The sequence below is a fragment of the Frigoribacterium sp. Leaf164 genome (genome assembly GCF_001423665.1).
GTDB classification, from domain to species: domain Bacteria; phylum Actinomycetota; class Actinomycetes; order Actinomycetales; family Microbacteriaceae; genus Frigoribacterium; species Frigoribacterium endophyticum.
The window spans coordinates 447061-503133 of sequence record NZ_LMOX01000003.1; the positions used below are offsets into that span (position 1 = coordinate 447061).

The 56073-nt window shown below is 74.5% G+C and carries 50 protein-coding genes, 1 tRNA gene and 2 pseudogenes (1 of these 53 only partly in view); 20 read left to right on the forward strand and 33 right to left on the reverse strand.

Going from position 1 to position 56073, the window contains the following annotated elements:
- From eno to ASF82_RS10140, 8 genes are all read right to left on the reverse strand, one after another.
- A partial coding sequence (eno, locus tag ASF82_RS10105) for a phosphopyruvate hydratase (RefSeq protein ID WP_235491257.1) occupies nt 1-1201 on the reverse strand: 1201 nt, incomplete at its 3' end.
- Nucleotides 1202-1313: 112 nt separating this feature from the next.
- Nucleotides 1314-2558, reverse strand: a complete 1245-nt coding sequence (locus ASF82_RS10110) for a HisS family protein (RefSeq protein WP_056056687.1) — start codon at nt 2556-2558, stop codon at nt 1314-1316.
- Between the two features lie 289 nt (nt 2559-2847).
- The gene (locus ASF82_RS15790) at nt 2848-3438 is read right to left on the reverse strand and encodes a TetR/AcrR family transcriptional regulator (protein WP_056056689.1); all 591 of its coding nucleotides are present in this window, start codon (nt 3436-3438) and stop codon (nt 2848-2850) included.
- Nucleotides 3439-3933: 495 nt separating this feature from the next.
- A complete protein-coding gene (locus tag ASF82_RS10120) occupies nt 3934-4611 on the reverse strand; it encodes a MazG nucleotide pyrophosphohydrolase domain-containing protein (RefSeq protein ID WP_056056691.1) in 678 nt (225 codons plus the stop codon).
- Nucleotides 4612-4618: 7 nt separating this feature from the next.
- Nucleotides 4619-8233, reverse strand: a complete 3615-nt coding sequence (gene mfd / locus ASF82_RS10125; RefSeq protein WP_056056693.1) for a transcription-repair coupling factor — start codon at nt 8231-8233, stop codon at nt 4619-4621.
- 225 nt (nt 8234-8458) lie between these two features.
- Nucleotides 8459-9043 (reverse strand): aminoacyl-tRNA hydrolase, encoded by a 585-nt coding sequence (gene pth, locus ASF82_RS10130; RefSeq protein WP_056056695.1) that lies wholly within the window; start codon nt 9041-9043, stop codon nt 8459-8461.
- A gap of 51 nt (nt 9044-9094) precedes the next feature.
- Nucleotides 9095-9730: a 50S ribosomal protein L25/general stress protein Ctc gene (locus ASF82_RS10135; protein WP_056056698.1), complete on the reverse strand. Its 636-nt coding sequence runs from the start codon at nt 9728-9730 to the stop codon at nt 9095-9097.
- 190 nt (nt 9731-9920) lie between these two features.
- On the reverse strand, nt 9921-10442 hold the full coding sequence (locus tag ASF82_RS10140; RefSeq protein WP_056056700.1) for a gluconokinase: 522 nt from the start codon (nt 10440-10442) through the stop codon (nt 9921-9923).
- A 206-nt stretch (nt 10443-10648) separates the two neighbouring features.
- Between ASF82_RS10140 and gndA the strand changes: the two genes are divergently transcribed.
- The gene (gene gndA, locus ASF82_RS10145; RefSeq protein ID WP_056058923.1) at nt 10649-12052 is read left to right on the forward strand and encodes an NADP-dependent phosphogluconate dehydrogenase; all 1404 of its coding nucleotides are present in this window, start codon (nt 10649-10651) and stop codon (nt 12050-12052) included.
- 73 nt (nt 12053-12125) lie between these two features.
- Here gndA and ASF82_RS10150 read toward each other — a convergent pair whose 3' ends face one another.
- From ASF82_RS10150 to ASF82_RS10165, 4 genes are all read right to left on the reverse strand, one after another.
- A complete protein-coding gene (locus tag ASF82_RS10150; RefSeq protein WP_056056702.1) occupies nt 12126-13103 on the reverse strand; it encodes a ribose-phosphate diphosphokinase in 978 nt (325 codons plus the stop codon).
- A 43-nt stretch (nt 13104-13146) separates the two neighbouring features.
- Nucleotides 13147-14580 carry a bifunctional UDP-N-acetylglucosamine diphosphorylase/glucosamine-1-phosphate N-acetyltransferase GlmU gene (glmU, locus tag ASF82_RS10155; protein ID WP_056056704.1) on the reverse strand — a complete coding sequence of 478 codons (1434 nt, stop codon included), beginning with the start codon at nt 14578-14580 and terminating at the stop codon, nt 13147-13149.
- Between the two features lie 61 nt (nt 14581-14641).
- On the reverse strand, nt 14642-15130 hold the full coding sequence (locus ASF82_RS10160; protein ID WP_056056706.1) for a DUF4126 family protein: 489 nt from the start codon (nt 15128-15130) through the stop codon (nt 14642-14644).
- A 105-nt stretch (nt 15131-15235) separates the two neighbouring features.
- Nucleotides 15236-15307: transfer RNA gene (locus tag ASF82_RS10165), tRNA-Gln, on the reverse strand.
- 76 nt (nt 15308-15383) lie between these two features.
- Here ASF82_RS10165 and ASF82_RS10170 point away from each other — a divergent pair.
- Nucleotides 15384-15923 (forward strand): MarR family winged helix-turn-helix transcriptional regulator, encoded by a 540-nt coding sequence (locus ASF82_RS10170; protein ID WP_056056708.1) that lies wholly within the window; start codon nt 15384-15386, stop codon nt 15921-15923.
- 85 nt (nt 15924-16008) lie between these two features.
- On the opposite strand, the gene ASF82_RS10175 is transcribed toward ASF82_RS10170, so the two are convergent.
- The 6 genes and pseudogenes from ASF82_RS10175 to glp all read right to left on the reverse strand — a co-directional run bounded on the left by ASF82_RS10175 (nt 16009) and on the right by glp (nt 20738).
- Nucleotides 16009-17352, reverse strand: coding sequence for an ABC-F family ATP-binding cassette domain-containing protein (locus ASF82_RS10175; RefSeq protein ID WP_369814285.1), 1344 nt, complete (start codon nt 17350-17352; stop codon nt 16009-16011).
- Between the two features lie 2 nt (nt 17353-17354).
- Nucleotides 17355-17823: pseudogene (locus ASF82_RS16355) on the reverse strand (ATP-binding cassette domain-containing protein); the annotation flags it as partial.
- Nucleotides 17824-17977: 154 nt separating this feature from the next.
- Nucleotides 17978-18475, reverse strand: coding sequence for a molybdenum cofactor biosynthesis protein MoaE (locus tag ASF82_RS10180; RefSeq protein ID WP_082514550.1), 498 nt, complete (start codon nt 18473-18475; stop codon nt 17978-17980).
- Complete coding sequence (locus ASF82_RS10185) at nt 18468-18965, reverse strand: molybdenum cofactor biosynthesis protein B (RefSeq protein ID WP_197981390.1); 498 nt, start codon at nt 18963-18965, stop codon at nt 18468-18470. Before ASF82_RS10185 ends, ASF82_RS10180 begins: the two co-directional genes overlap by 8 nt.
- Nucleotides 18953-19471 (reverse strand): cyclic pyranopterin monophosphate synthase MoaC, encoded by a 519-nt coding sequence (gene moaC, locus ASF82_RS10190; RefSeq protein WP_056056712.1) that lies wholly within the window; start codon nt 19469-19471, stop codon nt 18953-18955. Before moaC ends, ASF82_RS10185 begins: the two co-directional genes overlap by 13 nt.
- Before the next feature lie 10 nt (nt 19472-19481).
- Entirely contained in the window at nt 19482-20738 is a 1257-nt protein-coding gene (gene glp, locus ASF82_RS10195) for a gephyrin-like molybdotransferase Glp (protein ID WP_056056714.1), read from the reverse strand.
- Between the two features lie 39 nt (nt 20739-20777).
- On the opposite strand from glp, the gene ASF82_RS10200 reads away from it, so the two are divergent.
- The 5 genes from ASF82_RS10200 to ASF82_RS10220 all read left to right on the forward strand — a co-directional run bounded on the left by ASF82_RS10200 (nt 20778) and on the right by ASF82_RS10220 (nt 24935).
- Complete coding sequence (locus tag ASF82_RS10200) at nt 20778-21704, forward strand: MTAP family purine nucleoside phosphorylase (RefSeq protein WP_082514551.1); 927 nt, start codon at nt 20778-20780, stop codon at nt 21702-21704.
- A complete protein-coding gene (locus ASF82_RS10205; protein ID WP_056056716.1) occupies nt 21701-22792 on the forward strand; it encodes an NAD(P)-dependent oxidoreductase in 1092 nt (363 codons plus the stop codon). Before ASF82_RS10200 ends, ASF82_RS10205 begins: the two co-directional genes overlap by 4 nt.
- A gap of 126 nt (nt 22793-22918) precedes the next feature.
- On the forward strand, nt 22919-23587 hold the full coding sequence (locus ASF82_RS10210; protein WP_056056718.1) for a glycosyltransferase family 2 protein: 669 nt from the start codon (nt 22919-22921) through the stop codon (nt 23585-23587).
- A complete protein-coding gene (locus ASF82_RS10215; protein WP_056056720.1) occupies nt 23584-24222 on the forward strand; it encodes a DUF2064 domain-containing protein in 639 nt (212 codons plus the stop codon). Before ASF82_RS10210 ends, ASF82_RS10215 begins: the two co-directional genes overlap by 4 nt.
- Nucleotides 24219-24935, forward strand: a complete 717-nt coding sequence (locus ASF82_RS10220; protein WP_235491258.1) for a bifunctional 2-polyprenyl-6-hydroxyphenol methylase/3-demethylubiquinol 3-O-methyltransferase UbiG — start codon at nt 24219-24221, stop codon at nt 24933-24935. The genes ASF82_RS10215 and ASF82_RS10220 overlap by 4 nt, the downstream gene beginning before the upstream one ends.
- On the opposite strand, the gene ASF82_RS10225 is transcribed toward ASF82_RS10220, so the two are convergent.
- Nucleotides 24881-25381 carry a hypothetical protein gene (locus ASF82_RS10225; protein ID WP_056056722.1) on the reverse strand — a complete coding sequence of 167 codons (501 nt, stop codon included), beginning with the start codon at nt 25379-25381 and terminating at the stop codon, nt 24881-24883. The two genes, ASF82_RS10220 and ASF82_RS10225, sit on opposite strands and share 55 nt — an antisense overlap.
- Complete coding sequence (locus ASF82_RS10230; protein WP_056056724.1) at nt 25378-26706, reverse strand: molybdopterin-dependent oxidoreductase; 1329 nt, start codon at nt 26704-26706, stop codon at nt 25378-25380. Before ASF82_RS10230 ends, ASF82_RS10225 begins: the two co-directional genes overlap by 4 nt.
- A 62-nt stretch (nt 26707-26768) precedes the next feature.
- On the opposite strand from ASF82_RS10230, the gene ASF82_RS10235 reads away from it, so the two are divergent.
- The 6 genes from ASF82_RS10235 (at nt 26769) to ASF82_RS10260 (ending at nt 32866) form a co-directional block, all read left to right on the forward strand.
- Nucleotides 26769-28352, forward strand: a complete 1584-nt coding sequence (locus ASF82_RS10235; protein ID WP_156370074.1) for a glycosyltransferase family 87 protein — start codon at nt 26769-26771, stop codon at nt 28350-28352.
- Between the two features lie 9 nt (nt 28353-28361).
- Nucleotides 28362-29192, forward strand: a complete 831-nt coding sequence (gene modA / locus ASF82_RS10240) for a molybdate ABC transporter substrate-binding protein (protein ID WP_056056728.1) — start codon at nt 28362-28364, stop codon at nt 29190-29192.
- Entirely contained in the window at nt 29170-30075 is a 906-nt protein-coding gene (locus ASF82_RS10245) for an ABC transporter permease (RefSeq protein WP_082514552.1), read from the forward strand. The genes modA and ASF82_RS10245 overlap by 23 nt, the downstream gene beginning before the upstream one ends.
- Entirely contained in the window at nt 30072-31301 is a 1230-nt protein-coding gene (locus tag ASF82_RS10250; protein ID WP_056056731.1) for an ABC transporter ATP-binding protein, read from the forward strand. The genes ASF82_RS10245 and ASF82_RS10250 overlap by 4 nt, the downstream gene beginning before the upstream one ends.
- 181 nt (nt 31302-31482) lie before the next feature.
- A complete protein-coding gene (moaA, locus tag ASF82_RS10255) occupies nt 31483-32595 on the forward strand; it encodes a GTP 3',8-cyclase MoaA (protein ID WP_056056734.1) in 1113 nt (370 codons plus the stop codon).
- A 1-nt stretch (nt 32596) separates the two neighbouring features.
- Nucleotides 32597-32866 carry a MoaD/ThiS family protein gene (locus ASF82_RS10260; protein ID WP_056056735.1) on the forward strand — a complete coding sequence of 90 codons (270 nt, stop codon included), beginning with the start codon at nt 32597-32599 and terminating at the stop codon, nt 32864-32866.
- Nucleotides 32867-33137: 271 nt separating this feature from the next.
- On the opposite strand, the gene ASF82_RS10265 is transcribed toward ASF82_RS10260, so the two are convergent.
- Nucleotides 33138-34421 (reverse strand): ThiF family adenylyltransferase, encoded by a 1284-nt coding sequence (locus ASF82_RS10265; RefSeq protein WP_082514554.1) that lies wholly within the window; start codon nt 34419-34421, stop codon nt 33138-33140.
- Between ASF82_RS10265 and ASF82_RS10270 the strand changes: the two genes are divergently transcribed.
- Nucleotides 34420-36213, forward strand: coding sequence for a hypothetical protein (locus tag ASF82_RS10270; RefSeq protein WP_082514555.1), 1794 nt, complete (start codon nt 34420-34422; stop codon nt 36211-36213). The genes ASF82_RS10265 and ASF82_RS10270 overlap by 2 nt on opposite strands.
- 354 nt (nt 36214-36567) lie before the next feature.
- Here the strand turns inward: ASF82_RS10270 and ASF82_RS10275 are convergent, their stop codons facing one another.
- From ASF82_RS10275 to metG, 5 genes are read right to left on the reverse strand one after another with little or no spacing between them, the layout of a single operon-like run.
- Nucleotides 36568-37506 carry a 4-(cytidine 5'-diphospho)-2-C-methyl-D-erythritol kinase gene (locus ASF82_RS10275; RefSeq protein WP_056056739.1) on the reverse strand — a complete coding sequence of 313 codons (939 nt, stop codon included), beginning with the start codon at nt 37504-37506 and terminating at the stop codon, nt 36568-36570.
- 14 nt (nt 37507-37520) lie between these two features.
- Nucleotides 37521-38183, reverse strand: a complete 663-nt coding sequence (locus tag ASF82_RS10280; RefSeq protein ID WP_200931996.1) for a DUF4287 domain-containing protein — start codon at nt 38181-38183, stop codon at nt 37521-37523.
- Nucleotides 38184-38187: 4 nt separating this feature from the next.
- Complete coding sequence (gene rsmA / locus ASF82_RS10285) at nt 38188-39075, reverse strand: 16S rRNA (adenine(1518)-N(6)/adenine(1519)-N(6))-dimethyltransferase RsmA (RefSeq protein ID WP_056056743.1); 888 nt, start codon at nt 39073-39075, stop codon at nt 38188-38190.
- Entirely contained in the window at nt 39075-40025 is a 951-nt protein-coding gene (locus tag ASF82_RS10290) for a TatD family hydrolase (protein ID WP_056056745.1), read from the reverse strand. The genes rsmA and ASF82_RS10290 overlap by 1 nt, the downstream gene beginning before the upstream one ends.
- Nucleotides 40022-41590 (reverse strand): methionine--tRNA ligase, encoded by a 1569-nt coding sequence (metG, locus tag ASF82_RS10295; RefSeq protein WP_056058938.1) that lies wholly within the window; start codon nt 41588-41590, stop codon nt 40022-40024. Before metG ends, ASF82_RS10290 begins: the two co-directional genes overlap by 4 nt.
- Before the next feature lie 287 nt (nt 41591-41877).
- On the opposite strand from metG, the gene ASF82_RS10300 reads away from it, so the two are divergent.
- Nucleotides 41878-42810, forward strand: a complete 933-nt coding sequence (locus ASF82_RS10300; RefSeq protein ID WP_056056747.1) for a type IV toxin-antitoxin system AbiEi family antitoxin domain-containing protein — start codon at nt 41878-41880, stop codon at nt 42808-42810.
- 189 nt (nt 42811-42999) lie between these two features.
- Here the strand turns inward: ASF82_RS10300 and rsmI are convergent, their stop codons facing one another.
- Nucleotides 43000-43830, reverse strand: coding sequence for a 16S rRNA (cytidine(1402)-2'-O)-methyltransferase (gene rsmI, locus ASF82_RS10305; protein ID WP_056058944.1), 831 nt, complete (start codon nt 43828-43830; stop codon nt 43000-43002).
- A 57-nt stretch (nt 43831-43887) separates the two neighbouring features.
- On the opposite strand from rsmI, the gene ASF82_RS10310 reads away from it, so the two are divergent.
- From ASF82_RS10310 to ASF82_RS10335, 5 genes are all read left to right on the forward strand, one after another.
- Entirely contained in the window at nt 43888-45591 is a 1704-nt protein-coding gene (locus tag ASF82_RS10310; protein ID WP_056056749.1) for a dolichyl-phosphate-mannose--protein mannosyltransferase, read from the forward strand.
- A complete protein-coding gene (locus tag ASF82_RS15565; protein ID WP_156370076.1) occupies nt 45582-45989 on the forward strand; it encodes a hypothetical protein in 408 nt (135 codons plus the stop codon). Before ASF82_RS10310 ends, ASF82_RS15565 begins: the two co-directional genes overlap by 10 nt.
- Before the next feature lie 122 nt (nt 45990-46111).
- Entirely contained in the window at nt 46112-47410 is a 1299-nt protein-coding gene (locus tag ASF82_RS10320; protein WP_056056753.1) for an O-acetylhomoserine aminocarboxypropyltransferase/cysteine synthase family protein, read from the forward strand.
- On the forward strand, nt 47407-47970 hold the full coding sequence (locus ASF82_RS10325) for a CoA-binding protein (RefSeq protein ID WP_056056755.1): 564 nt from the start codon (nt 47407-47409) through the stop codon (nt 47968-47970). Before ASF82_RS10320 ends, ASF82_RS10325 begins: the two co-directional genes overlap by 4 nt.
- 275 nt (nt 47971-48245) lie before the next feature.
- Nucleotides 48246-49121, forward strand: coding sequence for a sulfurtransferase (locus ASF82_RS10335; RefSeq protein ID WP_056058947.1), 876 nt, complete (start codon nt 48246-48248; stop codon nt 49119-49121).
- 106 nt (nt 49122-49227) lie between these two features.
- Here ASF82_RS10335 and ASF82_RS10340 read toward each other — a convergent pair whose 3' ends face one another.
- The 6 genes and pseudogenes from ASF82_RS10340 to ASF82_RS16320 all read right to left on the reverse strand — a co-directional run.
- Nucleotides 49228-51243 carry a thioredoxin domain-containing protein gene (locus ASF82_RS10340; protein ID WP_056056759.1) on the reverse strand — a complete coding sequence of 672 codons (2016 nt, stop codon included), beginning with the start codon at nt 51241-51243 and terminating at the stop codon, nt 49228-49230.
- A gap of 208 nt (nt 51244-51451) precedes the next feature.
- Nucleotides 51452-52642, reverse strand: coding sequence for a bifunctional 2-methylcitrate synthase/citrate synthase (locus tag ASF82_RS10345; RefSeq protein WP_056056762.1), 1191 nt, complete (start codon nt 52640-52642; stop codon nt 51452-51454).
- A gap of 124 nt (nt 52643-52766) precedes the next feature.
- Complete coding sequence (prpB, locus tag ASF82_RS10350) at nt 52767-53669, reverse strand: methylisocitrate lyase (RefSeq protein WP_056056765.1); 903 nt, start codon at nt 53667-53669, stop codon at nt 52767-52769.
- On the reverse strand, nt 53669-54970 hold a 1302-nt coding region (locus ASF82_RS10355; RefSeq protein ID WP_235491259.1), incomplete at its 5' end, for an MmgE/PrpD family protein. The genes ASF82_RS10355 and prpB, both read right to left, overlap by 1 nt.
- Nucleotide 54971: 1 nt before the next feature.
- A pseudogene (locus ASF82_RS16140) lies at nt 54972-55189 on the reverse strand (MmgE/PrpD family protein); the annotation flags it as partial.
- Nucleotides 55190-55202: 13 nt separating this feature from the next.
- Nucleotides 55203-56073, reverse strand: the 3' portion of a protein-coding gene (locus ASF82_RS16320) for a DMT family transporter (RefSeq protein WP_056056767.1). 158 nt of this gene lie beyond the right edge of the window; the window shows 871 of its 1029 coding nt (coding positions 159-1029); its start codon lies beyond the right edge, outside the window; it ends in the stop codon at nt 55203-55205.

Sequence of the window (56073 nt, forward strand, 5' to 3'; positions counted from 1 at the left end):
GGTTGTACTTCGCCACGCGCTCGCTGCGGGCCGGGGCGCCGGTCTTGATCTGGCCGGCGTCGGTCGCGACGGCGAGGTCGGCGATCGTGGTGTCTTCCGTCTCGCCGGAGCGGTGCGACAGCACGGTGGTGTAGCCGCTGCGCTGGGCGAGCGAGACCGCGTCGAGCGACTCGGTCAGGGTGCCGATCTGGTTCACCTTGACGAGGATCGAGTTCGCGGCGCCGGTCTGGATGCCCTTGGCGAGGCGGGTCGGGTTGGTGACGAAGAGGTCGTCGCCGACGATCTGCGTCTTGCGGCCGATCTCGCTCGTGAGGTGCGCCCAGCCCTCCCAGTCGTCCTCGTCGAGGGGGTCCTCGATGGAGACGAGCGGGTACGAGGCGACGAGGTCGGCGTAGTACGAGGCGAGGAAGGCCGAGTCGCGCGACTGCCCCTCGAACGTGTACGAGCCGTCGGAGAAGAACTCGCTCGAGGCGACGTCGAGGCCCAGCGCGATGTCTTTCCCGGGGGTGAAGCCGGCCGTGGTGATGGCCTCGACCAGCAGGTCGAGCGCGGCGCGGTTGCTCTCGAGGTTCGGCGCGAAGCCGCCCTCGTCGCCGAGGCCGGTCGAGAGGCCGGCGGCCTTCAGCTGGCTCTTCAGCGCGTGGTAGGTCTCGGCGCCCCAGCGGACGGCCTCGCCGAAGGTCGACGCGCCGATCGGCAGGATCATGAACTCCTGGATGTCGACGTTGCTGTCGGCGTGCGAGCCGCCGTTGATGACGTTCATCATCGGCACGGGCAGCGTGTGGGCGTTCGGGCCGCCGAGGTAGCGGAAGAGCGGCAGGTCGGCCGAGTCGGCGGCGGCGCGGGCCACGGCCAGCGAGACGCCGAGGATGGCGTTGGCGCCGAGGCGCGACTTGTTCTCGGTGCCGTCGAGCTCGATCATCGCCGCGTCGATCAGGCGCTGGTCGGTGGCGTCGAGGCCCTCGACCTCCGGGCCGATCTCGTCGATGACGGCCGCGACGGCCTTCAGCACGCCCTTGCCGAGGTAGCGGCTGTCGTCGCCGTCGCGGAGCTCGTAGGCCTCGAAGGCCCCGGTGGATGCGCCCGAGGGGACGGCCGCGCGCGACACGGTCCCGTCGTCGAGCAGGACCTCGACCTCGACGGTCGGGTTGCCCCGCGAGTCGAGGATTTCGCGGGCGCCTACGGCGTCGATTGCTGCCACGGAGAACTCCTTAGTGTGTCGTCAGGTCGTCGGGGCCTGGGCCCCGCCGCCTAGCCTAGCCGCGCCTCCGACCGGCGACGCGGGTGTTCAGCGGACGTTCGCCCGCCGTCGGTCAGCCGATCGCGCGGATCTGCAGCTCGTCGACGGACTCGCCCCCGCGCACGGAGGCGAACCGCCCGAAGCCGGCGGCCGCGAGCGCGGCGAGCTGTCCCTTGGCGTTCTTCGCGCGGCGCTCGAGCCGCACCCGGCCCTCGCCGCCGGCGAGCAGCGCCCGCTGCAGGGCGACCAGCTCGGCCGGCGGCACCGTCTTGTCGTGCAGCACGGCCAGGCCGTCGTCGTCGGCCCCGTCGAGCTCGACGAGGTCGACGATGCGCTCGAAGCCGAGCGAGAAGCCCGCGGCCGGCACGTCGGTGCCGAGGAACCGGCCGATCATGCCGTCGTAGCGACCGCCGCCGCCCAGCGAGTAGCTGAAGTCGGGGTGCGCCACCTCGAAGATGGTGCCCGTGTAGTAGCCCATGCCCCGCACCAGCGTCGGGTCGAGCACGAGGGTCGCGCCCGGCAGCGCGTCGCGGAGCGCCACGAGGTCGGCTGCGGCCTCGGCGTCGAGCCAGGCGGGAGGCGCGGAGCCGGTGATCGAGTCGAAGGTCGCCTCGCCGAGCTGGTGCAGCTGCGCCGCGAGGTCGTCGCCGCCGACGCCGAGCTCGCGCAGCTGCGTCGCCACGCCCTCGACGCCGATCTTGTCGAGCTTGTCGATCTCGATCAGCGCCCGGTCGGTCAGCTCGGGGGCGACGCCCCAGTGGGCGAGCACGCCGAGCAGCACGCGGCGGTCGTTGACGCGGATGGTCGTGCCCCGGAGCCCGAGGGCGTCGAGCACGTCGGTCGTGGCCGAGATCAGCTCGACCTCGGCCTGCTGCCCGGGCTCGCCGAGGATGTCGATGTCGCACTGGACGAACTGGCGGTAGCGGCCCTTCTGCGGCCGCTCGGCCCGCCAGACGGGAGCGATCTGCACCGAACGGAAGACCGTCGGCAGCTCGGCCCGGTGCGACGCGTAGAACCGGGCCAGGGGCACGGTGAGGTCGAAGCGCAGCCCGAGGTCGGCGAGCTCGAGCGGCGACCCGACGGCGCGGACGGCGTCGAGGTCGAGCCCGCGGCGCAGCACCGCGAAGACCTGCTTCTCGTTGTCGCCGCCGAGGCCGGACCAGAGGAACTCGGCGCCCTCGACGACCGGGGTCTCGATCTCGTCGAAGCCCCGCGAGCGGTAGACGTCGCGCACGGTGGCCAGCACGCGTTCGCGGCGGCGCTTCTCGGCGGGCAGGAAGTCTCGCATCCCGCGCGGCGGGGTCACGTGTGAGGGCATCGCACCATCATCCCAGAGGGCAGCCCCGGGAGGCGCGCGGTCGAGCCCCGCAGGATTGCGCGTCATGTGACATGTCGGCTATGGTCGACGCAGGTCGTCGGCGCGAATCGGGTTGCGCACCGGCGACCGACCCCGGCGCCCTCCCTTCCCTGCGGTGAGGGCTCCACGACGGGCCAGGCGCCTCGCGCCTGGCCCGTTCATCAGCGCGGGGCGGGGCGGCTCTGCCCTGGGCCAGCCACGGCGTGACCGACCGTCACGCGACCGCTCCGGGCTCGACCCCGGCGTGCGGTCACGGCGTGGAGGCGAGCTGCGGCGCGCGGGCCACGAGGTCGTCGACGACGCGGGTGGCCGCGGTCGTGAGCGGGCGCACCTCCGCCGTGACGAGGGCGTCGTGCTGGAGACCTCGGAGGGCGTCGACGGCGACCCGCGCCTCCGGCCCGGCCACCGCCTCCGGCACGCCCTGCCCCACCAGCCAGCGCGCTACGAAGTCGTGCCAGCGGGCGACCTCGCCCCGGGCCGGGCCCTGCTCGCCGGCGACGACCTCGAGCAGGGCCGCCTCGGTCTCGAGGCGCAGCAGGTCGCGGCCGCGCTCGCTGGTCGAGTCGGCCCAGGCGTCGAGCAGGTGCGACCGGAGCGCCCGGGCGTCCAGGGCGGTCGGGTCGACCGCCAGCGCGGCGTCGTGCCGCGCGACGACCCCGCGCACGATCTCGGCGACGAGCTCGGCGCGGTTGCCGAAGTGGTAGACGAAGACGTACGTGCTCACGCCGAGCGCCTCCGCGAGGGTGCGGAACGACACCGTGGCGATCGACCGGCTGCGGAGGTGCTCGATGATCTGCGCGAGCAGCTCGGGCTTGCGGGTCGGGTCGGGTCTGCGAGGCACGGGAGCCCCTCCTCTGCGGGGGCGAGCGGCCCGGCCCTGCGCCGGGTCGTCGGCCCGGTCGCACGATAACAGACGGCCACCGCGGCCCCCGGGCGCCCCCGACGACACGGGCGGGCGGACACGCCGGGGTCGACGAGCAGCGTCGACGACCACCGGTGACCGCCGACCAGGTGACACATCAGGGTTCCGTCTTTGACATGTCAGCACTCCACCCGGTACATTCGAGGCAGTGCCGCACGACGCGTCGCGGGTGATCCCCCTCGACGCAGTGCGGCGCCGACGTGCCCCTCGCCGCGCGGCTGGTCCTCGACCGCCGTGTGGCCGGGCACGTGGGGGCGCCCGCCGTTCGGGTCGGTCGGGTGCCCTGTGCCGGGGTGTCCGCCGTTCGGGTCGGTCGGACCCCCGGCCCTCTCCCCTGGGCGTCTGCCCCGCGCCCTGTCCGTCCACGACGGCGACATCGTGGCGGGGGCCCGTCCGCGCCCGGCCGGGGACGCGCTACGGCCGCGGAGCCTCGCCCGACCGCAGCTGCTGCTCCCGCTCGCGGACGGCTCGCCGGAGCGCCCGCTCGGCGTCCAGCCCCTCCGCGGTCGCCGCGTCGACGCGGGCGAGGAGCTCGCGCCCCCAGGAGAGCTCGACGTCGGGCTCGTCGTCGACGAGGGCTGCGGGCGGCGTGACCTGACCGGCCGACCGGCGCCGCGACTCCACCTTCTGGGCCCTCGCGAGGGAGGGCAGGCCGAGGGGCACGCCGTCGTAGGCGCTGCGGCGGTCGGCTTTCTCCCGGGCCTTGGCGGCGGACCAGAGACGGACGATGTCATCGACGTCGGCGGCCTCGTCGCCGGCGAAGACGTGGGGGTGCCGACGCACGGTCTTCGCGGTGACGTCACGGACGACGTCGGCCAGGTCGAAGCCCTCCCCCGGCGCCCTCGCCGCGATCGCAGCGTGGAGCACCACCTGGTACAGCACGTCGCCGAGCTCCTCGCGGCGGTCGGCCGGGGTGCCCGACTCGATGGCCTCGACGAGCTCCGACGACTCCTCGACCAGGTAGGTGACGAGGCTGTCGGGGGTCTGGGCGCGGTTCCACTCGCAGCCGCCCTCGTCGGCCAGCAGCGCCTCGACCACGCGGACGAGCGCCGCGAGCTCGGCGCCAGCGCGGCCGTCGACGCCGTCCGTCACGGTCGGCTCAGCTCGCCGCGGCGGAGCTGTCGGCGGACGGGCGCGGCGCCTCGGCGCCGTAGATCGACGACATGAGCTGCTCGACCCAGGTGATGAGCTCGCCGTCGGGCAGGGCCTCGCCGTGCTTCCGCGGCAGGGGGACGCTCACCGAGCGCGTCTGGCCGAACCAGCGCGAGCCCGGGTACATGCGCTGCAGGCGCACCTGCATGCTGTCGGGCAGGTCGAGGCCGGCGACCCGGAGGTTGCTGCCCATGACGACGACCTCGCTGAGCCCCGCCTTCTGGGCGGCACGGCGGAGGCGCGACACCTCGATGAGCGCGAGCACGGACGCGGGCGGGGCCCCGTAGCGGTCGGTGAGCTCCTCGAGCACGGCGTCGATCTGCTCGTCGGTCGAGGTGGGCGAGCTCGCGGTCGACAGCTTCTGGTAGGCCTCGAGGCGGAGGCGCTCGCTCTCGACGTACTCCTCGGGGATGTGGGCGTCGACGGGCAGCTCGAGCCGCAGCTCGGTCTGGCCCTCGGCGACCTCGCCGCGGAAGGCGCCGACGGCCTCGCCGATCATGCGGAGGTAGAGGTCGAAGCCGACGCCGGCGATGTGCCCGGACTGCTCGCCGCCGAGCAGGTTGCCCGCCCCGCGGATCTCGAGGTCTTTCAGGGCCACCTGCATGCCCGCGCCGAGCTCGTTGTTCGCCGCGATGGTCTCGAGGCGGTCCTGGGCGGTCTCGCTGAGCGGCTTCTCGGCGTCGTAGAGGAAGTACGCGTAGCCGCGCTCGCGGCCCCGGCCGACGCGGCCGCGCAGCTGGTGCAGCTGGCTGAGGCCGTACTTGTCGGCCCGGTCGATGATGAGCGTGTTCGCGTTGGCGATGTCGAGCCCGGTCTCGATGATGGTGGTCGAGACGAGCACGTCGAACTTGCGCTCCCAGAAGTCGACCATGACCTGCTCGAGGGTCGACTCGGCCATCTGCCCGTGCGCGACGGCGACCCGCGCCTCCGGCACGAGCTCGGCGATCTGCGCGGCGACGCGGTTGATGCTCGAGACGCGGTTGTGGACGTAGAAGACCTGGCCCTCGCGGAGCAGCTCGCGGCGGATGGCGGCGGCCTTCTGCCGCTCGCTCTCGGGGCCGACGAAGGTGAGGATGGGGTGGCGGTCCTCCGGCGGGGTCGCCAGGGTCGACATCTCACGGATGCCGGTGACGGCCATCTCGAGCGACCGCGGGATCGGCGTCGCCGACATCGCGAGGATGTCGACGTTCGTCTTGAGCTTCTTCAGCGCGTCCTTGTGCTCGACGCCGAACCGCTGCTCCTCGTCGATGATGACGAGACCGACGTCTTTGTAGACGATGCTCTCGCTGAGGAGGCGGTGGGTGCCGATGACCATGTCGACGGTGCCGTCGCCGAGGCCCGCGATCGTCTCGCGGCTCTCCTTCGCGGACTGGAAGCGGCTGAGGCTGCGCAGGTGCACGGGGAAGCCCGCGAACCGGTCGGCGAAGGTGTCGAAGTGCTGCTTGACGAGCAGCGTCGTCGGCACGAGCATGACGACCTGCTTGCCGTCCTGGATCGCCTTGAACGCGGCGCGCACGGCGACCTCGGTCTTGCCGTAGCCGACGTCGCCGGAGAGCAGGCGGTCCATCGGGATGGGCCGCTCCATGTCGGCCTTGATCTCGTCGATGGTCGTCAGCTGGTCGGGCGTCTCGGCGAAGGGGAAGGCCTCCTCCAGCTCGCGCTGCCACGGGGTGTCGGGCGGGAACGCGTGGCCCTTCGACGCCATGCGGGCGGAGTACAGCTTCACGAGCTCGACCGCGATGTCGCGGACGGCGCGACGGGCCTTGCTCTTGGCGCTGGCCCAGTCGCTGCCGCCCATCTTGCTGAGCGTGGGAGCCTCCCCGCCGACGTAGCGGCTGAGCAGGTCGAGCTGGTCGGTGGGCACGTAGAGCTTGTCGCCCGGGTAGCCGCGCTTCGACGGCGCGTACTCGAGCACGAGGTACTCACGGCTGTTCCTCACGGCGTTCTTGCCGCCGGTGCTGACCTCGCGGCTGGTGAGCTCGAGGAACTTGCCGATGCCGTGCGTCTGGTGCACGACGACGTCGCCGGGCTTGAGCTGCAGGGGGTCGACGACGGCCTTGCGGCGGCTGGCGAGCTTCTTCACCTGCCGGGAGTCGTAGTTCGCCGAGCGGCCGTAGAAGTCGCTCTCGCCGAGCACGGCGACCTTGGCCTCGGCCAGCTCGAAGCCGGCCTCGACCCCGCCGGCGACGAGCAGGGCGACGCCCGGCTCGAGCTCGTCGGGCAGGTCGTCGAGCAGGCGAGCAGCCACGGCGCGCTCGCCGAGCACGTCGCGGGCCCGCTCGACGAGGCCGACGCCCCGCGACGTCACCACGACGCTCCACCCGTCGCGGAGGCGCTGCACCACGTGGTCGACGGCGCCCTCGGCGTGGCCGCTGAAGCTCGGCACGCTCTCGGCCTCGACGCGCACGTAGTCGCCGGCCGACGCGGCGGCGTCCTCGTCGCTGAGCACCTCGCCGGTGTCGAACGAGCTCATCGTGAACCAGGTGCGGTCGCCCGCCGACTCGCGGAGCTGGCGGAGGGTGATGAAGTCGCCCGCGTCGAGGTCGATGGGCGCCTCGGCGCCGGCGGTCGCGGCGTTCCACGCCGCGGAGAGGAACTCGCGGTTCGTCTCGGCGAGGCTCTGGGCACGGGAGTTCACGCGCTCGGGCGACAGCACGGCGACGGAGGCGCCCGCCGGCAGGTAGTGCGTGAGCGGCACGAGGCCGTGGACGAGGGCGGGCGCGAGCGACTCCATGCCCTCGACGGGGATGCCCTCGGAGATCTTGGCGAGCATCTGCGCGAGGCTCGGGAACTCGTGCTGCATCTCGCGCGCCCGCTGCCGCACGTCGTCGGTGAGCAGCATCTCGCGGCTCGGCGGCAGCTCGACGCCGGCCACGTCGCCGTCGAGGCTGCGCTGGTCGGCGACCGAGAAGCGGCGGATCTGGTCGACCTCGTCGCCGAAGAAGTCGACGCGGACGGGGTGCTCGGCGGTGGGCGGGAACACGTCGAGGATGCCGCCGCGGACGGCGAACTCACCGCGACGGGTGACCATGTCGACCCGGGCGTAGGCGAGGCCGACGAGGGACTGCGAGATGGCGGTCAGGTCGTGCCCGCGGGAGCCCACGGTCAGCTCGACCTGGTCGATGTCGGCGAGGTTGTCGGCCAGGGGCTGGAGGGCGGCGCGGACGCCGGCCACGACGACGATCGGCCGCACGGCGTCGGGCGCCGCGGCGGCCTCGGCCGACCAGGCGGCGAGGCGCCGGAGCGCGTGGATGCGCTTGCCGACGGTCTCGGCACCGGGGCTGAGGCGCTCGTGCGGCAGGGTCTCCCACGCGGGGAACTCGATGACCTCGGCGTCGGGCAGGTAGCTCGCGAGCGAGCCGCGCACGGCCTCCGACTCGCGGCCCGTCGCCGTGACGACCAGCATCGCCTGAGGACCCTCGCGGCGGGCCAGGAGGCCGGCGACGAGGGGGACGCGCAGACCGTCGACCAGGCTGTAGTCGGTGCTGCGACCGGCCCGGTCGAGGGCAGCGGAGAACGTGGAGGCGCGCGACAGCGCCGAGATCAAGCCCGCGAGTATCACCCGGCAAGGGTACTCGGCACGACCGACAGACAGCCCGCGGGTTCGCTGAGGGCTCAGCCCCCACCGGCGATGCCGCCCTGGGGAGGGAGCTAGCTCCCCGCGGTGTGGGTGCTCTAGCTCTTCGCGGTGTGGAACTTGAGCTGCGCGCTGGAGCTCAGGGGATCGCGGAGCGATCCCGCGACCACAGCGCCGACCACGTCCGTGGTCGGTCACGTGCGGGGCGCTCTAGCTCTTCGCGGTGTGGAACTTGAGCTGTGCCGCGGTGAGCCCGTCGGCGACGATCATCTCGACCGCGTCGGCCGCGTCGGCCAGGAGGATCGGGAGAGTCTGCCGCTCGGTGGGCGTGAAGTCGCGCAGCACGAAGTCGGCGGCCGGCTGGCGGCCCGGGGGGCGGCCGATGCCGACCCTGACCCGGAGGAACTCGTTCGACCCCGTCGCCGCGATGATGTCGCGCAGGCCGTTGTGGCCGCCGTGGCCGCCGCCCTGCTTGATCTTGAGGGTGTCGAAGTCGATGTCGAGCTCGTCGTGCACGACGATCAGCCGCGACACGTCGAGGTCGTAGTACTTGAGGAGGGCCGCGACGGGGCCGCCCGAGAGGTTCATGAAGCTGCCGGGCGCCGCGAGCACGAAGCGGGGGCCGCCCGGTGCCGGGCGGCCCTCCGCGACGAGCGAGTTCGTCCTGTGCTTCTTGAACCCCGCGGACAGGCGGTGGGCCAGCTCGGCCAGCACCATCTGCCCGACGTTGTGCCTGTTGCCGGCGTAGCCGGGCCCGGGGTTGCCGAGCCCGACCACGAGCCACTGGTCGCTCAGGGGGTCCTCCTCAGTGATGCAGCGGCGGGGCGTCAGACGGTGGTGCGGGTGTTACTCGGAGCGCTCTTCGTCCTCGATCGAGGGCACGTCGCCCTCGGCCTCGGCGGCCTCGCCCGACTCGTCGTCGACGGCGTCGGTGGTGAGGTCGAGCTGCGGCACGGAGACGGCCAGCACGAGCACCTCGGGGTCGGTGACCAGCGTCGCGCCCTTGGGGAGCGCGAGGTCGGAGGCGTGCACCTGCGAGCCCTCCTCGAGGCCCTCGATCGAGACGACGACCGACTGCGGGATGTCGGTGGCCGACACCTCGAGCGAGACGACGTTGAGCTCGACGACGTGGATCGTGCCGGGAGCCGACTCGCCCTCGACGTGCACGGGCACGTCGACGTTGACCTTCTCGCCCTGGCGGACGACGATGAGGTCGATGTGCTCGATGATCTGCTTCACCGGGTCGCGCTGGATGTCCTTGACGAGGGCGAGCTGCTTCGTGCCCTCGATGTCGAGCGTGATGAGCGCGTTCGAGCGACGCGTGATGAGCATCGTCTCGTGGCCGGGGAGGGTGACGTGCTGGGGGTCGGTGCCGTGGCCGTAGATGACCGCGGGGATCGCGTCGGCGGCGCGGATCTTGCGGGCCGCTCCCTTGCCGAAGCTGGTGCGCAGGGTGGCGGACAGGGTGTTGTCGTCGGACATGGTGGTCTCCGTTTCTGCAGGCCCGCGGGCCTGGGGGTGTGTGGTCGGTGTCAACTCGAACGCGCGTCGCGTGAGGAGGGACCCACAGCCGTGGAGCGACCACCCAGAGGGCGGTCTCGGGACTGAGTGCCTGCCTACCTCGTCGATCACGGATGCCGGAGCATCCCTCGCCGAAGTTCAGCTGCCCAGGTTACACGCGGCCCGGGCGTGTCGCCAACCGGTCGAGGACCTCGGCCACGATCTCGTCGGGGCCGGCCTGCACGTCGACGCTGGTGCCGGGCTCGTCGTCGGCGAGCGGCTCGAGCGCGGCGAACTGCGACTCCATCAGCCCGGGCGGCATGAAGTGGCCCTTCCGGGCCTTCTGGCGCTCGGCCACGAGCTCGCGGACCCCGGTGAGGTGGACGAAGAGGAGGCGGTCGTCGCCCGAGCGGAGGACGTCGCGGTACGAGCGCTTCAGCGCCGAGCACGCGACCACCACGCCGTCGTCGCCGGCCTCGCTGATGCGCCCGGCGACGATCTCGAGCCAGGGCCGACGGTCGTCGTCGTCGAGCGGGTGGCCGGCCGACATCTTGTCGCGGTTGGCCTTCGGGTGCAGGTCGTCGGCGTCGACGAACGGCACGCCGGCGCGCTCGGCCAGCAGCTCGCCGACGGTCGACTTGCCCGACCCGCTCACGCCCATCACGACGACGGGGGGCAGGGTGGAGGTGGTCATGCGGTGTCCTTCCGAGACGGGCGGGTCCCGACCAGCGTAGGCGCGCCTCCCCCCGTCCGCCGGGGGTGCCCGACGGTCCCTGTCAACCGGTGGGCGGCGAGGCATAGTCTGCGGTCCACCGACCTTGAGGAGGCACCGTGACCGAACACGGAGACACGAGCGAGCAGACCGCGCAGGCGAACATCGGAGTGGTCGGCCTGGCCGTCATGGGCTCCAACCTGGCGCGCAACCTGGCCAGCCGCGAGGGCAACACCGTCGCGGTCTACAACCGCTCCCCCGAGCGCACCGACACCCTGATGAGCGAGCACGGCGACGCCGGCTTCGTCGCGTCCAAGTCGATCGAGGACTTCGCGGCGTCGCTGCAGAAGCCGCGCACCGCGATCATCATGGTGCAGGCCGGGAAGGGCACCGACGCCGTCATCGACCAGCTCGCCGACCTCTTCGAGGAGGGCGACATCATCGTCGACGGCGGCAACGCGAACTTCCAGGACACGCGGAGGCGCGAGGCCGCCCTCAAGGAGCGCGGCCTGAACTTCGTGGGCGCCGGCATCTCGGGCGGCGAGGAGGGCGCGCTGAAGGGCCCGTCGATCATGCCCGGCGGCTCGAAGGAGGCGTACGAGACCCTCGGGCCCATCCTCGCCTCGATCGCCGCGGTCGCCGAGGGCGAGCCCTGCGTCACCCACGTCGGCAGCGACGGCGCCGGCCACTTCGTCAAGATGATCCACAACGGCATCGAGTACGCCGACATGCAGCTCATCGCCGAGTCGTACGACCTGCTGCGCCGCGTCGGGGGCCACGAGCCGGCCGCCATCGCCGACGTCTTCGAGGAGTGGAACCGCGGCGAGCTCGAGTCGTACCTCATCGAGATCACCGCCGAGGTGCTGCGCCAGACCGACGCGAAGACCGACGCCCCGCTGGTCGACTCGATCGTCGACCAGGCCGGCTCGAAGGGCACCGGCGTCTGGACGGTGCAGAACTCGGTCGGGCTGGGCGTGCCCGTCGGCGGCATCGCCGAGGCCGTCTTCGCCCGCGCCGTGTCGTCGAAGCCCGACCAGCGCGCCGCCGTGCAGGCGACGCTGCAGGGCCGACCCGAGGTGCAGGAGGCGGGCGACGGCTTCGAGGACGACGTTCAGAAGGCGCTCTACGCGTCGAAGATCGTCGCCTACGCGCAGGGCTTCGACGCGATCATCGCGGGCGCCCTGGAGTACGGCTGGGACATCGACAAGGGCGCGATCGCGAAGATCTGGCGCGGCGGCTGCATCATCCGCGCGCAGTTCCTGAACCGCATCGTCGACGCCTACGAGAAGGACGCGACCATCGCGACCCTGCTCGAGGACGACTACTTCGCCGCCGCCGTGCGCGACGGCGAGGACGCCTGGCGCCGCATCGTCGCGAAGGCGGCGCTGTCGGGGATCCCCGTGCCCGGGTTCGCGTCGGCGCTGTCGTACTACGACTCGCTCGCGTCGGAGCGCCTCCCCGCCGCCCTCATCCAGGGGCAGCGCGACTTCTTCGGCGCGCACACCTACGAGCGGGTCGGCGAGGAGGGCGTGTTCCACACCCTCTGGTCGGGCGACCGCTCGGAGATCGAGACGGAGCCGTCGACGCACTGAGTCGACGACTCACCGGGACGACGACGGGGCGACCAGCAGTGCTGGTCGCCCCGTCGTCACGGCGTGGGCTGGGTCAGGCGGCGCCGTCGAACATCGAGGTGACCGACCCGTTGTCGAAGACCTCGTGGATGGCCCGCGCGATGAGGGGGGCGATCGGCAGGATCTCGAGCTTGTCGAACTTCTGGTGCTCGGTCAGCGGCAGGGTGTCGGTGACGACGACCGAGTCGATGAACTCGCTGGCGAGGATCTCGGGGGCAGGGTCGCTGAACACGGCGTGGGTCGCGGCGACCACGACGCCGATCGCGCCGGCGGCCTTGAGGGCCTCGGCGGCCTTGACGATGGTGCGGCCCGTGTCGATCAGGTCGTCGACGAGCAGGCAGACGCGGCCCTCGACCTCGCCGACGATCTCGTGCACCGTCACCTGGTTCGGCACCAGCGGGTCGCGGCGCTTGTGGATGATGGCGAGGGGGGCGTCGAGCTTCTCGCTCCAGATGTCGGCGACGCGCACGCGGCCCATGTCGGGCGACACGACCGTGAGCGTCGAGTTGTCGAGCTTCGCGCGGAAGTGCTCGAGCAGCACCGGCATGGCGAAGAGGTGGTCGACGGGGCCGTCGAAGAAGCCCTGGATCTGCGGGGCGTGCAGGTCGACGCTCATGATGCGGTGGGCGCCGGCGGCCTTGAACAGGTCGGCGACGAGGCGGGCCGAGATCGGCTCGCGGCCGCGGCCCTTCTTGTCTTGCCGGGCGTACGGGTAGAAGGGGGCGACGACCGTGATGCGCTTGGCCGAAGCGCGCTTGAGGGCGTCGACCATGATGAGCTGTTCCATGAGCCACTCGTTGATCGGGGCCGAGTGCGACTGGATGACGAACGCGTCGGCGCCGCGGACGCTCTCGTCGAAGCGGGCGTAGAGCTCGCCGTTGGCGAAGGTGCGGGCGTCGGTCGGGATGAGCTCCGAGCCGAGCTCCGCCGCGATCTGGTTCGCCAGCTCGGGGTGCGCACGACCCGAGACCAGGACGAGTCGGTTCTCCCCGGTGATCTTGATTCCGGACACGTCACTCGCTCTCCGGCCCCGAGGGGCCAACCCGACCGGCTCGCTAGTCGGTCGTTCGTTCGGCGCGAGCGGCGGCCTCGGCAGCCGCGGTGCCGGGGCGGTTCGCCTCGACCCATCCGCTCGCATTGCGCTGAGGAGCGATGCTCAGGGCCAGGGCACCTGCCGGCACGTCCTTCCGGACGACCGTTCCCGCACCTGAGTACGCTCCGTCGCCAATCCTAACGGGGGCGACGAACACGTTGTGCGACCCCGTCCTCACGTTCGAGCCGACCTCGGTGCGGTGCTTCGAGACGCCGTCGTAGTTGGCCGTGATCGTGCCGGCGCCGATGTTCGAGTCGGTGCCGACCTCGGTGTCGCCGATGTAGCTGAGGTGCGGCACCTTCGAGCCCGCGCCGATCTCGGCGTTCTTGGTCTCGACGAAGGTGCCGATCTTGCCGCCCTCGCCGAGCGTCGTGCCGGGCCGCAGGTACGAGAAGGGGCCGACGGAGGCGCGGGCACCGATCACGGCGAGGGTCGCGTCGGTGCGCTTCACGACCGCGCCCTCGCCCACCTCCGTGTCGACGAGGGTGGTGTCGGGCCCGACGACGGCGCCGGCGGCCACGTAGGTCGCGCCCTTCAGCTGGGTGCCGGGCAGCAGCTCGACGTCGGGGCTGAGGGCGACGTCGCGGTCGATCCAGGTGGTCTGCGGGTCGACGATGCTGACGCCCTCGCGCTGCCAGTGCTCGACGATGCGGTCGTTGAGGCGGCGGGCGGCCACGGCGAGCTGCACGCGGTCGTTGATGCCCTCGAGGCGCCAGGTCTCGTCGACCGCGCGGGCGGCGACCTTCTCGCCGGCGCCGGTGAGCAGGCCGACGACGTCGGTGACGTACTTCTCGTTCTGGGCGTTGGCCGAGCCGACGCGGGGCAGCTGCGCGCGGAGGGCCGCGACCGTGAAGGCGTAGGTGCCGGAGTTGATCTCGCGGAGGGCCCGCTCGGCCTCGGTGGCGTCCTTGTGCTCGACGATCCGCTCGACGTCGCCCGAGGCGAGGCGCACGACGCGGCCGTAGCCGGTGGCGTCGGGGAGGACGGCCGACAGCAGCGTCGCGGCCGCCGCCTCCTCACGGTGCTGCTCGAGGAGGCCTCGCAGGGTGCCGTGGTCGAGGAAGGGGACGTCGGCGCTCACGACGACGACGTCGCCGTCGAAGTCGGCGGGCAGCGCCTCGACAGCCTGCTCGACGGCGCGGCCGGTGCCGGGCACGTCGTCCTGGTCGACGATCAGGGCGGTCGGCGTCGTCTCGACGATGCTCGTGACGACGAGGTCGCGCTCGTGCCGCACGACGGCGACGAGGTGCTCGGGCTCGAGCGCGGCCGCCGACTCGAGGACGTGCTGGATCAGCGGGAGGCCGGCCAGGCGGTGCAGCACCTTCGGGGTCGCGGACTTCATGCGCGTGCCCTGCCCAGCGGCGAGGACGACGACGGCGAGGGTGCGTGCGGGCATGGTGCTCCTTGGTGAGGTGGGCGCGGCGTTCACCGCCGATCCTCCCACGCGGGGGCGGCGATCAGCGGGAGCGGACGACGGCGACCGAGCCGGAGACCGCGACGGCGTCCTCGACGAGCGCGACGACGAGGTCGGGCAGGCCGGTCTTCTCGACGACGGCCCTCCGGGCGAGGTAGAAGAGCCAGCTGCCTGCGAGGGCGCCGAGCGCCCCGGCCACGGCTCCGGCGACGCGGTGGCCGTCGCCCGCGGTGGTGCTGATCGCGGCGCCGACGACGGCGCCGGAGGTGGCCCGGCCGAACAGCGGGCCCGCGCCCACGCGGCTGGGCGTGGCGGGCAGCTTGTCGCCGACGAGCTCGCCCGCGCCGGCGGCGACGGCCACGCCGCGGCCGACGGGGCTGCGGAACAGGGCCCAGCGCTGCCAGCTGCCCCGCGACTCCGCGCTGTCGTGGTGGAGGGCGAGCACGGCGAGGGGCGTGGCGGAGCGGGAGCCGCTGAGGGCACCGAGCAGGGCGGCCTTCACGAGCGGGCGGAGGGTGGCGGACGTCGACATGGGCGGCTCCTCGTCGTCGGGGCGCGGCGCTGACGCGGCCGGCCGATGGACCTGGAGGCTACCGACGGAGCCGCACGGCGTCCGCCCCGCCCGGCCGACTCACGGCTCCGCCACCAGGATTCGAACCTGGACCTAACAGCTCCAAAGGCTGTCGTGCTGCCGTTACACCATGGCGGACCGCGCTCGCGCGCGAGGTCAAGTGTGACAGCGCGGTGCAGGCAGGGCAAAGCGGACCGGGTGCCATGATGAGGGGATGTCCGAGCCCGAGCGCACCGAGGGGCGCGACCAGCCCGCGGGGCCCGAGCCCCGCGACGAGGTCGACCGCATCGTCGACGCCTGGGGCCACGAGCGCCCCGACCTCGACTTCGCCCCGCTGCACGTGCTCTCGCGCGTCGACCGGCTCGCCAAGCACCTCGAGCGGGCCCGACGCGACGCCTTCGTCGCCAGCGACCTCGAGCAGTGGGAGTTCGACGTGCTCTCCGCCCTGCGCCGCGCGGGCGCCCCGCACCAGCTCAGCCCGAAGACCCTCCTGCAGCAGACGCTCGTCTCGAGCGGCGCCATGACCAACCGCATCGACCGGCTCGTCGCCCGCGACCTCGTCGAGCGGCGCACCGACCCGCACGACGGGCGCGGGATCCTCGTCACGCTCACTCCGTCGGGCGGCCGCGCGGTCGACGACGCCATCGAGCGGCTCGTCGAGGCCGAGCGGGCCCTGCTCAGCGATCTCGACGACCACGACCGCCGACGCCTCGCCGGGCTGCTGCGCACGCTGAGCCTCACGCTCGGCGGCTAGGCCGCCCACGTGCGGCCCGAGTGGTCACGAACTGTCGTCCTCCCGCTCGGGAAGAGCCGATCGTGACCACTCGGCACGAGGCTCGCTAGGCGAGCAGCTCGCTGAGCTCCAGCCAGCGGGCCTCGAGCTCGGCGGTCTTCGCGTCGAGCGCCGTGAGCTTCGCCTGCAGCGCCGCGAGGCCGTCGAAGTCGGACTGGTCGAAGGTCGCGAACTGCTCGAGCAGGCCGGCGCGGTCGCCGCCCGCCTTCGCCAGCTTGCGGTCGATCGAGCCGAGCTCCTTCTCCGCGTTGCGCTTCTCGGCGCCCGAGAGGCCCGACGCCGCGGCGGCCGCCGCGACCGAGCCGTGCGCCCCCTGGACCGCCGTCGGCCGGTCGGTGGCGCCTCCCTGGGCGTCGGTCACCTGCTTGCGGAGCGCCAGGTACTGGTCGACGCCGCCGGGCAGGTGCCGGAAGGCCCCGTCGAGCACGGCGTACTGCTGGTCGGTGACGCGCTCGAGCAGGTACCGGTCGTGCGAGACGACGAGCAGGGTGCCGGGCCAGCCGTCGAGGAGGTCCTCCATCGCCGCGAGCATGTCGGTGTCGAGGTCGTTGGTGGGCTCGTCGAGGATGAGCACGTTCGGCTCGTTCAGCAGGATGAGCAAGAACTGGAGGCGGCGCTTCTGCCCGCCCGAGAGGTCCTTGATGGGCGTCTGCAGCTGCGCGCTCGTGAAGCCGAGGCGCTCGAGCAGCTGGCCCGGCGTCATCTCCTTGCCGGCCGTCACGTAGGAGGTGCGCTGCCGGCCGATCAGGTCGTTCACCTTCTCGTTCGCGACGGCGTGCAGGTCGGCGAGCTGCTGGTCGAGGATGGCGAACTTGACCGTCTTGCCCTGCTTGACCCGCCCCTCCGTCGGGGCCACGACCCCGGTGACGACCTTCAGCAGGGTGGACTTGCCGGCGCCGTTGACGCCGAGGATGCCGGTACGCTCGCCGGGCGCGATGCGCCACTCGACGTCGTGCAGCACGCGCTTGTCGCCGAACGAGACGCCGACCTCGACGAGGTCGACGACGTCCTTGCCGAGCCGCGCGGTCGCCATCTGCGACAGCTCGACCGAGTTGCGGGCGGGCGGCTCGTCGGCGATGAGCTCGTTGGCGGCGTCGATGCGGAACTTCGGCTTCGTCGAGCGGGCGGGGGCGCCGCGGCGCAGCCACGCCAGCTCCTTCCGCATGAGGTTCTGGCGCTTCGACTCGCTCGCCGCGGCCGAGCGGTCGCGCTCGACGCGCTGCAGCACGTAGGCCGCGTAGCCGCCCTCGAAGGGCTCGACGACGCCGTCGTGCACCTCCCACGTGTCGGTCGAGACCTCGTCGAGGAACCACCGGTCGTGGGTCACGACGACGAGCGCGCCCGACGAGGGCGACCAGCGACGACGGAGGTGCTCGGCCAGCCAGGCCACGCCCTCGACGTCGAGGTGGTTGGTGGGCTCGTCGAGGAAGAGGACGTCCCAGTCGCCGACGAGCAGGGTGGCGAGCGCGACACGGCGACGCTGGCCGCCGGAGAGGTCGCCGAGGGTGGCCTCCCACGGGATGTCGCTGGCGAGGCCGGAGATGACGTCGCGGATGCGGGCGTCACCCGCCCACTCGTGCTCCTCCCGGTCGCCGACGATCATCGCGCCGACGGTCTCGTGCTCGGGCAGCACGTCGCGCTGGTCGAGCATGCCGATGGTGAGGCCGCGGCGGGTCGTCACGCGGCCGTCGTCGGGCTCGAGCCGGCCGGCGAGCACCGACATGAGCGTCGACTTGCCGTCGCCGTTGCGCCCGACGACGCCGATCCGGGAGCCCTCGTCGATGCCGAGGGTGACGCCGTCGAGGACGACCTTCGTCGGGAACTCGAGCCGGAGGTTCTCTGCTCCAAGTAGATGTGCCACCTGAGAAGAGTAGTGCGGCTCACCTGGACCCTCGGTCGCAGGCTCCCTCGGCGCTGGCGTCGCGCGCCGCTCCGCGACGCCTCAGCTCCAGCGCGCCAGTAGATGTGCCACCTGAGAAGAGTAGTGCGGCCCAGCTGGACCGGCCGCCGCACGGTCAGCCGAGCGAGGCGACCCACTCGTCGGTGCCGTCGGTGAACTCCTGGCGCTTCCAGATCGGCACGCGCTCCTTGACCAGGTCGACGAGGTCGGAGCACGCGACGAAGGCGGCGGCCCGGTGCGCCGACGCGACCGCGCAGGCCAGCGCGAGGTCGCCGACGTCGAGGTCGCCCACCCGGTGCTGCACGGCGATCGTCACCTCGGGGTGCCGCGCGGCGATCTGCTCGGCGACATCGGCCATGACGTCGCCCGCCGACGGGTGCGCCTCGTAGTGCAGGGCCGTCACGCCCCGGCCGTCGTCGTGGTCGCGGACCACCCCGGCGAAGGCCACCACCGCCCCGGAGGCGCGGCTCGAGACCATCACGGAGCACTCGGTGGCCGACAGCTCGGTCGAGACCACCTCGGCGAGCACGACCCGCCCGCTCGGGCCGCCCGGCACGGGGACGTCGTCGTCGGGGCCGGCCGTCTCGGAGAGCGGGCCGTCGTCGTCAGTCATGTGCGCCTCCGGAGATCTGGTCGAGGGCGTGGTCGACGATCTCGTCGAGCACGGCGAGGCCGTCGCGCACTCCCCCGCGCGAGCCGGGGAGGTTGACGACGAAGGTGCGGCCCGCGACGCCGGCGACGCCGCGGGAGAGGACGGCCGTGGGGGTGGCGGCGAGGCCGCGGCGGCGCAGCTCCTCCGCGACGCCCGGCACCTCGAGGTCGAGCAGGGGGCGGGTCTGCTCGGGCGTGCGGTCGGTCGGCGTCAGCCCGGTGCCGCCGGTCGTGACGACGAGGTCGGGGCCGTCGGCGAGCGCCGCGGCGAGCGCCGCGCCCACGGGCGGGCCGTCGGCCACGACGACGGGCTCGGCGACGTCCCAGCCGCGGGCCTCGGCCCAGGCCCGGATCACGGGCCCGGTGAGGTCGTCGGCCCGGCCGGCGGCGGCCCGGGTGGAGGCCACGACGACCGCGACGCGGCGCACCGGCAGGGTGGTCACCGCGACCAGCGCCCCGAGGTGCCGCCCGACTTCTCGAGCACCTTCACGTCGCCGATCACGGCGAGGTGGTCGACGGCCTTGATCATGTCGAAGAGGGTCAGGGCCGCGACGGTGGCCGCGGTCAGCGCCTCCATCTCGACCCCCGTCACGCCGCGGGTCGCCACGCGGGCGACGACCGTGACGCGGTCGCGGCCGACCTCGAAGTCGACCGAGATCGCGCCGAGCGGCAGCGGGTGGCAGAGCGGGATGAGCGCGGGCGTCTGCTTCGCGGCCATGATGCCGGCGATGCGGGCGGTGCCGAGGGCCTCGCCCTTCGGCAGGGTGCCGTCGCTGAGCTGGGCGACGACGTCGGGCCGCGTCGTGATCACGGCCTGGGCGGAGGCCTCGCGCGTCGTCTCGGGCTTCTCGGTCACGTCGACCATGTGCGCGGTGCCGTCGGCCCGCACGTGGGTGAGGCCGCCGGGCGCCACGGGCGAGGAGGAGGCCGGGCGGAGGCGGTAGTGGTCGTCGGTCATCGCGGGCCCCTCAGTCGTCGAGGGCCCAGACTACGACCTCGTCGCCCGGCTGCACCCGGTCGACCCCGACCGGGAGGTGCACCAGCAGCGAGGCTGCCGCGTGGGCGGAGAGCAGGTGCGAGCCCGGGCCGCCGACGAACCGGACCCGGCCGTCGTCGTCGAGCCGGCCCCGGCGCAGCTGGTGCTTGCCGACGGGCGACTCGGCCGCCTCGGCCATCGGGGCCGACCACGCCCGACGCGGGGTGCCCGCCGACGTCTCGGCCTGGAGCACGGGGCGGAGGAACGCCTCGAACGACACCAGCGCACTGACCGGGTTGCCGGGGAAGCAGACGACCGGCAGGGCGGCCGCCCGGCCCTCGAGCCGGAGACGCCCGAGGCCCTGCGGCCCGCCCGGCTGCATCGCGACCGACGAGAACACGACCCCGGCGGCCTCGAAGGCGTCGCGCACGACCTCGTAGGCCCCGGCGCTGACCCCGCCGGTGGTGACGACGAGGTCGACGTCGTCGGCCGCGGCGGCGACCACGGCGAGCAGCGCCCGGGCGTCGTCGGAGACGCGGCGCACCCGCACGTCGACGCCGACGTCGCCGAGGGCCGCGGCGAGGCTCGCGCCGTTCGCGTCGTGGATCGTGCCCGGCGCGAGCGCCGAGCCGGGCTCGGCGAGCTCCTCCCCCGTCGAGACGAGCAGCACCCGCGGGCGACGCAGCACCTCCACCGTGGCGAGGCCCGCGGCGGCGACGACCCCCCAGCGGGCGGGCGTCAGCACCGTGCCCGCCTCGTGCAGGACGGCGCCGGCGGCCACGTCGCTGCCGGCCGCCCGCACGAACGTGCCGGGGGCGACGTCGCCGGGCAGCACGACGCGGGCCGCCGTGCCGGGCTCGGGGAAGGCCGCGGGCAGGGCCCGCTCGACGGGCACCACCGCGACGGCGCCCTCGGGCACCGGCGCCCCCGTCATGATCGGCGCGGCCGTGCCGGGCAGGAGTCGCGGGCCCGTCCGCCCCGCGGGGATCGGCTCGACGACGACGAGGTCGACCGGCCCCGCGCCCCCCAGGTCGGCAGCGCCCACGGCGAAGCCGTCCATCTGCGAGTTCGCGAAGGGCGGCAGGTCGATCGGCGCGGCGAGGGGCGCGGCGAGCACGCGGCGGCGGTACCGCTCTGGCTCCGCCGCGAGGAGGGCGGGATCGACGCGGAGGACCTCGGGGGAACGGTCGGCGAGGGCGTCCCTCACCAGGGCCTCGACGTCGTGGCGGTGCTGCTCGACGGTGCGCACTCGGCTCCTCTCGCGGTGGTCGCCAGTAGCGTAGCGAGCGTGACCGACACGACCGACGCGCACCGCGACTCCTCGACCTCCTCCTCCCCCGCCGGCTCCGCCGCGCCCGACGCCGCGGGCCTGCCCCGCGTCGACGTCGCCGTGATCGGCGGCTCGGGCCTCTACTCGCTGTTCGCCCCCGGCACGGCCACGAGCCACGTCGTCGAGACGCCCTACGGGCCCACCTCGAGCGAGGTCACGGTCGGGCAGCTCGGCGGCAAGACGGTCGCCTTCCTCACGCGGCACGGCAAGGGCCACTCGGTGCCGCCGCACCGCATCGACTTCCGCGCGAACGTCTGGGCGCTCGCGTCGCTCGGCGCGAAGGCCGTCGTCTCGTCGTCGGCCGTGGGCGGGGTCAGCCCGGAGTACCCGCCGGGCACGATGGTCGTCACCGACCAGTTCATCGACCGCACCTGGGGCCGCCCCGACACGTTCTTCGACGTCGCGGGCTCGGTGCAGCACCTCGTCGCGGCCGACCCGTTCGACCCGGTGCTGCGCGCCGCGGCCGTCGCCGCCCTCGAGCAGCAGGGCGAGCCGTTCGCCGCGACCGGCACCTGCGTCGTCATCCAGGGGCCGCGCTTCTCGACGCGGGCGGAGTCGCTGTGGTTCCGCGCCGCGGGCGCGCACACGATCAACATGACGATGTACCCGGAGGTGCCGCTCACGATGGAGCTCGGCATGGGCGCCGTCAACCTGTCGTTCGTCACCGACAGCGACGCCGGCATCTCGCCCGAGGAGGGCACCGACGACGACGCCGTCAGCCACGGCCTCGTCATGGAGCGCCTCGCCGCGGCCCAGCCCCGCATCGTCGCCGCCATCGAGTCCATCGTCGCGGCGCTGCCGGCCGACTACGAGCCGCGCGAGCTGATCCCGGCGGCGGCCGTGGCCGAGGTGCTCGCACGGCCCGTCGCGGCGGCCCGGTCGTGAGCGACGCGACCCGCGACCCGTCGGCCCCCGGCCGGCTGCTCGTCACGGGCGGGGCCGGGTTCATCGGCTCCGCGATCGTGGCGCAGGCGCTCGACCGGGGCTGGACGGTGCGCGTGCTCGACTCGCTGCGCCCCGACGTGCACGGCGGGCCCCCGTCGCTCGACCCGCGCGTCGAGTTCGTGCACGCCGACGTGCGCGACGCCGCCGCCGTCGACGCCGCGCTCGTCGGGGTCGACGCCGTCTGCCACCAGGCCGCGAAGGTGGGGCTCGGCGTCGACTTCCAGGACGCCCCCGACTACGTCGACAGCAACGAGCACGGCACGGCCGTGCTGCTCGCGGCGATGGACAGGGCCGGCGTCGGCCGTCTCGTCGTCGCCTCGTCGATGGTCGTCTACGGCGAGGGCAGCTACCGCACGTCGACCGGCGAGACGGAGCGCCCGGCGCCCCGCCGCGTCGCCGACCTCGACGCGGGCGTCTTCGACCCGCGCGACGAGCACGGCGAGCTGCTGCAGCCGCAGCTCATCTCGGAGGAGGCGCCGCTCGACCCGCGCAACGTCTACGCGATCACGAAGCTGACGCAGGAGCACCTCGCCACCTCGTGGGCCCGCAGCACCGGCGGGCGCGCGGCGGCCCTGCGCTACCACAACGTCTACGGGCCCGGCATGCCGCAGAACACGCCGTACGCCGGCGTGGCCTCGCTCTTCCGCTCGTCGCTCGAGCGGGGCGAGGCGCCGCGCGTCTACGAGGACGGCGCCCAGCGCCGCGACTTCGTGCACGTGCGCGACGTCGCGTCGGCGAACCTCGCGGCGCTCGACTGGACGGCCGGGCAGGAGCCCGAGACCTCCCGCGCCTTCAACGTCGGCAGCGGCACCGTGCACACCATCGGCGAGATGGCGGAGGCGCTGGCCCGCGAGGCCGGCGGCCCCGCCCCGGTCGTCACCGGGCAGTACCGCGCGGGCGACGTGCGGCACGTCACGGCGTCGTCGGAGCGGCTGCGCGACGAGCTCGGCTGGAGCCCGAGCGTGTCGTTCGAGGAGGGCATGCGCGAGTTCGCGACCGCGCCCCTGCGGGCGGCCGTCGCCGGCTGACCCTGGGCCCGGTCACGCGGCGGCGGGGGGCGTCCCACCGCCGCCGACAGCGCTGGGCGGACAGGCGCGCACCCCGTTCGGGGCGGCACCGGCCGTTCCCAAGGCGGGCTCTCTACAGTCGGGAGGATGAGCTCTCCCCTGGTCGACGTCGTGCTGCCCTGCCTCGACGAGGAGGGAGCGCTGCCCTGGGTGCTCACGCGCATCCCCGAGGGCTGGCGCGCGATCGTCGTCGACAACGGCTCGACCGACCGCTCCGCCGCCGTCGCGCGCGAGCACGGCGCCCTCGTCGTCGAGGAGTCGCGGCGCGGCTTCGGCGCGGCCGCCCACGCCGGCCTCGAGGCCGCCACCGCCCCGTGGGTCGCCTTCTGCGACGCGGACGCCTCGATGGACCCGGGCGACCTGGTCGCCCTCGCCGCCCCCGTCCTCGCGGGCGACGCCGAGCTGGTGCTCGGCCGCCGACGCCCGACCACGCGCGGCGCCTGGCCGCTGCACGCCCGCCTCGCGAACCTGGTGCTGGCCCGCCTGATGCGCCGCGCCTCCGGCGTCGCCCTGCACGACCTCGGGCCGATGCGAGTCGCCTCCCGCGAGGGCCTCCTCGGCCTCGGCCTCGTCGACCGCCGCAGCGGCTACCCGCTCGAGATGGTGCTGCGCGGCTCGCAGGCCGGCTGGCGCATCGTCGAGCTCGACGCCCCCTACGCCCCGCGGGTCGGCCGCAGCAAGGTCACGGGCACGATCCGCGGCACCTGGGTCGCCGTGAAGGACATGTCGCGACTGCTGCGCGAGGTGGGCCGGTGACCACCCTGGTGCTGATCTGCAAGGAGACCGTCCCCGGCCGGGTCAAGACGCGGCTGCACCCGCCCCTGAGCCTCGAGCAGGCGGCCGAGCTGGCCGCCGCGGCGATCCAGGACACCCTCGACGTGCTCCGCGCGCTGCCCGCCACGCGACGCGTCCTGCTCTTCGACGGCAACCGGACGCCGCCCGGCTCCGAAGACCTCGATGTGATCCCCCAGACCAGCGGTGACCTCGACGAACGGCTCGGGGCGCTCTTCGACGCCGTCGACGGCCCGACCGTGCTCGTCGGCATGGACACTCCGCAGATGACCGCCGCCGACCTCGCGCCCGTGCTCGACTCGTGGCGCGACGGCCCCGGCGACGAGGTCGACGCCTGGTTCGGCCCCGCCAACGACGGCGGCTTCTGGGCCCTCGGCCTCGCCCGACCGACCGGCGACCTGCTCCGCGGCGTCCCGATGTCGCGCGCCGACACCGGCGAGCACCAGCTGCGTCGCCTCGCCGAGGCCGGCCTGCGCGTGCGCACCCTGCCCGAGCTCGCCGACGTCGACACGATCGACGACGCGCGCCTGGCCGCCGCCGCCGGCCCCGAGACCCGCTTCGCCCGCCTGCTGCACCGCTTCGAGGAGCCCCGCTCGTGACCATCGCCTCCGACCCCCGCCCCACCTTCGGATCAGGAGGCGCGGAGCCCTACGCCCGCGCCCTCCGCCGTGAGGGCCTGCTGCAGCTCGTCCGCTCCCCCGGCAGCACCCGCGAACGGGGCGGTCGCCCCGGGGACGCCGCCCGGGGCACCGCCCAGGCCGCCTTCGACGTCGCCCGCTGGAGCGCCGACGCCGACGCGGCCGACCTCACCACGATCGACGACGCGCGCTCCGTGCTCGACATCGGGTGCGGCCCCGCCCGGATGGTGCGCGCCGCCGTCGACCGCGGCCTCGACGCCCTCGGGGTCGACGTCTCCGTCACCGCGGTCGCGATGGCCGTCGACGCGGGCCTGCCCGTCGTCGCCGGCTCCGTCTTCGACGCGGGCCTGCCCGGCGAGGGGTCGTGGCACGTCGCCCTGCTGCTCGACGGCAACATCGGCATCGGGGGCGACCCGACCGCGCTCGTGCGCCGCGCCTCCTCGGTGCTGTCGACCGACGGCTCGGTCGTCGTCGAGACCGCTCCCGACGCGCGCGCCGACGTCGTGTACGACGCCCAGGTCGTCGACGAGCAGGGCCGCGCGAGCGCGACCTTCCCGTGGGCCGAGGTCGGCCGTCAGGCCCTCGGGCGGCACGCCGCCGCCGCGGGCCTGCGGGTGGCTCAGACCTGGTCGGCCTCGGGCCGGACCTTCTGTCGCCTGGTCACCGCGAGGTAGACGGCGATCGTCGCGGCGGCGAGCAGGGCGAGCACGAGCCAGAGCAGCGCCAGCCGCGCGCCGTAGTCGAACGGCAGCACCGTGTCGTTCTTGGTGCCCTTCGCCTTCGCGATGATCTCGGGCACGACGACGATCGACAGCACGGCTCCGACGATGACGGTCGTCTGGACGATCGCCAGCACGGCCGGGCGCACCCGGCGGCCGGCCCGCCGCACGACGAGCGAGACGGCGACGACGAGCGGCGCGAGCACGGCGTCGTGGACGATCACCGAGCCGATCAGCCAGACCAGCAGCCCGCCGTACCGGGTCGGGTTCACCGTGTCGGTGAGCACGTACCCCCCGAGGCCGATCAGCGCGACGCCGACGACGAGCAGCACGGCCCGGGCGACGCGGACGCCACGCCCGGTCGAGGCCGGCACGCTCGGGGCGGCGCTCGACGCGGTCATCGGACGACCTCGATCCGGCTGAGCCACTTGGTCTGCAGCACGCCGGGGCGGCCGGGGGCGATGACGCGGGCCGGGTAGCCGTGCTCGATGTCGAGGCGGCTCCCGTTCAGCTCGAGGGCGACCAGCGTGGTCGGGTCGGTGGCGTACTCGGGGCCCATCAGCATGATGCGGTACCCGCCCTTCTCCTCGAGGCTCGTGAACTTCAGGCGGGCGTCGGCCGGGGCGCCGACGGCGCCCATCAGGTCGACGAGGCGCACGCCGCGCCAGGCCGCCGTCTGGCTCCAGCCCTCGACGCAGGCGATCGGCAGGCGCTCGTCGCCCTGCCGCATCGCCTCGAGGTCGGCGGCGCTGAACGACAGCTCGCGGTCGCCGTTCGCGACGGTGAGGCGCCAGGCCGGGTCCATCGCGGTCTCGAGGACGCGCGCCGCCGCGGCCGTGCGGTTGATCGGCAGGTCGTTCGGGCCGAGGCCCGCCTGCCGCGGCCCGAAGGCGTTGAGCGGCGCGAGCGCGGCGAACGACTGCCCGGCGGTCAGCACCACGGCCCCGCCGGTGGCGACGCCGACGCCGGTGAAGAAGGCCCGGCGGGAGACGACGGAGGCGCGGGGCGCGTCGTGCTCGTCACGCGCGCCGTCGATCCACCGGGTCACGCGACCGACGAGGCCCGTGGGCTGCGGGGCGGCCGCGGCCTGCCCGCGCCGCGGCTCGGGGGCCGCCTGCCGGGCGCGCAGCTCGCGGGCCGCCGTGAACTCGGCGCGGGCCGGGTCGAGCTCGCGCGACGGCTCGACGAACCGACCCTCGGCGTCGTAGCTGTCGCGGGCCCGCCAGTAGCGCGTGATGAGCGGCAGCTTCACCGCGATGTGCACCGCGAGCGACCCGATGATCACGAACGACAGGGCGAAGTGCACCTGCTTGAACGGGAACGGCCACGGGTACCACTGGTACGTGTTGAGCAGCCCCGTGACGAGCTGGAGGATCGAGCTCGCGACGAAGAGGGCGATGGAGGCGCGCTCGAGCAGCTGCACCGGGTGCCGCACCAGCGGCGTCTGGAACAGCTGCGGGAAGACCGCGTAGAGCTTGCCGAGCAGCAGCGGGACGCACGCGATGCCGGCCGTGATGTGCACGCCCTGGCTCACCTGGTACAGCCACACGGGCGAGGTCGGGAAGCGCATCCAGGCGGCGGGCTCCTGGAGGAAGTGGCTGTAGAGGCCGGTCAGCAGGCAGACGACGAAGGCCAGCCCGAGCAGCCGCCCGAGCACCGTCGCGGTGCGGGCCGTGCGCGTCGGCGAGGAGGCCGCCGTGCGGAGCGTGTCGAGCAGTCGTCTCATGGGGGCCGTCTCTGCGAGGTGCGGGAACGACCTCCCAGGGCGGAGTCGTCCAGACTGGTCGCGTGCGTACTCTATTCGCGGCCGTGGCCGTCTCCGGATTGGCGGCGACCGTGGCCTGGGGCGTGCTGGAGCTGGGCTTCCTCGAGAAGGACCTCCGCGACTCCTACGTGCTCTGGACGGCCGCGTGCTGGGCCCTCTTCGTGCTCGCCGTCGTGCTGCTGCGACGGGTGCCCCTGCGGGCCGTCACCGCCCTCGTGCTCGCCGGCACGGCGCTGCTCGGCGGCGCCGCCCTCGTGGGCCCGCCGAACACCAGCACCGACCCGGCCCGCTACGCCTGGGACGGCATCGTGCAGGGCGCCGGCACCTCGCCGTACACGTACACGCCCGACTCCGGCGAGCTACGCGACCTGCGGCCGGAGTGGATCTTCCCGCCCGCGGCCGACTTCACCCGCGACGACGGCACGATCGGCCAGCGCTGCAGACAGCCCGACCGGCAGATCCACCGCGCCTACGACACCGAGACCGGCGACGTGGTCTGCACCGCGATCAACCGGCCCGAGGTGCCGACGATCTACCCGCCGACCGCCGAGCTGTGGTTCTGGGCGGTGCGCTCGGTGGTGCCCGCCGACGTGGAGTTCCTGCCCTTCCAGCTCGCCGGGGCGCTGCTCGTGCTCGGCACGACGGCCGCCCTGCTCGTCGCCCTGCGGCGGCGCGGGCTCGACCCGCGGTGGGCGGCGCTCTGGGGCTGGTGCCCGCTCGTGCTCGGCGAGGGCGTGACGAACTCGCACGTCGACCTGCTCGGCGCCGTGCTCGTCGTCGTCGCCTCGCTGTTCGTCGCCCGCGGCGCGGGCTGGCGCGGCGGCGTCGCGCTGGGCGCCGCGATCGCGACGAAGCTCATCCCGGTCATCGCCGCGCCAGCGCTGCTGCGCCGCCAGCCGGTGCGGGTGATCGTCGCCTCGATCGTCACCTTCGCCGTGCTCTACGTGCCGTACGTCGTGTCGACGGGCATCGGCGTGCTCGGCTACCTGCCCGGCTACCTCACCGAGGAGGGCTACGAGGACGGCTCGCGCTTCGTCTTCGCCTCGGCGTACCTCCCCGACTCCGTCGCGACGCCCGTGGTCGCGCTCGTGCTGCTCGTCACCGGCGTCGTCGTGTGGGTCAGGACGCCGCCCGGCGACCCCTGGCTCGGCCAGCTCGTGATGATCGGCGTGACCCTCGTCGCCGTCAGCCCCCGCTACCCCTGGTACGCCCTGCTGCTCGTGCCGTTCGTCGCCATGACCGGGCGGTGGGAGTGGCTCGCGATCCCGCTCGCGCTGCTCGTGCGGCAGCTCGAGCCGGGCCAGGCGCTCCAGAGGTCGTCGCTCGCGGCGGCGGTGCTGGTCATCCTGCTCGGGACGATCCTCCGCGCCGGGGCCGGCTGGCTCGACCGACTGGCGGACCTGGCGGAGGCGGGGGCCCGGCGCCTGCGCCACCCGCGCTGGCCGCGGGGCCGGGGCGGGCGTGCCGCCCTCGGGGGCAGGGGCGTCGCGGGCGCCCGGGGCGTCGGGGGCGTCGGGGGCGTCGGGGGCGTCGGGGGCAGCTCCGCCGGGGCGGCGAGGTCGACCGGGGCCGCCGGGCCGCCGGGGGCGTCGGGGGCGTCGGCCTAGGATCGTCGCATGCCGACCCGGTCACGCGCCCCGCGCCTCCTCGCCGCCGCCCTCGTCGGGCTGGGCGTGCTGGCCGCCTCGACGGCGTGCTCCGCCGGCGACCTCGGTCAGGGCGACGACACGACCGCGGGCACGACCGCCCCGGGCCGGGCGACGCCCGCGCTGTCGGGCGAGGTGACCGTGCTCGCCGCGGCCTCGCTGACGGAGACCGTCGACCGCCTCGCCGCCGAGTTCGAGGCGGCGAACCCCGGCACGACCGTGACGGTGAGCTACGGCGGCAGCTCGGCGCTCGCGCAGCAGATCGTCTCCGGCTCGCCCGTCGACGCCTTCCTCAGCGCGAGCAGCGCGACGATGCAGACCGTCGTCGACGCGGGGCTCGTCGAGGGCGAGCCGACCACCTTCGCGCGGAACGCCCTCGAGATCGCCGTGCCGGCCGGCGACCCGGGCGACGTCGACTCCCTCGCCGACCTCGCCGACCCCGACGTCTCGGTCGCGCTCTGCGCCGTCGAGGTGCCCTGCGGCGCGCTCGCCCGGCAGCTGCTCGAGGCCGAGGGCGTCGACGTCGTGCCCGCCACCCTCGAGCCCGACGTGAAGAGCGCGCTGACCAAGGTCGAGCTGGGCGAGGTCGACGCCGCGCTCGTCTACGAGACCGACGTCGCGGCCGCCGGCGACCGCGTGCAGGGCGTCGACGTCGGCGGTGCCGACGCCCCGACGACGGCGTACCTCGGGGCACGCCTGCGCGACGCTCCCGACCCGACCGTGGCCGACGCCTTCCTCGCGTACGTGCTCTCCGACCCCGGGCAGGACGCCCTCGCCGATGCCGGCTTCCGGGTCGGCTGAGGCCGGGGCGGCCTCCGGGGTGGGCTCCGGGGCAGGGCCGGCCTCCGGGGCGGGGCGCGGCGCGGTCGCGACGCGGCCCGGGCGCCGTGACCGCCGCCTCCCGGTGCTCGTGCTCGTGCCCGCGCTCGTCGGCCTCGCGCTGCTCGTGCTGCCCGCCGTCGCCCTGCTGGTGCGGGCGCCGTGGGCGACGCTGGCGCCGCGACTCCTCAGCGAGGGCGTGCTCGACGCCCTGCGGGTCTCGCTGACCAGCGCCCTGCTGGCCACCGCCCTCAGCCTCGTGCTCGGCGTGCCGCTGGCCTGGCTGCTGACGACGAGCGACGGCTGGGCGGCGCCGTGGCGTCGCCTGCTGCGCGCCGTCGTGACCGTGCCGCTCGTGCTGCCGCCCGTGGTCGGCGGCGTCGCGCTGCTCTACCTGCTCGGGCGCCAGGGGCTCATCGGGCGGCCCCTCGACGCCGCCTTCGGCGTCACCGTGCCGTTCACCCTCGGCGCCGTCGTGATCGCGCAGACCTTCGTCGCGATGCCCTTCCTCGTGCTGAGCGTCGAGGGGGCCCTGCGCGGGGTCGACCGCGGGCTCGAGGCCGCCGCCGCGTCGCTCGGCGCGTCGCGCTGGTACGCCTTCCGGCGCGTGACGGTGCCGCTCGTGGCACCGGGAGTCGCGGCGGGCGCCGTGCTCTGCTTCGCCCGCGCCCTCGGCGAGTTCGGCGCGACGATCACCTTCGCCGGCACCTTCCCCGGGCGCACCCAGACCCTGCCGACGAGCGTCTACCTCGCCCAGCAGAGCGACCCCGAGAGCGCCGTCGCGATCTCGCTGCTGCTGCTCGCGGTCGGCGTCGGGGTGCTGCTGCTGCTGCGCGACCGGTGGCTGACGACGGGGGCGCGGTGAGCGGGGGCGCAGCGGCCGCCGAGCTCGGGGCCGGGGCCGGGCTCTCGGCGCGGCTGCACGTCGCGCGCGGGGCGTTCCGGCTCGCCCTCGACCTCGACGTCGCGCCCGGCGAGGTGGTCGCCCTGCTCGGGCCCAACGGCGCCGGCAAGTCGACCGTGCTCGGGGCTCTGGCCGGGCTGCTGCCGGCCGACGGGTCGGCGGTCGTGCTCGACGGGCGGCCGCTGGAGGGCGGCTCGACGGCCGGTGGCGCGAAGGCGGACGGCCGGGCGGCGCAAGGCCCGGCGGCGCGGCGGCCGGCGGCGCAGGGCCCGGCGCGCAGCGTCCCCGCGCGCGACCGCGACGTCGGCACCGTCTTCCAGGACTACCGCCTCTTCCCGCACCTCACCGCCCTCGAGAACGTCGCCTTCGGCCTCCGCGCGCGGGGCGTGCCGGCGACCCGGGCCCGGGCGCGCGCCCGCGACGAGCTCGCCCGCGTGGGGCTCGCCGACCAGGCCGGGCGTCGCCCCGGCGAGCTGTCGGGCGGCCAGTCCCAGCGCGTGGCGGTGGCGCGGGCGCTGGCGGCCGACCCGCGACTCCTGCTGCTCGACGAGCCGCTCGCCGCACTCGACGCCGGGGCGCGGGCCGACCTCCGGGCGGCCCTCGCCGAGCTGCTGCGCGGGGTCGCCGTGCCGACGGTGCTCGTGACCCACGACCCGGTCGACGCGGTGGCCCTCGCGCACCGGGTCGTCGTGCTCGAGCGGGGAGCCGCCGTGCAGCACGGCAGCCCGACCGCCGTGCTGCTCGACCCGCACACCCCGTACGTCGCGTCGCTGACCGGTGCCACGGTGTGGTCGCCCGCGGCGGTGCACGAGGGGCCGGGCACGCTGACCGCGGAGCTGCCGGGCGGGGTCGTGCTGACGTCGACGCGCCCGCGGGCCGCGACGGGGCCGCCCCGGGTCGCCTTCCCGGCCGAGGCGCTGGTGCTCTCCGCCCCCGGCCGCGGCGGGGCCGGCCGGGTGGCCGCCCCGGGGGACCTCCCTGCAGGAGGCGCGGCGCCCGCCGCCCTCGCCGCCCGCGTCGTCCGCACCGAGCAGCGTCTCTCGCGGCTGGCCGTGCTGGTGGCCACCGACCGGGGCGGTCACCTGGCCACCGCGGAGGTGCCCCTCGGCGACGCCGACCCCGCCGTGCTGCACGCGGGCGCCCCGGTGACGGTGACGGTCGACCCGGGCCTCGTCACGATCCGCTGACCGACGGGCGTTCCCCGCTGCACCGGGGGCCAGCACCGGCGAGGACACGGACCCGCCGACTCGCCGGGACGACCCCCGACGGCCCCGGGCCGAGCCGGCGGGAGCGCGACCGGGCCGGTCCGCGCCGCGGTCACCGCGCCTCCGGCCTGCGGCGTCCGCGTGGTTCGCCTACAGTCGTCGCATGACGGTCTCGCTCGGGTTGCCCGCCCTCCCCCGGCGCTCCGGCGAGGTCGGAGCCGGCAGCGCCGACGCCGGCCTCCCCGCGCGCCCCTCCGCCGACCGAGCCCCCGGCCTGCTCGACCGCTTCGGGCGCGTCGCCAGCGACCTCCGGGTGTCGCTGACCGACAAGTGCAACCTGCGCTGCACCTACTGCATGCCGGCCGAGGGGCTGCCCTGGCTGCCGAAGGACCAGGCCCTCAGCGCCGACGAGATCGTGCGCCTCGTCGCGATCGGCGTGCGCGACCTCGGCGTGCGGCAGGTGCGCTTCACCGGCGGCGAGCCGCTGCTGCGGGCCGACCTCGTCGACATCGTCCGTCGCGTCGCGGCGCTCGAGCCCCGGCCCGACGTGTCGCTCACGACGAACGCGATCGGCCTGGCGCAGCGGGCCCAGGCGCTCCGCGACGCGGGCCTCGACCGCGTGAACGTCTCCCTCGACTCCCTGCACGCCCAGACCTTCACTCAGCTCACCCGACGCCCCTTCCTCGACAAGGTGCTCGCGGGCGTCGACGCCGCGGCCGCCGCGGGCCTCACCCCGGTCAAGATCAACGCGGTGCTGCTGCCGGGCGTCAACGACCACGAGGCCGCCGACCTGCTGGCCTGGGCGCTCGCCGGCGGCCACGAGCTGCGGTTCATCGAGCAGATGCCCCTCGACGCCGACCACACCTGGGAGCGCGACTCCTTCGTCACCTCCCTCGACATCCGCACGCGCCTCGCCGAGCGCTTCGTGCTCAGCCCCCACGCCGCACCGCGTGACGGCGCACCCGCCGAGCGCTTCGACGTCGTGGGCCACGGCGCCGACGCCGGGCTGGCCGGCACCGTCGGCATCATCGCCTCGGTCAGCGACCCCTTCTGCGGCGACTGCCGCCGCACCCGGCTCACCGCCGAGGGCGGCGTGCGGAGCTGCCTGTTCGGCGACGCCGAGACCGGGCTCCGCGACCCGATGCGGGCTGGGGCCGACGACCGCGAGCTCGCCGACCTCTGGCGCGGGGCGATGTGGACGAAGCCCGCCTCGCACGGCATCGACCGACCCGACTTCGTGCAGCCCGCGCGGTCGATGAGCGCCATCGGAGGCTGACGTGACCCGAGCGACCCTGAGGTTCTTCGCGGCGGCCCGCGCGGCCGTCGGCCTCGACGAGCAGGTCGTCGAGCTGCCCGACGACGAGCGCGCGACCGTCGGGCGGCTGCTCGCCGAGGTGCGGCCGGTCGAGGGCACGTCGGCCGCCGACTGGCGCGACGTGCTGCTGCGCTGCTCGTTCCTCGTCGACGGGCTCACGACGCGCGACCGCGAGCAGCTCGTGGCGGACGGCGACGTCGTCGACGTCATGCCGCCGTTCGCCGGCGGCTGAGCCGGGCGTACGGCGGCGCGGGCTGAGCCGACCGGGCGGGCGGCGCGGGGCGCGGAGTCGGGCGGCGGCTCAGTCGAGCGCGCGGCAGCGCAGAACGAGAGCATCTCGGTCGCCAGCACCGGAGGGCCGGGGCTCCGACCCTCGTTCTCACCGGATCACTCTCAAATTCGAGAAGTGGCGCCGCCCACCGGTCAGCGGGCGAGGACGTCCGTGGTGCGTCAGCCGCGGGCCAGGACGGGGTGCCCCGCCGACAGGCCGGGGACGGGCCGCCTCAGCGACGGGCCGCGGCGTCGGCGCGCAGCTGCCAGCCGAGCATGCCGCCGTCGAGCACGGCCACGTCGAAGCCCTCCCCCGCGAGCAGGTCGGCGGCCGCCCGTGCCCGGGGCCCCCGTGCGCAGTAGACGATCACGGGCACCGCGGGGTCGAGCTCGGGCCGCTGCCGCGTCCGCACGCCGAGGCCGGGCGCCGTGACGTCGCCCGGCAGGTGCGCGAAGTCGTGCTCGTCGGGCTCCCGCACGTCGAGCAGGGTGAACTCGGCCACGCCCTCCTCCCGCGCCGTGAGCAGCTCGGCGAGGTCGTCGGCGCTCACGTCGGGCCCGACCGCCCGGGCCTCCGAGGCGGCGACAGGAGCAGCCGGGGAGGCGGTGGTCACGACCGGGCCCGCCGACGCGCTCGGCTCGACCCGCGACTCCTCGGGGTCGGCCCACTGCCGGGACGCGGCCGCGCGCTCCCGCTCGGCCGCCCGGTGCGGAGCCCGCCGCAGCCGGCTCTCGCGCCACGAGCCGCCGAGGGCGTCGAGGGTGACCACGCGGCCGAGGAGGGGCTCGCCGACGCCCGTCAGTAGCTTGACCGCCTCGGAGGCCATGACGCCGCCCACGGTGCCGCAGAGCGGGCCGAGGACGCCGACGTCGGCGCAGGACTCGTCCCAGCCGGAGGCGGGCGGCGCCGGGTGCAGGTCGCGGTAGTCGACGGAGCGGCCGTCGGGGGCGGCGTCCCAGAAGACGGAGACCTGGCCGTCGAAGCGGGAGACGGAACCCCAGACGACGGGCAGCCCCCGGGCCGCGGCCTCGTCGGCGACGAGGTAGCAGGTGTCGAACGAGTCGCTGCCGTCGACGACGAGGTCGTACCCGTCGAGGAGCGACGCCGTCTCGGCCGTGAGCCGCACGGGGTGCACGACGACCTCGACCTCCGGGGCCGCGGCACGGACGCGCTCGGCCGCGACGTGGGCCTTCGGCCGGCCGACGTCGTTCGGCGAGAAGAGCACCTGACGTTGTAGGTTCGAGCGGTCGACGACGTCGTCGTCGACCATTCCCAGCGTCCCCACACCGGAGGCTGCGAGATATTGGACGACCGGTGCGCCCAGCCCACCGGCACCCACGACCAGCACCCGCGCTGCCCGCAGCCGGCCCTGGGCGTCGAGACCGAAGCCCGGCAGGCGGACGCTGCGCGACCAGCGCACGTCGTCCTCCGGGGCGGTGGCCGACCCCTCGGGCCCGGCGACGGCCCGCGCGGCGGACACCCTGACAGACGACACGAGAGGGGGCAGTGACGACATGGCGGACCTCCTGAGACCAGCCGCGGGCGACGCGGCCGCGCCCACTGTATCCCCGACCACCGGCACCGCCGACGGCACGGCCCCCGGCACCGCCGACGGCCGTGCCGACCGCCCGGCCGGCCGCCCTCGTGGGGCCGTCGCGCGCCTCCTGCACGCCCGTCACGCCGACGCCGTCCTCATCGGCCTGCTCGCGACCGTGGTGTCGGGGGCCTTCCTCGGGGTGCCCTCGGTCTGGTACGACGAGGCCGCGACGGTCGTCTCGGCCACCCGCACCTGGGGCCAGCTCTGGACGATGATCCACACGGTCGACCTGGTGCACGCCACGTACTACGCCTTCATGCACCTCTGGTTCGACGTCTTCCCGTACTCGCCGACGTCGCTGCGCGTGCCGAGCGCCCTCGCGACGGGCGCCGCGGCCGGGTTCACGGTGGCCCTCACGCGCATCCTCGTGGACCGCCGCACCGCCGTCGTGGCCGGCCTGCTGTTCTGCCTGCTGCCCCGCGTCACCTGGATGGGCGGCGAGGGCCGCTCGTACGCCCTGTCGGCGATGTTCGCCGTCGCCCTGACCCTCGTGCTCGTCGTGGCCGCCCGCCGCACCTCGGAGGACGGCGTGGCCCGCACCCGTCGCTCGGTGGCGCTCTGGTGGGTCGCCTACGGGGTGCTCGCGGTCGTCGCCGCCGCGTTCTTCCTCTACCTGGCGCTGCTCGTCGTCGGCCACGCCGTGACGATGATCGTCCGGGTCGTGCGCGACCACCATGACCAGCGCGACCAGGTGGGGCGCGTCGACGAGTGGGCCCGCACGGGCTCGGTCGTCGTCGTGCCGGCCGGCGCCGCCGCGGGGTCGGCCACGGGGCCGCTCCGCACCGCGACCCAGCTCGGCGGCGTGGTGCGCGACTCGGTGCGCTCGTCGCGCCGCGCCTTCGTCGGGTGGTTCGGCGGCGCCGTCGTGGCCGGCCTCGCCTGCCTCCCGCTCGCCTGGTTCATCTCGGGGCAGAACGGGCAGGTCAGCTGGATCGAGCGGCCGAACTTCGACACCCTGCGCGGCGTGCTGGTGACCCAGTGGTTCATCGGCAACGAGAACTTCGCCGTCTTCGCGATCCTCGCGATGGCGTCGACCCTCGTCGTGCTGGCGCTGCGCCTCGCCCCGGCCGCGCGCGGCTTCGCCGAGGTCGTGCTGCCCTGGCTCATCGTGCCGACGGTCGGGCTCGTCGGCGTCTCGCTGGTCGTCGACCCGCTGTACTCGCCCCGGTACCTGACCTTCGGCACCCCCGCCGTCGCCATGACGATGGCCGTCGCCGTGGCCGCGATCCCCTGGCGGCGCGTGATCGCCCTCGTGCTGCTCGTGGCCGTCGTGCTCACGACCCCCAGCTGGCTCGAGCAGCGCGAGCCCGAGGCCAAGGACTCCTCGGCCTGGGACCAGGTCGCGGCCCTCGTCGCCCGCGAGCGCGCGGAGGAGCCCGCCGGCACCGCGGAGGGACTCGTCTTCGGCCCCGTGCGGCGTCACCCCCACGCCACGTCGCGGATCATCCAGGACACCTACCCGGCCGCGTTCGAGGGCATGTCCGACTTCACCCTCGAGACGCCCGGCGCCGAGACCGACGGCCTGTGGGAGACCCAGCACGACCTCGGCGACGTGCTCGACCGCACGGCCGACCTCGACGTCGTCTGGCTGATCACGAGCGACAAGCAGGACTGGCGCCCCCGCGTCACCGACGAGCTCGGCAGCGTCGGGTTCCACCTCGACGAGGAGTGGTCGCTGACCCGCACGAACGTGCTGCGCTACACGCGCTGAGCGGAGGTGGGCGCCGCCCGAGGCGGCCCTGGTGGCGGGCGCCGCTGCGGGCCGACGCCGCCCCTGCTCCTGCTCCTGCTCCTGCTCCTGCTCCTGCTCCTGCTCCTGCTCCCATCCTCTCTCCCTCCCAATGTGAGAGTGATCGGCCCGCGCGCGGCCTGGACGGCCCGGTCTCAGGTCTGGGGAGCACGGATCTCTCTCGCATCGCGGGTCGAGGGGTCGCGGGTCGGGGAGTCGCGGGTCGGGGAGTCGCGAGTCGAGGAGTCGAGGAGTCGCGGGTCGAGCCGACAGGTCCCGGTCCCGGTCCCGCTCCGGTCGGGCGAGAACGGTCGGCTCCCGCAGAGAGGGCCCGCCTCAGTCGGCGACGACGCGGGCGCCGTGCACCGGCCCCGTCGCCCGCAGCACCGTGAGGCGTGCCGCGCTGAGCGCGATCTGCAGCTCGAGGGCGCTGTCGAGGTCGGCGGTGAGGAACGCCACGGTCGGCCCCGAGCCGGACACGATGCCCGCCAGCGCGCCGTTGCTCTCGCCGAGCTCGAGCACCGCGGAGAGGCCCGGCTCGAGGTGCAGCGCGGGCGCCTGGAGGTCGTTGTGCATGCTGTCGGCGAGCATGCCGGCGTCGCCGGCGCGCAGCGCCTGCAGCACCCCGGCGTCGACGACGGGCTGCCGCACCGGCGCGATGTCGCTCTGGTGGCGGCGGCGGTGCTCGTCGAGCTCGCGGTAGACGGTGGGGGTCGAGAGGCCGAAGTCGGCGAGGGCGAGCACCCACTGGAACTGCCCCTTGGCGAGGGCGGGGCTCAGCTCGTCGCCGCGGCCGGTGCCGACGGCGGTGCCGCCGGCGAAGGCGAAGGGCACGTCGGCCCCGAGCTCGGCCGCGAGCCGCAGCAGCTCGTCGCGCCCCACGCCGGTCTGCCACAGGGTGTCGCACGCGAGCAGGGTCGCCGCCGCGTCGGCCGAGCCGCCGCCCATGCCGCCGGCGACCGGCACGGCCTTGTCGATGGTGAGGTCGACGCCGCCGGCCCAGCCCGTCGTGGCGGCGAGGAGGCGGGCGGCCTTGATGGCCAGGTTGCTCTCGTCGGTGGGCACGCCGGAGACGTCGACGCCCGGGCCCGCCGAGACGCGCACGGTGAAGTCGTCGGAGTGCCGCGCCCGCACGTCCTCGTAGAGCGAGACGGCCTGGTAGGCGGTCGCCAGCTCGTGGTAGCCGTCGCCCTGCAGGTCGCCGACGGCCAGGAAGACGTTGATCTTGCCGGGGGCACGCGTGTGGACCACGGTCGGGGCGGCCACGGTCGTCATGACTCCCAACCTAGTCAGTTCTGCCGGTCGCTCACGACGCGGAAGGCCTTCGTGAGCTCCTGCTTGACGGGTTCGACCCGCTCGGGCAGGCGGAGCCTGCTGAGGGTCAGGCTGACGGAGCACTTGCCGCCCACCGGCGGAGCCACGGTGAGCAGGAGCGACTCGTCGCTCGGCAGCCGCCAGCGCGCCGTGGGGTGCTTCGCCGAGCGGCTCGTCGAGTCGGGCGGGCCGCCCGCGAAGGCGGCGAAGCGCTCGACCGCGAGGTCGAGCAGCTCGAGCTGGCCGCCGCGCAGGCTGCGGCTGACCGACACCGAGAACGTGCCGTCGGCCTGCTGACCGGGGAGGCGCATCCCCCTGGCCTGCTCGTACCGCACGGTGATGCTCTGGGCCCACCAGCCCGGCACCTCGTGCTCGTCGACCAGCCAGCGCGCGATCTGCGTGTGCGACCGCGTCGTGGAGCCCGCCGCGTCGAGGAGGGCGAACCACTGCTCGGCGCTGCGGCCGGTGCCGGCGCCGAGCCGGGCGTCGCTCATCGTCTGCTCGTGGCCGCTGACGCCGCGCGGGGGCACGCCTCCCGCGGCGGCTGAGGCTGCGGCGGCAGCGGTCGCGCCGTCGGCGGACCGGCGACCCGACGACCCACGACGACGCGGCGTCGAGGGGTCGTCGTGGATGCTCACGGGGTCAGTCTGCCTCGGGAGCGCCCTCGGCGACCGGGGCGGCGCCTCCCCCACGGCCGCTCGCGCGCACGATGCGGAGGAAGTCGTCGACGGTCAGCTGCTCGCCCCGCTCGGTCGGTTCGAGGCCCGCGGCAACAAGCGCCTCGGAGGCGGCCGCCGACGACCCGAAGACGCCCGAGAGCGACTGGCGGAGCATCTTGCGTCGCTGCTGGAAGGCGCCGTCGACCAGCTCGAAGACGGCGAGGCGCTCCTGCTCGGTGCCGCGGGGCTCGCGCCGGTCGAACGCGACGAGGATGCTGTCGACGTTCGGCACGGGCCAGAACACCTGGCGGCTGACCTGGCCGGCCGTCGAGAACTCGCCGTACCAGGCCGCCTTGATGCTCGGGGCGCCGTAGATCTTCGAGCCGGGCTCGGCCGCGAGGCGAAGGCCGACCTCGGCCTGGACCATGACGAGCCCGCGCTCGAGCGACGGGAAGTGCTCGAGGAAGTGCAGCAGCACGGGCACGCTGATGTTGTAGGGCAGGTTCGCGACGAGGTGCGACGGCTCGGAGGGCAGCGCGACGACGCGCATCGCATCGTCGACGATCACCCGCAGGTCGGCGGCCGGCTGCAGCAGCTGGACGGTCTTCGGCAGCTGCTCGGCGAGGCGCTTGTCGATCTCGACGGCGACGACGTCGGCCCCCGCCTCGAGCAGGCCGAGGGTGAGCGAGCCGAGGCCCGGGCCGATCTCGACGACCGACATGCCGGCCGAGACGCCGGAGGCCGCGACGATGCGCCGCACCGTGTTGGCGTCGTGGACGAAGTTCTGGCCGAGCTTCTTCGTCGGCTGGATGCCGAGCAGGTCGGCGAGGTCGCGGATCTCGGCGGGGCCCAGCAGGGTCGAGCGCGACATCAGCCCTCGACCGTCACGGGCTCGTCCGTCCACGAGCCGTAGACCAGCTCGGTGTTCGACGAGATCTGGGCGGCGAGCATCGACACGTCGGTGCCGATCGTCTCGGCCATCGACCGCAGCGTGTGCGGGATGAGGTACGGCGCGTTCGGCCGGCCGCGGAACGGCGTCGGCGTGAGGTACGGCGCGTCGGTCTCGACCATGACGAGGCTGCGGGGCAGCTGCACGAGCGCGTCGCGGAGGGGCTGCGCGTTCTTGAACGTGACGGTGCCGGCGAAGGAGGCGTACCAGCCGTTCTCGGCGAGGATGCTCGCGAGCTCGGGGCCGCCGCTGAAGCAGTGGAAGACGGTCTTGTCGGGGGCGCCGACCTCGAGCAGCAGGTCGACGACCTCGTCGTGGGCGTCGCGGTCGTGGATCTGCAGGGCCAGGCCGTGCTTCTTCGCGATCTCGACGTGGGCGACGAACGACTCGATCTGGGCGTCGCGGCCCTCCTCGCCGGTGCGGAAGAAGTCGAGCCCGGTCTCGCCGATCGCCCGCACGCGGGGTCGCGAGGCGAGCTCGTCGATCTCGGCGAGGGCGTCGGCCAGCTCGCCGCGGGCGGCGAGGGCGGGCGCCTCGTTGGGGTGCAGCGCGACGGCGGCGAGCACGCGCGGCTCGCGGGCGGCGATCGCGGCCGACCAGCGCGACGTCTCGAGGTCGGTGCCGACCTGCACGACCCCGCGGACGCCGACGCTCGACGCCCGGTCGAGGTGCTCGCGGTAGTCGAGCGAGTTCTCGCCGTCGGCGATCTCGAGGTGCGTGTGGTTGTCGTACACGGGCACGACGAGGGCCTGCGGGCTCGGCGGGTACGTCAGGTCGCGCGTCTGCCCGCCGGACTCGGTGGAGGCGCGGTGGCGGACGTGCGCGGGAGCGACGCCCCCGGGGGCGGCCGCGTCGCGGTCGGCGTCGCTCACGCCGCCGGCTCCGGCTGCTCGATGCGCGGGAAGAGCCCGGCGGCGAGCGGCACGACGGCCGGCGCGCTCGACCACTCGGCGGCCCGGTCGACCGGCTGGCTGGTCAGCGTGCCCTGGCCGATGGACTCCCACAGCGTGTGCGTCGCGGTCGGGATGAAGGGCGAGAGCAGCACGGTGAGCGTGCCGAGGCCGCGGAGGGCGGTGCTGAGAACCGTCGCGAGGCGCTCACGCTGGTCGTCGTGCTTGGCGAGGGCCCAGGGCTCCTGCTCGGTGATGTAGCCGTTGAGAGCGTCGACGAGCTCCCAGATGGACGCCAGCGCCTCGTTGATCGCGAAGCGCTCGATCGCGGCGTCGGCCGCGGCCGTCACGCGCAGCTCGGTCTCGCGGATCGCGAGGTCGGCGTCGGTCAGCTCGCCGGCGACGGGGACGACCCCGTCGAAGTAGCGGGTGATCATCGCGACGACGCGGGAGGCCAGGTTGCCGAAGCCGTTCGCGAGCTCGGCCTGGTATCGGGCCGCGATGTCCTCCCAGCTGAAGTTGCCGTCCTGGCCGAACGTGATGGCGCGCATGAAGTAATAGCGGAACGCGTCGGCGCCGAAGACGTCGGTGATCTGCTGCGGGGCGATGCCGGTCAGCTTCGACTTCGACATCTTCTCGCCGCCGACGAGCAGCCAGCCGTGGCCGAAGACCGCCTTCGGCACCGGGAGGCCCGCGGCCATGAGCATGGCGGGCCAGATGACGGCGTGGAACCGGGCGATGTCCTTGCCGACGAGCTGCACGGCCGGCCAGCGTCGACGGAACTGCTCGTCGTCGACGCCGTAGCCGATGGCCGTGACGTAGTTGAGGAGGGCGTCGAACCAGACGTAGACGACGTGCTCCTCGTCCCACGGGACCTTGACGCCCCAGTCGAAGCTCTGGCGCGAGATGGAGAGGTCGCGGAGGCCCTGCCGCACGAACTGCACGATCTCGTTGCGCACGGTCTCGGGCTGCACGAAGTCGGGCTGCTGCTCGTAGAGGTCGAGCAGGCGCTGCTCGAAGTCGCTCATGCGGAAGAAGTAGTTGTTCTCCTTCAGCAGCTCGACGGGCTTCGAGTGGATCGCGCAGACCTGCTCGCCCTCGAAGGGCCCGGTGCCCTCGACGAGGTCGCCGGGCTGCTTGTACTCCTCGCAGCCGACGCAGTACGAGCCCTCGAACTCGCCCTGGTAGATGAAGCCGTCGTCGTACAGCTTCTGCAGGAACTTCTGCACGCCCGCCTCGTGGCGCTCGTCGGTCGTGCGGATGAAGTCGTCGTTGCTGATGTCGACGGTCTCGAGCAGCGGCTTCCAGGACTCGGTGACGAGCTTGTCGGCCCACTGCTGCGGGGTCACGTCGTGGCTGGTCGCGGTGCGCAGGATCTTCTGGCCGTGCTCGTCGGTGCCGGTCAGCAGCCACGTGTCGTCGCCGCGCTGGCGGTGCCAGCGCGCGAGCACGTCGGCCGCGACCTCGGTGTAGGCGTGGCCGATGTGCGGCACGTCGTTGACGTAGAAGATGGGCGTTGCGATGAAGAAGGAGTCGCCGGCGGGCATGGCCACCATCTTAGGTGCGGCCACCGCCCCCGTGACGCGGCCCGCGCCTCCCCCCGGGGGCCTCCTCAGGGCAGGTGCCGGGCCTCGGCGGCGCGCTCTCCTCGCCTCGCCGGCTGCGGCGGGTCGTCGTCCTCGTGGGCGGGTGCGCGACGACCCGCCCACCAGGACACGGACCCGCCGCACCTGCGCTCGACGGCGTCCCTCCCCAGGACGCGGGAGCGCCGGTCCCTCCGCAGCCCCACGGAAGGACGCCAGGGAGTCGCGGGTCGTCTCCCAGGATCACCTCCGTGGACCCCTCAGACCTGGTCATCGCGACCTCCCGCCAACTCGCCCGTCGCGGCGTCGACCGCAACGCGCAGAGCCGACTCACCCGGAGGGGCGTGCTCGTCCGGGTCGCCCCGGGGGCCTACCTCGAGGGAGACGTCTGGCAGGCCCTGGACGCGAGGGGGCGCTTCGTCGCGCGGGCACGTGCCGTGGTCGCCACGCGCACCCGAGAACTCGTGGTGAGCCACCGCTCGGCGGCCGTCCTCTTCGGGCTGCCCGTCGTCGGCGGGCTCCCCGACCGGCTCGACGCGCTCCGCACCGAGGTGTCGGGCGGCCGGTCGGAGGCCAGCATCCGGGCGCACCGCTCGACGCTGCCCTGCGACCCCGTGCCGATCGGTGACTTCTGGCTGACGCCCCTGGCACGGACGCTCGTCGACGTCGCCCTCGCGCACTCCTTGATCGTGTCCGTGCCGATGATCGACCACGCCCTCCTCCACGGGATGGTCGAGCTCGACGAGCTGTCGGACGAGCTGGAGCGGCGCCCCCGCCATCCTGGCGCGCGGCGGGCGAGATCCGCGCTGGGGCTGGGCACCCCGCTGTCGCAGTCGCCGCTCGAGTCGCTCGTCCAGGTGAGGTGCTTCGAGGGCGGCTGGCGTCGCCCCGAGCAGCAGGTGCGCCTCCGGCTGCTGACGGGTCGCCGGGCCGAGGTCGACTGCCTGTGGCGCGAGCTGCCGGGGTCGACCGGGCCCGGCCTGGTGCTCGAGGCGGACGGCCGGTACAAGTACGGGCCGGACGCCGAGCTCATGACCGGAGACGAGCACTGGGACGAGAAGGTCCGGGAAGACGATCTCCGGGAGCAGGGGTACGACTTCCGCCGCCCGACCTGGGACCGGGTCTGGAACAGGGCCGCGTTCGAGGCGATGATGCGCGGGACCACCGTGCCGCGGGACTGGTGAGCCGCGGTGAACGCTCGCTGTCGGGCATGGTCGGCGGGTCGACGTCCTCCCCGGCGGTGCAGCACGAACCGTGCGGCGGGTTCGTGTCCCTGTGGGCGGGCGGGCGCTCGCCCGCCCACGAGGACACCAACCCGCCGCACTGGACAGGCCGGGCCGGCCGGGCGGGGGGCGCCGCGCCCCGGGGGCAGGTCAGGAGGGGCGGGGGGCCCGGGCGGCGAGGGCGGCCTGGTAGAGGTCGCGGCGGGAGAGGCCGGTGGCGGCGGCCACGTCGGCGGAGGCCTCCTTGAGGCGGGCGCCGTCGGCGACGAGCGCCTGCACCTGCGCGAGCCCGGCGGCGAGGTCGAACTCGCGCTCGGGGGCACCCTCGACCACGACGCAGATCTCGCCGCGCACGCCGTCGGCCGCCCAGGCGGCGAGGTCGGCGGCCGACCCGCGCCGCACCTCCTCGTGCATCTTCGTCAGCTCGCGGCAGACGACGACGCGGCGGTCGGCGCCGAGGGCGGTCGCGACGTCGCCGAGCGAGTCGGCGAGACGGTGGGGCGACTCGAAGAACACCATCGTGCGGCGCTCGTCGACGAGGGCGCCGAGCACCCGCAGCCGGTCGCCCTGCTTGCGCGGCAGGAACCCCTCGAAGCTGAAGCGGTCGGTGGGCAGGCCCGAGACGGCGAGCGCCATCAGCACCGCCGAGGGGCCGGGCAGCGCGGTGACCGTGACGCCGGCCGCGGCGGCGGCCTCGACGAGCGGGAACCCGGGGTCGCTGATGGCGGGCATCCCGGCGTCGGTCAGCACCAGGACGTCGGAGGCGCGGGCCAGCTCCACGAGCTCGCCCGCCTTCTCGCGCTCGTTGTGCTCGTGCAGGGCGATGAGCCGCGGGCGGTTCTCGACGCCGAGGGCGCGCATGAGGTGGATGGCCGTGCGGGTGTCCTCCGCGGCGATCACCTCGGCGTTGCGGAGGGCCTCGACGAGACGCGTCGAGGCGTCGCCGAGGTTGCCGATGGGGGTCGCGGCGAGAACGATCACCCGGTCATTCTCCCCCGGCGCGACGGAGCCGCTCGACGCGCCGAATACGATGGCCCGATGACGACCCCGGGCGAGCGCGAGTTCGACGCGCTCCTCGAGGCCGAGGGCGCGCCTCCCCGGGGCCCTGACGGACTCGATCAGGGCTCCGCCCCGGGCCCGGGCGAGGCCGGCGCGACCGCCCCGCCGCCGGCGCACGCCCCGCGCCTCACCCGCGTCGACGCCTGGTGGGGCCGGCTGCTCTCGACCCCCGGCCGTCGCACCGCCTGGCGCTGGGGCGGCCCGATCGGCGTCACCGTGCTCGCGGCCCTGCTGCGGCTCTGGCACCTCGGGGTGCCCGGCACGCTCGTCTTCGACGAGACCTACTACGTCAAGGACGCGTGGACCCTCCACGAGCTCGGCTACGAGGGCTCGTGGCCGACCGACTACGACGCCTCGTTCGCGGCGGGCGGCGCCGACGGGTTCCTGACCAGCCCCTCCTTCGTCGCGCACCCCCCGCTCGGCAAGTGGCTCATCTCGCTCGGCATGGCCGCCCTCGGCCCCGGCGACCCGGCGGGCTGGCGGCTCAGCACGGCGATCGCGGGCGTGCTCGCGGTGGCCCTCGTCGCCGTCATCGGCACGGTGCTGCTGCGCTCGACGCTCGTCGGCACGATCGCCGGCTTCCTGATGGCGATCGACGGCCACGCGATCGTGATGTCGCGGGTCTCACTGCTCGACAACTTCGTCATGCTGTTCGGGCTGCTGGCCTTCGGCGCCGTCCTGCTCGACCGGCGGCAGAGCGCCGGCCGTCTCGAGGCCTGGCTGGCGAGGAGGCGCGGTGCCGGTCGGGACACCGCCTGGGGCCCTGCCCTGTGGTCGCGCCCCTGGCTCGTCACCGCGGGGCTGATGTGCGGCCTCGCGACGGCCGTCAAGTGGAACGGCCTCTACTTCCTGGCCGTGTTCGCCGTCTACACCGTCGTCGTCGACGTGCTGGCCCGACGCCGGGCCGGCGTCGAGTTCTGGCTGTCGGGCACCCTCTTCAAGCAGGCGCCGGTGAGCTTCCTCCTCACGGTGCCGATCGCCGTCGTGGCGTACCTGGTGAGCTGGACGGGCTGGTTCGTCACCGGCGGCGGGTACTACCGCGACTGGGTGCAGGAGACCGGCGAGCGCTGGACGGGCGGACTGGCCTGGGTGCCTGACGTCGTGCAGAACTTCTGGCACTACGAGGCCGGTGTCTACGCCTTCAACGTCGGGCTGCAGACGCCGCACGACTACCAGGCGAACCCGTTCACCTGGCTGCTGATGCTCCGGCCGACGAGCATGTACTACCAGGGCACCGACCTCGGGCAGGCCGGCTGCGACGTCGCCCGCTGCGGCGAGGCGATCACCTCGATCGCGAACCCGCTGATCTGGTACGCCGCGGTCGCGGCCTGCCTCTACCTGCTCTATCGGGTGGTGCGGCACCGCGAGTGGCGGCACGGGGCGATCCTCGTCGGCATCGCGGCGGGCTACCTGCCGTGGCTGGCGTTCTCCGGCCGCACGGTGTTCCAGTTCTACACGATCGCCTTCGAGCCCTACCTCCTGCTCGGCCTCGCCGCGGTGATCGGGCTGCTGCTGGGGCGTCGCACCGACGACCTCGACCGACGCCGCCGCGGCCTCTCGATCACGGCGGGCTTCCTCGTGCTGGCCGTCGCCGTGTCGGTCTGGTGGTACCCGATGTGGACGGCCCAGCAGATGGACTGGGAGTGGATCCGCCTGCACTACTGGATCCCGTCGTGGAAGTAGGCGGCGCCTCCCCCGCCCCCGAGACCTGGTCGAAGTCCCCGGCCGGGCCGAGCCCCTCCGGCCGCGCCGCCCGCCGTCGCCTGGCCGCCGCCCGCTGCGACGCCTGCGGCCACACGTGGACGGCACACCCGGGGGCGCACGAGCCGGTGGTCACGCGCTGCCTCGAGTGCGCCGCGCAGGGCGACGGTGACGCGGCCGACCCCGACGCCGATGTCGAGGCCGCCGCCGCGGACGTCGAGCCGTGTCGCCGCAGGGTCCCGCGCCGAGTCCTCCGCCGCGCGTCGGCGCGGAGCCTCGAGAGCTCGGCGCCCTGGCACGTCAAGGCCGCCCACCGGGTCAAGCAGGTCCTGGGCGAGGTGATCGAGGCCGTCGTGGACGGGCTCACGAACCCCTTCTGACCCGTCGCCCGTCCCTCCCCACCCGTCGCCCGTCCCTCCCCACCCGCCGGAGGCGCGGGTCGACTGTGAAGTTCTGTGACCTCCCAGCCGGGGCCGTCAGGGGCAGCGGCTAGCGTGGCCCCATGGCAGATCGTGAGTACGGCTTCCGCACGCGGGCTATCCACGCGGGCAACATCCCCGACGCGGCGACGGGCGCCCGCGCCCTCCCCATCTACCAGTCGAGCGCCTTCGTCTTCGACGACACCGACGACGCCGCGGCTCGCTTCGCCCTGCAGAAGTACGGCAACATCTACAGCCGCCTCGCGAACCCGACCACCGCCTCCTTCGAGGAGCGCATCGCCAGCCTGGAGGGCGGCCTCGGGGCCGTGGCCACCTCGAGCGGGCTGAGCGCGCAGTTCATCACCTTCGCGAGCCTCGCGGGCGCCGGCGACCACATCGTGGCGAGCGCCAACCTGTACGGCGGGTCGATCACGCAGCTCGACGTCACGCTGCGCCGGTTCGGCGTCGAGACGACCTTCGTGCAGTCGAGCGAGCCGGCCGACTACGCCGCCGCGATCACGCCGGCGACGAAGCTGCTCTTCGTCGAGACCGTCGCCAACCCCTCCGGCGAGATCGCCGACCTCGAGGGCCTCGCCGAGGTCGCGCACGCCGCGGGCATCCCCCTCATCGTCGACTCGACCATCGCGACCCCCTATCTGAACCGCCCGATCGAGTGGGGCGCCGACGTGGTGATCCACTCGGCCACGAAGTTCCTCGGCGGGCACGGCACCACCCTCGGCGGCGTCGTCGTCGAGTCAGGCCGCTTCGCGTGGGACACAGAGAGGTTCCCGCTCTTCGACCAGCCGGTGGCGAGCTACGGCGGGCTGAACTGGTCGGGCAACTTCGGCGAGTACGCCTTCCTCACGCGCCTCCGTGCCGAGCAGCTGCGCGACATCGGGCCGGCGCTCGCCCCGCACTCGGCGTTCCTCCTCGCCCAGGGCGTCGAGACCCTGCCGTACCGGATGCGCGCCCACGTCGACAACGCCCGTCAGGTCGCCGAGTGGCTCGACGCCGACCCCCGCATCGAGCGGGTGCGCTGGGCCGGCCTGCCCGAGCACCCGCACCACGAGCGGGCGGCGAAGTACCTGCCCGAGGGGCCCGGCTCGGTCTTCACGTTCGAGCTCGCGGGCGGCCGCGCCGCCGGCAAGACCTTCATCGAGTCGGTCGAGCTCGCCAGCCACCTCGCCAACATCGGCGACGCCAAGACGCTCGTGATCCACCCCGGGTCGACCACCCACGCGCAGCTCAGCGAGCAGCAGCTGGTCGACGCCGGCGTGCTGCCCGGCTCGGTGCGCATCAGCGTCGGCATCGAGGACCCCGCCGACATCATCGACGACCTCGACCAGGCGCTGACCGCAGCCAGCAAGGGAGACCGGTCATGACCGACACCGTCACGACGCAGTTGACCAACGGGCTCACCTGCGAGCTGCCGTCGAGCTCGCCGCTCGCGAAGCTGTTGAAGTCGCAGCGCACCTGGGTCGGGCCGACCGCGAAGGAGCGCCAGGCGATCCTCCGCGAGGCGAAGTCCGTCGCGATCGTGGGCGCGTCGCCCAACGCCACCCGCTCCTCCTACTTCGTCGGCACGTACCTGCAGCAGTCCAGCGACCTGCGCGTGTACTTCGTCAACCCGAACGCCGACACGATCCTCGGCGAGAAGGCCTACCCCGACCTGGCGTCACTGCCCGAGGTGCCCGACATCGTCGACGTGTTCCGCAAGGCGAGCGACATCGCGTCGGTGGTCGACGACGTCGTGGCGAGCGGCGCCCGCACGATCTGGGTGCAGCTGGGGATCTACGACGAGGAGGCCGCGCGGTACGGCGAGGAGAAGGGCCTCACCGTCGTCATGGACCGCTGCATCAAGGTCGAGCACGCCCGCTTCAACGGCGGGCTGAACCTGATGGGCTTCGACACGGGCGTCATCTCGTCGCGTCGGTCGCGCTGACCCTGGTGCCCCGCGGGGGCTCGAGGAGTTCGCCCCCGGCCTCGACGCCGACCTGCTCGAGCTGATCCAGGCCACCGCCGAGCTCGAGCTGCAGGACATCGAGAGCTTCTCCGGCCCGACCGGGAAGTAGTCGCTCGCCCGGGCCGACCTGCGGGAGTCGCGGGTCGGCTCGGTCGTTCCGCCGGCGGGAGCCGCGGGTCGGCCCGGTCGCGATCGTGACGCGCCGTGAAGGCGCGCCCTGGCCGATGACAGGGGTCGGCAGTACCGTGGCCCGCATGCCTCCCGTGCTGACCTCCCCCCTCGTCTCGAGCCAGTGGCTCGCCGACCACATCGGGGCCGACGAGATGGTGGTCGTCGACGCGTCGGTCGTCTCCGTCGCCGGCCCCGACGGGCGGCCCAGCGGCCGCTTCGTCACCGGGCACGAGCAGTACCTCGTCGGCGGCCACGTGCCCGGCGCCGTCTTCGGCGACCTCGTCAGCGAGCTCAGCGACCACCGGGCCGACCTGCCCTTCACCCGCCCCGACGCCGAGCGCTTCGAGGCGGCGGTGGGCGCGCTCGGCATCACCAACGAGACCACCGTCGTGGTCTACGACTCGTCGGTCGGCCTCTGGGCCGCACGACTCTGGTGGCTGTTCCGTGCCTTCGGCTACGACGACGTCGCCGTGCTCGACGGCGGCTTCACGACGTGGCAGCGCGAGCAGCGCCCGATCGACGTCGGCCACGTCGAGCCGCAGCCCGCGCTCTTCCTCGCCGACGAGCGTCCCGAGCTCTGGGTCGACAAGGCCTACGTCGAGGCCGTCGTGCACGGCGACGAGCAGGCCGCTCTCGTCTGCGGCTCTCCCCGCGCCGAGTTCGCCGGCCACGAGGGCCGTCGCCCGCGGCTCGGCCACATCCCGGGCAGCGTGAACGCGCCCGCCGACGAGCTCGTCGCCGACGACCGGCGCTTCGCCAGCCCCGCGCAGCTCCGAGCCCTGCTCGCTCCCGCCCTCGGCGCCGACCGCGTCGTCGTCTACTGCGGCCAGGGCATCGCGGCCAGCGCCGACGCGTTGGCGCTCACCCTCGTCGGCGAGCGGAACGTCGCGCTGTACGACGGGTCGCTCACCGAGTGGGCCGCCGACGGCGACGCCCCGCTCACGACGCTCGCCGCCTGAGCGGGGGCCTCACCCGACCGCCACCGCGCGTCTGACCGCCGAGTGGTCACGAACTGTCGTTCCCGCGCGCGGGAGGAGCCGATCGTGACCACTCGGCGCCGCCGGCCTAGAGCTGCTCGGCGAGCTCGCGGTCGAGCTCCTCGATGCCCGTGACGGGCAGGCGGCAGACGAAGTCGTGGCAGAGGTACGCGGTCACGTGGCCGCGCACCGCCCGACGACCGGCGAACAGCTCGAAGCCGGCGTCGGCGAGCGCCTCGGCGGCGTCCTCCCCGACGACGCCGACGAGCACGCCGGGTCCGAGGGTGCGCCGCGCCCGCTCCCCGAGGTCGAACGCGGGCACCAGCGTCGTCGTGTCCTCGACAGCCGCCGCGTCCGCGCCCGCGTCCGCACCCGCCACGACGGCGGGCTCGACGACGACCAGCTGCGTCGACGGCGCGGCGAGCTCGGCGAGCAGGGCGAACGTGGTGCCGAACGCGACGGGAGCGTCGAGGGCCCGGGCCGCGCCGGGGGCGACGGCGCGCTCCGCGGCGGACCGCCACCGCGCCTCCCCCGTCATCCGGTGCAGGGTGAGGGCGGCGGTCGCCGTGGCGCTGAGCCCGGAGGGGTAGGCCCCCTCGGAGGGGTCGGCCGCCAGCGCCGTGCCGTGGCCGCGCAGCACCGGGTCGGCCCCCTCGGGCGCGGCGAACGGGACCGCAGCTGCGGGGTCGTCGACGAGGGTGCGCTCGAGCAGCTCGCGGGCCGCGACCGCGTAGCGCGGCAGGCCCGTCGCGAGCGTCAGCTGCAGCAGCCCTTCGGCGAACATGCCGTGGTCCTCGAGGGTCGCGACGGCCGTCGAGACGCCGGACCCGGTGGAGGCGCGGAGCAGCCGCCCGTCGGAGGTCACGTGCTCGTCGAGCAGCAGGTCGGCGGCCGCCCGGGCCGCCGCGACCCACTCGGGCCGGTCGTGCCGCGCGCCGGCCTCGGCCAGGGCGGCGATGGCGAGCCCGTTCCACCCGGTCAGCACCTTCTCGTCGACGGGCGGGGCCTCGTGCCGGCGGCGCTCCTCGGCGTCGAGGGCGTACCAGCCGCCCTCCACGCGGCGGCCGTCGATCGTGCTCTCCGAGTCCTGGGCGGAGGCGAACGCCCCGCGCGGGGTCCGCAGCCGACCGAGCAGCACGTCGGCGATGCCCGTGGCGACCGACAGCGGGTCGGGAGCGGTGCGGGCGGCGGCGGCCGCGCCTCCCGCGGGCTGCTCCGCCGACGACGACGTCTCTTCGACCAGGCCCGGCTCGAGCAGGGCCAGGCGCGAGTACGCCGTCAGCAGCAGCGCGTTGTCGTAGAGCATGCGCTCGTAGTGCGGATCGTGCCAGTCGCGCCGGGTCGAGTACCGGAAGAACCCGCCCTCGACGGGATCGCGCAACGGCGACGCGGCCATCGCCCGCAGGGTGCGCGAGACGAGGGCCAGGGCGGCCCGGTCTCCCCCGGCGCCCAGGCCGAGCAGGGCCAGCTGGGCCGGCGCGACCGGGAACTTCGGCGCGCCGCCGAAGCCGCCGTGCTCGATGTCCTCCGCCGCGCCGACCCGGGCGGCCGCGTGCCGGAGCACCTCGGTCGACGGCAGAGGCGCGTGCTCCCCCGGAGGCGCGGGCTGCGCCGCGAGGGCCGCCGCCACGCCGCGGGCGGTCGCGTCCACCTCGCCGCGGCGGGTCGTCCAGGCCTCGGTGACGGCGTCGAGCACCTGCCGGAAGGCCGGGTGCCCCTGCACCGGCTGCGGCGGGAAGTAGGTGCCCGCGAAGAACGTGCGGCCCTCGGGCGTCGCGAAGACGGTGAGGGGCCAGCCGAGCTGCTCGGTGAAGGCCGAGGCGGCGGCGAGGTAGCTCGAGTCGACGTCGGGGTGCTCCTCGCGGTCGACCTTGACGGCGACGAAGCTCTCGTTGAGGTGCGCGGCGAGCTCGGGGTCGCTGAAGCTCTCGCGGGCCATCACGTGGCACCAGTGGCAGGTCGCGTAGCCGATCGAGACGAGCACGGGCACGTCGCGGCGGGCGGCCTCGTCGAAGGCCTCCTGGCCCCAGGGCCACCAGTCGACGGGGTTGTCGGCGTGCGAGCGCAGGTACGGGCTGACGGCGTCGGCGAGTCGGTTCGTCATGTGCCCCACGCTAGGCGCGTGCGGGCGGGGCGTCCCGCCGCGGCCGCCCCTCGCTCGCCGGAACCACCGACTGATCAAAGAACCACCCAACGACGTGGTTGTTTGATCAGTCGGTGGTGTCGGGGCGGCGGAACCGCCGGGATCGACGGCGACGGCGACGGCGACGGCGAAAGCAGCCGCAGCAGCGGCGGGGAGGGGGACGGACTGCCTACGCTCGCGCCGGGACGGCTCGCTGCGCGGGCCCGTCGTAGTGCGACAGCGGCCGGATCAGCGAGTTCGCCTCCCGCTGCTCGATCACGTGGGCGCTCCAGCCCAGCACCCGGGCCGCGACGAACAGCGGCGTGAAGACCGGGGTCTCGAAGCCCATCAAGTGGTAGGCGAAGCCCGACGGCCAGTCGACGTTCGGCTTCAGCCCCTTGCGGTCGAGCACGCCCGCGGCCAGCGCGTCGTACACCGCGGCGAGCTCGTCGACCCGGGTGTCGCCGGAGGCGCGGGCACGGTCGACGAGGCCGGCCAGCGCCTCCTCCATGGTCGGCACGCGGCTGTCGCCGTCCTTGTAGACGCGGTGCCCGAAGCCCATGATCTTCTCCCGGCGGGCGAGCGCGGCGTCGAGCCAGGCGAGGGCGCCGTCGGCCCCGCCGTCGTCGGCGACCCGCTCGAGCAGCTCGAGGGCGGCCTCGTTGGCCCCGCCGTGCAGGGGGCCCTTGAGCGCCCCGACCGCGGCGACGAGCGCGGAGTGCAGGTCGGAGAGCGTCGAGGCCACCACGCGCGCGGTGAAGGTCGACGCGTTGAACGAGTGCTCGGCGTAGAGCACCATCGAGGTGTCGAGGGCCCGCACGTCGAGCTCGTCGGCCTCACGGCCGAAGACGCGGTGGAGGAGGTCCGCCGACCAGCCGAGGTCGTCGCGCGGGGGCACCGGCGGCAGGTCGTGGCGGCGCCGCTGGTCGTAGGCGATGACGCCGGGCAGCGCCGCGAAGACCCTCGTCGCGAGGCGCCGCGCGGCGGCCGGGTCGTGCACGCCCGGGGCGGTGCTCGGCTCGGGCTCGGCGGCGCCCAGGGCGCTGAGGGCGGTGCGGACGACGTCCATCGGGTGCGCCGAGGTGGGGATGAGGTCGATGACGTGCTGCAGACCGGGCGCGAGCGGCCGCGCGGCCCGGAGCTCGGCGTCGAAGGCGACGCGCTGCTCGGGGGTCGGCAGCTCGCCGTGCAGCAGCAGGTGGGCGACGTCCTCGACGTCGCAGCGGGCGGCGAGCTCCTGCACGGGGTAGCCGCGGTAGAGCAGCGAGCCGCTCGTCGGGTCGACGGACGACACGGCCGTCCGGTCGACCACCACCCCGGCGAGGCCCTTGTGCAGCTCGGGGGCGGACGCCGCCGCGGGGGCGGTGAGGGTGTCGCTCATGGTCACTCCTTCGTGAGGTGAGGCGGTGCCGGCGACGGTGCCGGCGGGCGGTGCGGTGGTGCGGTGCTGCAGGTGCTGCGGTGCGGTGGTGGTGTGCTGCGGTGGGCGGGCGCTGCCGCGGCGCTCAGCGCTCGACGGTGAAGTCGAACACGTCGCCGTCGAAGGCCGAGTAGCCCTCGTAGTCGATCAGGTCGTACAGGTCGGCGCGATGCTGCATCCGGTCGAGGAGGCGCGCCTGGGTGCCCCTCTCGGCCAGCTCGTCCAGGCCGCGGGACGCCTCGCCCATCGCGAGGCGCAGCAGGCTCACGGGCCAGATGACGATCCGCACCCCGGCGTCGCGCAGCTCGTCGACGGTGTGCAGCCGCCCCTTGCCGAACTCGGTCATGTTGGCGAGCACGGGCACGTCGACCGCGGAGGCCACGGCCTCGAACTCGGCGAGCCCGGTGAGCGCCTCGGGGAAGACCGCGTCGGCCCCCGCGTCGACGAGGGCACGCACCCGGTCGACGGCGACGTCGAGCCCCTCGAGCGCCCGGACGTCGGTGCGCGCCATGACCAGGAAGTCGGGGTCGCGGCGCCCCTCGACGGCCGCCCGCACGCGCTTCACGGCCGTGTCGAGGTCGACGACCTGCTTGCCGTCGAGGTGGCCGCACCGTTTGGGGTTCACCTGGTCCTCGATGTGCATGCCCGCGACTCCCGCGTCCTCCAGGGTCTGCACGGTGCGCGCCGCGTTCATCGGCTCGCCGAAGCCCGTGTCGGCGTCGACGAGGGTCGGCAGGTCGGTCATGCGCGCGATCTGGCCGGCCCGCTGGGCGACCTCGGTGAGGGTGGTGAGGCCGATGTCGGGCAGGCCGAGGTCGGCGGCGACGACCGCGCCCGAGACGTAGACGCCCTCGAAGCCCTTGCGCTCGATCAGGCGCGCGCTGAGCGGGTTGAACGCCCCGGGCAGCCGCAGCACGTCGTCGGTGCCGCGCAGCCGCTCGCGGAACAGCCGCCGCTTCTCGGCCGGGGCCAGCGTCGAGTACAGCATCAGAACAGCCCCTCGGGCGACGCGGCGTCGACCTCGCGCAGGCTGCCCTCCGGCGGCGTCACGGTGAGCCCGGCGAGCTCGTCGGGGCGCAGGCTCCGGAGTCGCGGGGCCAGCTCCAGGAACCGCTCGACCTCCTCGTCGGCGAGCACCCCCTCGGCGAGCGTGCGGAACTTGCGCACGTAGTCGGCCCGCGCGAACGGCCGCGCGCCGAGCGGGTGCGCGTCGGCCACGGCGATCTCGTCGACGAGGCTCGACCCGTCGACGAACTCGACCTCGATGCGCCCGCCGAACGCCTTCTCGGCGGGGTCGACGGAGTGGTACCGCCTCGTCCACTCGGCGTCCTCGGCGGTGCTGATGCGACTCCACAGCTCCACGGTGTCGGGGCGCTGCGCGCGCTCGGGCGCGTAGCTGCGCTCGTGGTGCCACGCGCCGTCCTGCAGGGCGACGGCGACGATGTAGGGGATGGAGTGGTCGAGCGTCTCGCGGCTGGCCCGCGGGTCGTACTTCTGCGGGTCGCCCGCGCCCGAGCCGATGACGACGTGCGTGTGGTGGCTCGTGTGCAGCACGATGCGCCGGACGGCCGCGGGGTCGCGCAGCTCGGGCCGCTCACGGCCGAGACGGCGGGCGAGGTCGATCCAGGCCTGCGCCTGGTACTCGGCGCTGTGCTCCTTCGTGTAGCTGTCGAGGATGGCCCGCTTCGACTCGCCCGGGGCCGGCAGCGGCACGCTGTACCGGGCGTCGGGGCCGTCGAGGAGGCGCGCGATCACGCCGTCCTCGCCCTCCCAGATCGGGCTGGGGCTCGTCTGGCCGCGGAGCGCGCGGTCGATCGCCTCGACCGCCTGCTTGCCCGCGAAGGCCGGGGCGTAGGCCTTCCAGGTCGAGATGAGGCCCTTCCGCGACTGCCGCGTCGCGGTCGTCGTGTGCAGCGCCTGGGCGATGGCCTGGGCGGTGGTCTCGACGTCGAGGCCGAGCAGGGCTCCGATGCCGCCGGCCGCGCTCGGGCCGAGGTGGGCGACGTGGTCGATCTTGTGGGCGTGCAGGCTGATCGCTCGGGTCAGGTCGATCTGCAGCTCGTAGCCGGCCACCAGGCCGCGGAGCAGCTGCTCGCCCGTGGCGCCGACGTGCTGGGCGACGGCGAGCACGGGCGGCACGTTGTCGCCGGGGTGCGAGTACTCGGCGGCGAGGAAGGTGTCGTGGAAGTCGAGCTCGCGCACGGCCACGCCGTTCGCCCAGGCGGCCCACTCGGGCTGGACCCGCCGGTCGGGGTCGAGGCCGACGACGGTCGCGCCGTCGTGGCGGGGNAGCCGCGCCGCGGCCTGGGCCCGGGCGGCGACGACGGGTGCGCGGTGCAGGCTCGCGGCGGCGACGGCCGCGTTGTCGATCACGCGGTTGACGACCATCTCGGCGACGTCGTCGTCGACGGCGACCGGGTCGACCGCGACCGCGGCGAGGCGGTGGGCCAGCTCGTCGCGCCGCGCGAGCGGGTCGTCGGACCGGTGGACGTGCACGTCGTTGAGCATCACGACGCTCACTCTAGGCGTCGGGCACCGGGGCCTGTCGAGGGGTCGCGGGCGGGGCGGGCGGGGTCGCGGGAGGCGCGGGCGGGGTCGTGGGCGCGCCCCGCCCCGCCCGCGGCCCCGTGACGACCGCCACGACGCCGACGAGCACGAGCGCGAGGCCCAGCCAGCCGAGCGGCGTCAGGCGCTCGCCCACGACGACGACCGCGAGCAGGGTGGCGACGACGGGCTCGAGCAGCGTCACGGTGGTCGCGCGGGAGCTCGACACCGTGCGGAGCCCGCGGCCGAAGAGCAGGTACGCGATGAACATCGGGCCCAGGGCGAGGTACGCGTGCACGCCGACCGATGTCGCCGACTGCACGATCGACACGCCCGTCGCGAGCAGGACCGGCACCAGCAGCACGGCCCCGACGCCGAACTGGGCGGCCATGGCGCCCCGCGACGGGTGCCCCTGCTGGATGAGCCGGCCGGCGGTGTAGGTGTAGGCCGCGTAGGCGAGGCCCGCGAGCAGGCCGAGGGCGACGCCGCCCACGAGGCCGGCGCCCGGGGCGAGGGCCTCGCGGGGGTCGGGCCCCGCCCCGGCGACGACCGCGACGTCGGTCGGCGGCTCGGCGTGGCCGACGCTCGCGAGGAGCGCCACGCCCACGACGGCGGCCCCGGCGGAGGCGAGCCAGCGCCGCTCGAGGGGGCGGCGCCGGGCGGGCGGGTCGAGCAGCCGCTCGAGCAGCGCGGCGAACAGGGGCGCCGTGCCGAGCGAGACGACGTTGCCGACGGCGACGCCGGCGAGCGACATCGAGCTGTAGAACGCGAGGGGGTAGACGGCCACCCCGACGGCTCCGGGGGCGATCCAGCGCCAGCTGCCCGCGCCTCCTCGGAGCACCGCCGCG

Excerpts from the sequence above, each read along its gene's own strand:
- ASF82_RS10110 (WP_056056687.1), bottom strand. The coding sequence starts at position 2,558 with ATGCCCTCACACGTGACCCCGCCGCGCGGGATGCGAGACTTCCTGCCC.
- ASF82_RS10135 (WP_056056698.1), bottom strand. The coding sequence starts at position 9,730 with ATGTCCGACGACAACACCCTGTCCGCCACCCTGCGCACCAGCTTCGGC.
- ASF82_RS10140 (WP_056056700.1), bottom strand. The coding sequence starts at position 10,442 with ATGACCACCTCCACCCTGCCCCCCGTCGTCGTGATGGGCGTGAGCGGG.
- gndA (WP_056058923.1), top strand. The coding sequence starts at position 10,649 with ATGGGCTCCAACCTGGCGCGCAACCTGGCCAGCCGCGAGGGCAACACC.
- glmU (WP_056056704.1), bottom strand. The coding sequence starts at position 14,580 with ATGCCCGCACGCACCCTCGCCGTCGTCGTCCTCGCCGCTGGGCAGGGC.
- ASF82_RS10160 (WP_056056706.1), bottom strand. The coding sequence starts at position 15,130 with ATGTCGACGTCCGCCACCCTCCGCCCGCTCGTGAAGGCCGCCCTGCTC.
- ASF82_RS10170 (WP_056056708.1), top strand. The coding sequence starts at position 15,384 with ATGTCCGAGCCCGAGCGCACCGAGGGGCGCGACCAGCCCGCGGGGCCC.
- ASF82_RS10180 (WP_082514550.1), bottom strand. The coding sequence starts at position 18,475 with ATGACTGACGACGACGGCCCGCTCTCCGAGACGGCCGGCCCCGACGAC.
- moaC (WP_056056712.1), bottom strand. The coding sequence starts at position 19,471 with ATGACCGACGACCACTACCGCCTCCGCCCGGCCTCCTCCTCGCCCGTG.
- ASF82_RS10210 (WP_056056718.1), top strand. The coding sequence starts at position 22,919 with ATGAGCTCTCCCCTGGTCGACGTCGTGCTGCCCTGCCTCGACGAGGAG.
- ASF82_RS10225 (WP_056056722.1), bottom strand. The coding sequence starts at position 25,381 with ATGACCGCGTCGAGCGCCGCCCCGAGCGTGCCGGCCTCGACCGGGCGT.
- ASF82_RS10230 (WP_056056724.1), bottom strand. The coding sequence starts at position 26,706 with ATGAGACGACTGCTCGACACGCTCCGCACGGCGGCCTCCTCGCCGACG.
- modA (WP_056056728.1), top strand. The coding sequence starts at position 28,362 with ATGCCGACCCGGTCACGCGCCCCGCGCCTCCTCGCCGCCGCCCTCGTC.
- ASF82_RS10245 (WP_082514552.1), top strand. The coding sequence starts at position 29,170 with ATGCCGGCTTCCGGGTCGGCTGAGGCCGGGGCGGCCTCCGGGGTGGGC.
- moaA (WP_056056734.1), top strand. The coding sequence starts at position 31,483 with ATGACGGTCTCGCTCGGGTTGCCCGCCCTCCCCCGGCGCTCCGGCGAG.
- ASF82_RS10270 (WP_082514555.1), top strand. The coding sequence starts at position 34,420 with ATGGCGGACCTCCTGAGACCAGCCGCGGGCGACGCGGCCGCGCCCACT.
- ASF82_RS10265 (WP_082514554.1), bottom strand. The coding sequence starts at position 34,421 with ATGTCGTCACTGCCCCCTCTCGTGTCGTCTGTCAGGGTGTCCGCCGCG.
- ASF82_RS10275 (WP_056056739.1), bottom strand. The coding sequence starts at position 37,506 with ATGACGACCGTGGCCGCCCCGACCGTGGTCCACACGCGTGCCCCCGGC.
- rsmA (WP_056056743.1), bottom strand. The coding sequence starts at position 39,075 with ATGTCGCGCTCGACCCTGCTGGGCCCCGCCGAGATCCGCGACCTCGCC.
- metG (WP_056058938.1), bottom strand. The coding sequence starts at position 41,590 with ATGCCCGCCGGCGACTCCTTCTTCATCGCAACGCCCATCTTCTACGTC.
- ASF82_RS10310 (WP_056056749.1), top strand. The coding sequence starts at position 43,888 with ATGACGACCCCGGGCGAGCGCGAGTTCGACGCGCTCCTCGAGGCCGAG.
- ASF82_RS10320 (WP_056056753.1), top strand. The coding sequence starts at position 46,112 with ATGGCAGATCGTGAGTACGGCTTCCGCACGCGGGCTATCCACGCGGGC.
- ASF82_RS10325 (WP_056056755.1), top strand. The coding sequence starts at position 47,407 with ATGACCGACACCGTCACGACGCAGTTGACCAACGGGCTCACCTGCGAG.
- ASF82_RS10335 (WP_056058947.1), top strand. The coding sequence starts at position 48,246 with ATGCCTCCCGTGCTGACCTCCCCCCTCGTCTCGAGCCAGTGGCTCGCC.
- ASF82_RS10340 (WP_056056759.1), bottom strand. The coding sequence starts at position 51,243 with ATGACGAACCGACTCGCCGACGCCGTCAGCCCGTACCTGCGCTCGCAC.
- ASF82_RS10345 (WP_056056762.1), bottom strand. The coding sequence starts at position 52,642 with ATGAGCGACACCCTCACCGCCCCCGCGGCGGCGTCCGCCCCCGAGCTG.
- prpB (WP_056056765.1), bottom strand. The coding sequence starts at position 53,669 with ATGCTGTACTCGACGCTGGCCCCGGCCGAGAAGCGGCGGCTGTTCCGC.